The sequence below is a fragment of the Alkalicoccus chagannorensis DSM 18086 genome, from assembly GCF_000429725.1.
GTDB classification, from domain to species: Bacteria; Bacillota; Bacilli; order Bacillales; family Salisediminibacteriaceae; genus Alkalicoccus; species Alkalicoccus chagannorensis.
On the sequence record NZ_AUCK01000031.1, the window covers coordinates 1 to 47,127 of the forward strand.

General features: G+C 52.3%; 47 protein-coding genes and 1 rRNA gene. 20 read left to right on the forward strand and 28 right to left on the reverse strand.

The genetic code is table 11. The features are described from left to right. Both G477_RS0113260 and G477_RS0113270 read right to left on the reverse strand, forming a co-directional pair. A 16S ribosomal RNA gene (locus G477_RS0113260) occupies positions 1-133 on the reverse strand; the annotation flags it as partial. Positions 134-773: 640 nt separating this feature from the next. Further along, the gene (locus tag G477_RS0113270; protein WP_026698350.1) at positions 774-1,676 is read right to left on the reverse strand and encodes a nucleotidyltransferase-like protein; all 903 of its coding nucleotides are present in this window, start codon (positions 1,674-1,676) and stop codon (positions 774-776) included. 524 nt (positions 1,677-2,200) lie between these two features. Here G477_RS0113270 and G477_RS0113275 point away from each other — a divergent pair. Further along, complete coding sequence (locus G477_RS0113275; protein ID WP_035212046.1) at positions 2,201-2,566, forward strand: YgzB family protein; 366 nt, start codon at positions 2,201-2,203, stop codon at positions 2,564-2,566. A gap of 16 nt (positions 2,567-2,582) precedes the next feature. Here G477_RS0113275 and perR read toward each other — a convergent pair whose 3' ends face one another. From perR to G477_RS0113295, 4 genes are all read right to left on the reverse strand, one after another. After that, entirely contained in the window at positions 2,583-3,020 is a 438-nt protein-coding gene (gene perR / locus G477_RS0113280; RefSeq protein WP_026698352.1) for a peroxide-responsive transcriptional repressor PerR, read from the reverse strand. A gap of 137 nt (positions 3,021-3,157) precedes the next feature. Further along, entirely contained in the window at positions 3,158-3,448 is a 291-nt protein-coding gene (locus G477_RS0113285; protein ID WP_026698353.1) for a cyclic-di-AMP receptor, read from the reverse strand. Positions 3,449-3,464: 16 nt separating this feature from the next. Then, entirely contained in the window at positions 3,465-4,415 is a 951-nt protein-coding gene (locus G477_RS0113290) for a D-2-hydroxyacid dehydrogenase (protein ID WP_026698354.1), read from the reverse strand. Positions 4,416-4,433: 18 nt separating this feature from the next. Beyond that, the gene (locus G477_RS0113295) at positions 4,434-4,859 is read right to left on the reverse strand and encodes a hypothetical protein (RefSeq protein WP_026698355.1); all 426 of its coding nucleotides are present in this window, start codon (positions 4,857-4,859) and stop codon (positions 4,434-4,436) included. 180 nt (positions 4,860-5,039) lie between these two features. Here G477_RS0113295 and G477_RS0113300 point away from each other — a divergent pair, with 180 nt between their 5' ends. The 3 genes from G477_RS0113300 to G477_RS0113310 all read left to right on the forward strand — a co-directional run bounded on the left by G477_RS0113300 (position 5,040) and on the right by G477_RS0113310 (position 8,217). After that, complete coding sequence (locus tag G477_RS0113300; RefSeq protein WP_026698356.1) at positions 5,040-5,711, forward strand: hypothetical protein; 672 nt, start codon at positions 5,040-5,042, stop codon at positions 5,709-5,711. Between the two features lie 69 nt (positions 5,712-5,780). Then, the gene (locus tag G477_RS0113305) at positions 5,781-7,094 is read left to right on the forward strand and encodes a glutamate-1-semialdehyde 2,1-aminomutase (protein WP_026698357.1); all 1,314 of its coding nucleotides are present in this window, start codon (positions 5,781-5,783) and stop codon (positions 7,092-7,094) included. A 43-nt stretch (positions 7,095-7,137) separates the two neighbouring features. Further along, entirely contained in the window at positions 7,138-8,217 is a 1,080-nt protein-coding gene (locus tag G477_RS0113310; RefSeq protein WP_026698358.1) for an FUSC family protein, read from the forward strand. 327 nt (positions 8,218-8,544) lie between these two features. Here the strand turns inward: G477_RS0113310 and G477_RS0113315 are convergent, their stop codons facing one another. From G477_RS0113315 to mutY, 11 genes are all read right to left on the reverse strand, one after another. Next, complete coding sequence (locus tag G477_RS0113315; RefSeq protein WP_245575530.1) at positions 8,545-9,768, reverse strand: ABC transporter permease; 1,224 nt, start codon at positions 9,766-9,768, stop codon at positions 8,545-8,547. After that, a complete protein-coding gene (locus G477_RS0113320; protein ID WP_026698360.1) occupies positions 9,758-10,660 on the reverse strand; it encodes an ABC transporter ATP-binding protein in 903 nt (300 codons plus the stop codon). Before G477_RS0113320 ends, G477_RS0113315 begins: the two co-directional genes overlap by 11 nt. Before the next feature lie 64 nt (positions 10,661-10,724). Further along, positions 10,725-12,461, reverse strand: a complete 1,737-nt coding sequence (locus G477_RS0113325) for an ABC transporter ATP-binding protein (protein WP_026698361.1) — start codon at positions 12,459-12,461, stop codon at positions 10,725-10,727. A gap of 711 nt (positions 12,462-13,172) precedes the next feature. After that, positions 13,173-13,700, reverse strand: coding sequence for a nucleoside tri-diphosphate phosphatase (gene ntdP / locus G477_RS0113335; protein ID WP_026698363.1), 528 nt, complete (start codon positions 13,698-13,700; stop codon positions 13,173-13,175). A gap of 17 nt (positions 13,701-13,717) precedes the next feature. Continuing rightward, entirely contained in the window at positions 13,718-14,176 is a 459-nt protein-coding gene (locus G477_RS0113340) for a DUF3939 domain-containing protein (RefSeq protein ID WP_026698364.1), read from the reverse strand. 290 nt (positions 14,177-14,466) lie between these two features. Beyond that, the gene (fabL, locus tag G477_RS0113345; protein WP_035212049.1) at positions 14,467-15,204 is read right to left on the reverse strand and encodes an enoyl-[acyl-carrier-protein] reductase FabL; all 738 of its coding nucleotides are present in this window, start codon (positions 15,202-15,204) and stop codon (positions 14,467-14,469) included. Positions 15,205-15,267: 63 nt separating this feature from the next. Continuing rightward, entirely contained in the window at positions 15,268-15,804 is a 537-nt protein-coding gene (locus tag G477_RS0113350; RefSeq protein WP_026698366.1) for a chromate transporter, read from the reverse strand. Next, positions 15,801-16,352, reverse strand: coding sequence for a chromate transporter (locus tag G477_RS0113355; protein ID WP_026698367.1), 552 nt, complete (start codon positions 16,350-16,352; stop codon positions 15,801-15,803). The genes G477_RS0113350 and G477_RS0113355 overlap by 4 nt, the downstream gene beginning before the upstream one ends. A gap of 373 nt (positions 16,353-16,725) precedes the next feature. Then, positions 16,726-18,339, reverse strand: a complete 1,614-nt coding sequence (locus tag G477_RS0113360) for a gamma-glutamyltransferase family protein (RefSeq protein ID WP_026698368.1) — start codon at positions 18,337-18,339, stop codon at positions 16,726-16,728. A 62-nt stretch (positions 18,340-18,401) separates the two neighbouring features. Beyond that, positions 18,402-19,160 carry an SDR family NAD(P)-dependent oxidoreductase gene (locus G477_RS0113365; RefSeq protein WP_026698369.1) on the reverse strand — a complete coding sequence of 253 codons (759 nt, stop codon included), beginning with the start codon at positions 19,158-19,160 and terminating at the stop codon, positions 18,402-18,404. 40 nt (positions 19,161-19,200) lie between these two features. Continuing rightward, complete coding sequence (gene mutY / locus G477_RS0113370) at positions 19,201-20,259, reverse strand: A/G-specific adenine glycosylase (RefSeq protein WP_035212047.1); 1,059 nt, start codon at positions 20,257-20,259, stop codon at positions 19,201-19,203. 78 nt (positions 20,260-20,337) lie between these two features. On the opposite strand from mutY, the gene G477_RS0113375 reads away from it, so the two are divergent. After that, on the forward strand, positions 20,338-21,327 hold the full coding sequence (locus G477_RS0113375) for a metal-dependent hydrolase (RefSeq protein ID WP_035212048.1): 990 nt from the start codon (positions 20,338-20,340) through the stop codon (positions 21,325-21,327). 129 nt (positions 21,328-21,456) lie between these two features. Here the strand turns inward: G477_RS0113375 and G477_RS0113380 are convergent, their stop codons facing one another. The 3 genes from G477_RS0113380 to recX all read right to left on the reverse strand — a co-directional run bounded on the left by G477_RS0113380 (position 21,457) and on the right by recX (position 23,199). Next, a complete protein-coding gene (locus G477_RS0113380; RefSeq protein WP_026698372.1) occupies positions 21,457-21,723 on the reverse strand; it encodes a YfhJ family protein in 267 nt (88 codons plus the stop codon). A 3-nt stretch (positions 21,724-21,726) separates the two neighbouring features. Further along, positions 21,727-22,056, reverse strand: coding sequence for a YfhH family protein (locus G477_RS0113385; protein WP_026698373.1), 330 nt, complete (start codon positions 22,054-22,056; stop codon positions 21,727-21,729). A 330-nt stretch (positions 22,057-22,386) separates the two neighbouring features. Beyond that, positions 22,387-23,199, reverse strand: a complete 813-nt coding sequence (gene recX, locus G477_RS0113390; RefSeq protein ID WP_026698374.1) for a recombination regulator RecX — start codon at positions 23,197-23,199, stop codon at positions 22,387-22,389. 84 nt (positions 23,200-23,283) lie between these two features. Between recX and G477_RS0113395 the strand changes: the two genes are divergently transcribed. The 3 genes from G477_RS0113395 (at position 23,284) to G477_RS0113405 (ending at position 25,546) form a co-directional block, all read left to right on the forward strand. After that, positions 23,284-24,186, forward strand: coding sequence for a TIGR01777 family oxidoreductase (locus G477_RS0113395; protein WP_026698375.1), 903 nt, complete (start codon positions 23,284-23,286; stop codon positions 24,184-24,186). Between the two features lie 238 nt (positions 24,187-24,424). Further along, positions 24,425-24,658 (forward strand): PLDc N-terminal domain-containing protein, encoded by a 234-nt coding sequence (locus tag G477_RS0113400; RefSeq protein ID WP_156897358.1) that lies wholly within the window; start codon positions 24,425-24,427, stop codon positions 24,656-24,658. A 21-nt stretch (positions 24,659-24,679) separates the two neighbouring features. Further along, complete coding sequence (locus G477_RS0113405) at positions 24,680-25,546, forward strand: hypothetical protein (protein WP_026698377.1); 867 nt, start codon at positions 24,680-24,682, stop codon at positions 25,544-25,546. A gap of 572 nt (positions 25,547-26,118) precedes the next feature. On the opposite strand, the gene treR is transcribed toward G477_RS0113405, so the two are convergent. Continuing rightward, complete coding sequence (gene treR, locus G477_RS0113410; protein WP_026698378.1) at positions 26,119-26,841, reverse strand: trehalose operon repressor; 723 nt, start codon at positions 26,839-26,841, stop codon at positions 26,119-26,121. 16 nt (positions 26,842-26,857) lie between these two features. Beyond that, positions 26,858-28,522: an alpha,alpha-phosphotrehalase gene (gene treC, locus G477_RS0113415; protein ID WP_026698379.1), complete on the reverse strand. Its 1,665-nt coding sequence runs from the start codon at positions 28,520-28,522 to the stop codon at positions 26,858-26,860. A 235-nt stretch (positions 28,523-28,757) separates the two neighbouring features. Here treC and G477_RS0113420 point away from each other — a divergent pair, with 235 nt between their 5' ends. From G477_RS0113420 to G477_RS0113430, 3 genes are all read left to right on the forward strand, one after another. Then, the gene (locus G477_RS0113420; protein WP_026698380.1) at positions 28,758-29,591 is read left to right on the forward strand and encodes a hypothetical protein; all 834 of its coding nucleotides are present in this window, start codon (positions 28,758-28,760) and stop codon (positions 29,589-29,591) included. 129 nt (positions 29,592-29,720) lie between these two features. Next, complete coding sequence (locus G477_RS0113425; protein WP_026698381.1) at positions 29,721-31,139, forward strand: FAD-binding oxidoreductase; 1,419 nt, start codon at positions 29,721-29,723, stop codon at positions 31,137-31,139. Continuing rightward, positions 31,139-32,461, forward strand: a complete 1,323-nt coding sequence (locus G477_RS0113430; RefSeq protein WP_026698382.1) for a (Fe-S)-binding protein — start codon at positions 31,139-31,141, stop codon at positions 32,459-32,461. The genes G477_RS0113425 and G477_RS0113430 overlap by 1 nt, the downstream gene beginning before the upstream one ends. Positions 32,462-32,914: 453 nt before the next feature. On the opposite strand, the gene G477_RS0113445 is transcribed toward G477_RS0113430, so the two are convergent. Then, a complete protein-coding gene (locus G477_RS0113445; RefSeq protein WP_026698384.1) occupies positions 32,915-33,211 on the reverse strand; it encodes a hypothetical protein in 297 nt (98 codons plus the stop codon). 275 nt (positions 33,212-33,486) lie between these two features. Further along, complete coding sequence (locus G477_RS0113450; protein WP_084406262.1) at positions 33,487-34,323, reverse strand: pirin family protein; 837 nt, start codon at positions 34,321-34,323, stop codon at positions 33,487-33,489. Positions 34,324-34,496: 173 nt separating this feature from the next. On the opposite strand from G477_RS0113450, the gene G477_RS0113455 reads away from it, so the two are divergent. Together G477_RS0113455 and G477_RS0113460 are read left to right on the forward strand one after the other, a co-directional pair. Then, positions 34,497-35,753, forward strand: coding sequence for a GntP family permease (locus tag G477_RS0113455; RefSeq protein WP_026698386.1), 1,257 nt, complete (start codon positions 34,497-34,499; stop codon positions 35,751-35,753). Positions 35,754-35,872: 119 nt separating this feature from the next. Beyond that, positions 35,873-37,024 carry a glycerate kinase family protein gene (locus G477_RS0113460; protein WP_205622343.1) on the forward strand — a complete coding sequence of 384 codons (1,152 nt, stop codon included), beginning with the start codon at positions 35,873-35,875 and terminating at the stop codon, positions 37,022-37,024. Positions 37,025-37,401: 377 nt separating this feature from the next. Here G477_RS0113460 and G477_RS0113465 read toward each other — a convergent pair whose 3' ends face one another. Then, positions 37,402-38,268, reverse strand: coding sequence for a methyl-accepting chemotaxis protein (locus tag G477_RS0113465; RefSeq protein ID WP_026698388.1), 867 nt, complete (start codon positions 38,266-38,268; stop codon positions 37,402-37,404). A gap of 267 nt (positions 38,269-38,535) precedes the next feature. Here G477_RS0113465 and G477_RS0113470 point away from each other — a divergent pair, with 267 nt between their 5' ends. Continuing rightward, positions 38,536-39,042 (forward strand): hypothetical protein, encoded by a 507-nt coding sequence (locus G477_RS0113470; RefSeq protein WP_026698389.1) that lies wholly within the window; start codon positions 38,536-38,538, stop codon positions 39,040-39,042. A gap of 319 nt (positions 39,043-39,361) precedes the next feature. Here G477_RS0113470 and G477_RS0113475 read toward each other — a convergent pair whose 3' ends face one another. Both G477_RS0113475 and G477_RS19665 read right to left on the reverse strand, forming a co-directional pair. Continuing rightward, a complete protein-coding gene (locus tag G477_RS0113475) occupies positions 39,362-39,826 on the reverse strand; it encodes a hypothetical protein (protein WP_026698390.1) in 465 nt (154 codons plus the stop codon). Between the two features lie 36 nt (positions 39,827-39,862). Next, complete coding sequence (locus tag G477_RS19665; protein ID WP_051288028.1) at positions 39,863-40,555, reverse strand: YwaF family protein; 693 nt, start codon at positions 40,553-40,555, stop codon at positions 39,863-39,865. A gap of 96 nt (positions 40,556-40,651) precedes the next feature. Between G477_RS19665 and G477_RS0113485 the strand changes: the two genes are divergently transcribed. The 6 genes from G477_RS0113485 (at position 40,652) to G477_RS0113510 (ending at position 45,751) form a co-directional block, all read left to right on the forward strand. Next, positions 40,652-40,831: a hypothetical protein gene (locus G477_RS0113485; RefSeq protein ID WP_026698391.1), complete on the forward strand. Its 180-nt coding sequence runs from the start codon at positions 40,652-40,654 to the stop codon at positions 40,829-40,831. Positions 40,832-41,069: 238 nt separating this feature from the next. Then, positions 41,070-42,509, forward strand: coding sequence for an N-acetylmuramoyl-L-alanine amidase (locus G477_RS0113490; protein ID WP_026698392.1), 1,440 nt, complete (start codon positions 41,070-41,072; stop codon positions 42,507-42,509). Positions 42,510-43,005: 496 nt separating this feature from the next. Further along, positions 43,006-43,584 carry a hypothetical protein gene (locus tag G477_RS0113495; protein ID WP_026698393.1) on the forward strand — a complete coding sequence of 193 codons (579 nt, stop codon included), beginning with the start codon at positions 43,006-43,008 and terminating at the stop codon, positions 43,582-43,584. A 98-nt stretch (positions 43,585-43,682) separates the two neighbouring features. Continuing rightward, positions 43,683-44,657, forward strand: a complete 975-nt coding sequence (locus G477_RS0113500) for a Gfo/Idh/MocA family protein (RefSeq protein WP_026698394.1) — start codon at positions 43,683-43,685, stop codon at positions 44,655-44,657. Then, positions 44,654-45,391, forward strand: a complete 738-nt coding sequence (locus tag G477_RS0113505; RefSeq protein WP_026698395.1) for a hypothetical protein — start codon at positions 44,654-44,656, stop codon at positions 45,389-45,391. Before G477_RS0113500 ends, G477_RS0113505 begins: the two co-directional genes overlap by 4 nt. A 36-nt stretch (positions 45,392-45,427) precedes the next feature. Further along, positions 45,428-45,751 carry a TIGR04104 family putative zinc finger protein gene (locus G477_RS0113510; protein WP_026698396.1) on the forward strand — a complete coding sequence of 108 codons (324 nt, stop codon included), beginning with the start codon at positions 45,428-45,430 and terminating at the stop codon, positions 45,749-45,751. Between the two features lie 60 nt (positions 45,752-45,811). On the opposite strand, the gene G477_RS0113515 is transcribed toward G477_RS0113510, so the two are convergent. Further along, complete coding sequence (locus tag G477_RS0113515) at positions 45,812-46,606, reverse strand: SDR family oxidoreductase (protein WP_245575531.1); 795 nt, start codon at positions 46,604-46,606, stop codon at positions 45,812-45,814. Between the last annotated feature and the right edge of the window lie 521 nt (positions 46,607-47,127).

The window sequence follows — 47,127 nt, forward strand, 5'->3', positions numbered from 1 at the left end:
GTGTTACTCACCCGTCCGCCGCTCATTCCACAGGCTTCCCTCCGAAGAGTTCCGCCTGCTTCCTGCGCACGACTTGCATGTATTAGGCACGCCGCCAGCGTTCGTCCTGAGCCAGGATCAAACTCTCCACTAAAATGTGAAGATCATTGATCTTCCAGCACCGGCATGATAACCGGTCTTTCAAGACGGAATCTGGCTAAAGATTCCTGTAAAAATTGACAGAGAATGATTCATTCTCTTGTTCCTTCTCATCATCTTTTGTTTAGTTTTCAAAGAGCTGTTTCGTGCGCCGCTCGTTTTCGGCGACTTTATTAATATAGCACGTGGACGTTTGTACCGTCAATAACTTTTTTGAAAAAGTTATTTGTGCTGTTGTCGGCTGCGGTCTCTTCCGCGGCGACAAATAATAATATAGCACAGAGCAGAAATCGACGCAATACATGATCTTGAATTTTTCAAACCGTCTTTCTAAGAAATGCGGATGTTTCCTGCTGAGGCTTCTTCATTGAGGATATGCAGGACGCCGACTGCCGGAGGGAGTGGTTCCGTTACGGTTGCTGCTGCCTCCACGAGATCCTACTCTGCAGGAAGCCAGGATGAAAGTGGATTGATCTTCTCTTTCATTCGGCCGCTCACGTTGAAACTCCGTTCTTAAAGCAGACGATGCAGACATGAAGATGACACCGATCCAAGTCTTGCGGCATCGCTGCTCTCTTTTTGAGCGGGATATGGTTGGGGCCCACCGCTTTCCAGCATAAGAAAGACGGCCGGGCTCAAGGTCCATTCGAGACGGCTCCCTCCATGAAGTGGAAATTGCCAGCCGTGTATTTGCGATGGTAGAGGGTCTCTCCTCCTGCCTTTTCCAGCTTCACGTCGATGATACCTTTTCTCACAAGGTATTCGAGTAACAAGCTCAGCTCTGCTGTTGTTGTGCTTGGGAGGCGGTGACGAAGTTCGTCAGCTTCCCAGGCTCCTGCTCTTTCTCTCATCACGGTGAGCAGATGAGCCGTTCCTTCGCGCGTTTTGGCTCCAATTTCGTATTCCAGTGCCAGAATGAGAAGATCGAGTCTTTCCGGAAGTGGATCCTCTCCCGCAATCAATTCCGTGTACAGTTTAAAAATATCCGGGTTCACCTTTTTTATTTCTTCCCACACCGGACTCCGCGGCGCAAGACCGTGCTCAATAAAGGACAGGCGGGCGAGGTGCAGCAGGACCTCCATGATTTTATGAAACGCGTCCAAATACTGAAAGGATCGAAAAAGCCCTTTCGCCTCTTCAAAATAACCAATAGACCGGGCAAACTCCCGTCCTGCGGAAACCTCCCGTTCTTCCGCTGACATCGTACTTATGTTATGAAGGATGTTATTCGCACCCTGATTTTTATCAAAGATAACCTCGCCGTTCATGAACCAGTCTATCGTATGGATACGCCGATGGTAGTCGAGCCACTCCGTTTCCATTGCTTTCGTAATCGTGTGGACGGCAGCTCTCCAGTTCCCCGATTCATAGTGGTGAATCCTCCAAGGGTGTTCAGCGTCTTCTTGAACAATGAGGAAGAGGGCATCAAAGTATTCTGAGGACAGCTTATCTTCTGACTTTGTTTGAAAGACGATCATTGAAAGGGTGAGAGGACTGCCGCTGTGTTCTTGATATAGTTCACGCATCATTTCTTCCATGACAGGAACTCCTCCATTCCTTGGGTACTGGTTAAATAATTCGACAAAGAACAGTCGTTTCCTCTAAATATCTTACAGTCCGTCACGGGAAGTGAAAGAAGTTCTTTATGGAGGAGGCATGCTGCATGCACCAGCTCAAGCCGCGGCGGCCGGTTTGATACAAGCTGTTGAAAGATCCTGGACCCTTCCCTTTTGCTGCTTCCCGGTCAGATCCTTACGGAGGCATCGCCCTCTGGACGTCACCGGGGCAGGAACAAAAGCGCAAAGCGCCTTTTGGTCGGAACGGCTTGTACTGCAGGTTCTTTGAGGGAAGCATGGGTTCTTCCTGCTTCCCGAGCAGCTGTCAGAGCCGCCGTCACCCTTAATGAAATCTTATATATTCTTATACTTAGCAAAAGGGTCGGTAGACAAAGCAGTAAGTTAGAAAAGCGGTTTCCTTCTATTAAGATGAACTGTTTCAGCGTTTTCTTTTCTGTGCCTTCGCTTCCACCTGTGCTATAATATTGCCGAAAGGCGTGATATTCATGTTTAGTTCTACGAGTAAAATCAATAAAATCCGGACATTTGCCCTTGTGCTTATCTTTGCCGGTATTATCATTATGTATCTTGGTTTATTCTTTCAGACTATGCCTCTTATTATGACCACATTCATGCTCCTTGGATTTTTCGCCATCATCGCCAGTACGATCATCTATTTCTGGATTGGGATGATGTCGTCGAAAGCGGTACAGGTCACGTGTCCGGAATGCGAAAAGCCGACGAAAGTTCTCGGCAGGGTGGATGCCTGCATGCACTGCAGCGAACCATTGACACTGGACCCGGATTTGGAAGGGAAAGAATTCGACCCGCAGTATAATAATAGATCAAATAAAAGCAGAACCGGCGAGTAACCGGTTCTGCTTTTATTTAATGCCTGCTTCTGCCGCTGCAGTCAGGGCATGTTCCATATACTTCCATTCGGTGCGTTCTTACTTTAAATCCTGCTACATGTTCTGCCAGCGTCTCGACTTCATCGAGACCCGGGTAATGAAAGTCTACAATTTTCCCACACCCATCGCAGATCACGTGATAATGATCCGATGTATTGCTGTCGAACCGGCTGGATGAATCTCCATACGTCAACTCACGTACAAGTCCGGCCTCTTTAAATACCCGGAGGTTGTTATACACAGTGGCAACACTCATGTTGGGAAAGCGGCTCTCCAGTGCTTTGTAGATATCATCGGCAGTAGGATGAATTTGAGCTTCAAATAAATATTCCAGAATAGCATGGCGCTGCGGCGTCATCCTCACCTTCGTACTCTTCAATGATTGAAGGGCTTCACGGAGCTCTTGACTTTCCATCACTCTCACCTCTCATTCGAACAGACAGATTTACGCATGTATCGTGTCCCTGTTGAGACAGTTCAACATAAATTATCAGGTAATAATACTTACAATCAGTATATCGGAGACTTCTGTTTTATGTCAACGAAGGCCATTCAGCCGATGAAAGGAATACTGTCTTTCGCATCGATCATAAAGGAGGTGTACCGATGGCCCCCTTCTCCAGTAAGTCCCTTTTTCTTCTCATGCTCCAAGCAGATCTGCTGCATCTGTCCGCGGAGTGCCTCTGCGTCCTCTGGATCAATACCAATCAGAAACGTTGTGCTCCCTCTTTTGAGAAACCCTCCGCTGCTGGCGAGCTCTGTCATTCGGTAGCCGGCACTGGTCAACCCTTCTTCCATCGCTTCTCTATACCTTCTCTGTACAATACAGATCATCAGCTTCATTGGTATCCCTCCTTTATTAGTACCCTTTTTCCGGATCGACCAGGTTCCAGTATGATTCTTCTCCTCCGCGGTAGACTTCCATATTCCAATGAAAAATATCCATCGACCTGGGCTGGTATTGTGGTGATATGCCGGACAGATGCGGGGTGACCGTAATCTTCGGATGATCCCAGAAAGGATGCTCCACTGGAAGAGGTTCAGTATCGAAAACATCCAGCACAGCCGATCCAGGTCTTCCTTCATCTACAGCGGCTATCAACGCCTCATCATCCACCGCATTCCCCCGGCCCATGTTAATGAAAAGGGCATGCTCCTGCATCTTCTCAAAAGCTGCTCTCGAGAATAAGCCATCTGTCTCCGGCATCTTCGGGAGAACCGATATCACAAAATCCGCCCGGGGCAGGTGTTTGAGAAGGTCCTCCACTGGATACACCTGATCAAAATGGTCGACATGCTTCCCTGAAGCGTTGACGCCGATCGTGTGCATACCGAAAGCCTGTGCCAGCCGGGCGGTTTCGCTGCCGATAGCCCCGGCACCGGCAATCAGCAGCTGCTTCCCGCGCAGCTCCTCCATTACTGGAGCGCGTGACCAGTAGTGTTCCTGTTCCTGCTTCTGCACGACCTCCGTTTTGCGGGAATAATGCAGCATCCGATGAACCGCGTATTCAGCCATCGGCCCGGCATGAATGCCTTTTGCATTGGTAACGAGAATGTCTCTGGCGGCAATCTCTTCAAACGGCATTTCGTCCATTCCGGCTGAGATCACCATGATCCAGCGCAGGGATACCATGTTTTTTATATCCTGACCTGTCAAGTCTTCTCCATACGTAATGAAGATTTCTGCCTCCCCTAAATAGGGAGCTGCTTCTTTGATGTTACGAAAGAAATAAAACGTTTCCTGCGGAAAACGACGTTTCAAGTCGTCAGCCAGATCTTCCCGCAGTCCTGCCGAAGATACCACCGCCACGAACAACCACGACCTTTCCTACTCGGTTTCTATACGGAATTGGAGCTGGGACGAATGCGTTTCTCCGTCATCCCAGTTCAACAGCGCCCTCCCGCTCACACTGGAGGTGTTCTCACAGGCGGGGCACGGTTCTGAATAGTCGATTGTACCATCAAAATCGTCCAGCTCCAGATTTTGATAAAAGAAGCCCTTCACGGCACTGTCGACGAAAAATTCAATCGACTGCACCTCCTCAACGGTTACGTTCTCTCCCGCTTCCAGACGAAGGCCCATCATCGTTTCGCCGCTGTCAGCCTCATCGATATAAAAGACTGCTTCCCAGTCTTCCGTCTCCGATGCGTCTTCGTGATCGGGCTGGAACGGTCCCTCATAATCATCCTGCATCCAAAATACGACTCCGCCTATTAATGCGATGATGATAAGAAAAGGCAGCATCTGCTTCATGCGTTACCCCACCTTTCTACTTTTATTTTAGCAGAGAAAGCCGGTAAAAGCAGTTCCTGTCTGTTCCCTCACGAAAGAATATTTAGATATACTCTCTCCCCCGGGAATACCGCTTTCTTTCCTGCCGCCGCCGCATGTTATACTAATGAGAACGAAAGCGATGGCAGGAGTGAATGCATCATGAAATGGATTCTTATCGCCGCGGGCCTTGTTCTGACAGCCTGCAGCAGTAGAGAGACCCTCGATGAAATTGAAGGTCATGCGGCTGGACCTCCGGATGGATATGGACGATTGTTCATCTTAATTGAAGATAACGTCGGCGGTCCTTACATCAGGGAAGACACGTCGAGACATCCGCTGCGCGATTTCGAGCTTGAAGCATATGCTGCCTCCGTCCGGATGGATGAAGAAGTAAGCACCGGAGAAGAAAGTATCCGTGCAGCCGAGCTTGCACCGAATCAGAAGGTGCGTCTTGAACTCGAAGAGCCGATTGAAAGAAAAAGCACCTCGCTCGAAAGGTACTTGACGTATCAGCCGCGATTTATTCCCGGCGTAGAGCATGCTCGACTGGAGGCGGAACCATACAGCACTGAAGAACTTTATACCTTTTATGAACCGCTTCAGGAGGAAGACTACCGCATCCTCACGACCGAAGCGGAGAGTGCAGAGTGGACGCTCTATTTCTCCTCTTTTCGTGAGCATCTTCAGGAAAGGGAGCGGCTGTCGGTCGAATTTTTGGAAGGACAGGAACAGGAAGTGATGGATGCCCGGTTCACCCTGCTCACCTCTAATGGCCCCATCCTTGAAACGAATGATCCTGAAGAAATTGCCGGCGCTTTCCCGAATCCGTAAAGCACCCCCTCCTCCTTCTTCCCCGACTATGATACAATGATGCAGGAAAAACCGGAGGAGGATGCTAGGATGAAACGCAGCAATTCAGAAAAATTATATCAGGAAGCAGAAACGAAAATTCTCGGAGGAGTCAACAGTCCTTCACGAGCATATAAAGGCGTAAACGGCGGCACCCCTGTTTTTATGGAAAAAGGCAGTGGTGCTTACTTATGGGACGAGGATGGGAACCGTTACATCGACTACCTGGCAGCTTATGGGCCGATCATCACCGGACACGCCCATCCGCACATCACGAACACGCTGCAGCGTGCGGCCGAGGACAGTGTACTCATCGGCACACCGACAAAGTACGAAAATGAATTCGCTTCGATGCTGCAGGAAGCTGTCCCTTCCCTGGAACGTGTGCGATTCGTGAATTCGGGTACGGAAGCAGTAATGACCACCATTCGTGTCGCTAGAGCTTATACAGGCCGTAATAAAATGATTAAATTTGCCGGCTGTTATCACGGTCACTCGGATCCGGTCCTCGTCGCTGCCGGTTCCGGCCCCTCTACTACGGGCAATCCGGATTCCGCCGGTGTCACGGCGAGTACGGCAGCGGATGTGATCACGGTCCCATTTAACGATCCCGATGCTCTGGAAAAAGCGCTGGCTTCCTTCGGGGCAGAGACTGCCGGCATTCTCGTCGAACCGATCGTCGGAAACTTCGGCATCGTTGAACCAGAAAGCGGGTTTCTTGAGAAAGTCAACGAGCTGGCTCATGCGAATGGATCGCTCGTCATCTACGATGAGGTTATTACCGCTTTCCGTTTCATGTACGGCGGCGCGCAGAATCTGCTCGGTGTCGAGCCTGACCTTACCGCAATGGGCAAAATCATCGGCGGAGGGCTGCCGATCGGCGCCTACGGAGGGAGAAAAGACATCATGGAACAAATCTCTCCGCTCGGTCCTGCCTATCAGGCAGGTACCATGGCCGGCAACCCCGCCTCAATCCGAACAGGCATCGCGTGTTTGGAAGTGCTTCAGCAAGAAGGAACGTATGAGTACCTCGACCGTCTTGGAGCGAGGCTGCAGGAAGGAATCGAAGCCGCTGCCGCATCGTATCACGTACCGGCCATCGTCCAGCGGCTGAAGGGCGCCCTGACCGTCTATTTCGGAGTCGATCATGTACAGAACTACGCGCATGCTGAAGCTTCTTCCACCGACATGTTCGCGCTGTTCTTCCATGCGATGCTGGATAAGGGCGTTCATCTTGCACCCTCGAAGTACGAAGCATGGTTTCTTACCACGGCGCATACGGAACAGGATATAGAAGATACCATTCGAAAAGTAGAAGAAGTCTTCGCAGAAAACGACTTTTCCGTGCAGGCTTCAGCAGAATAGCAGACTTCTGTCTGCAAAAACGAGAGAGAAAGGATTACGTATCATGAAACTCGGTGCCCGGATTTTTAAAACTGGCCTGGCAGTCACGCTCGCCCTGTATGCTGCTATGTGGCTTGATTTCGTAAATCCTGCCTTCGCCGGGCTGGCTGCTTTCTTCGCCGTCCAGCCCTCGGTTCATAAAAGCCTGACGCTGATCTGGGATCAAATTCAGGCGAACATCATCAGTGCACTCCTCGCAGTTGCCTTCGTTACTGCGTTCGGGAGTGAACCTTTTGTCATTGGTGCGGTCGTTGTCCTTGTGATTGCGATCCACATCAAGTGGAAAAAAGAATCAATCATTCCGCTGGCTGTTGTCACCGCCGTTATCATCATGGGAAGCCCTGCAGATAACTTTTACCTTCTCGCAGCTGACCGGTTCCTGCTCGTGATGACGGGTGTCTTTTCCGCTTTTGTCGTGAATATGCTGTTTCTCCCTCCGAAGCACGAAAATCAAATGTATCATAAAATTTCCGGCATCAATGAGGAGATCATGCAGTGGATCCGGCTCCTTCTGCACCATGATATTGATTATCGAACGCTGAAAGAGGATGAGCAGCGGATCCGCGATTCCATCGTCAAACTAGAATCCATCTTCTCGCTCTATAAAGAAGAACGCAGCCTCTTCCGGAAGCAGGAATACGCCAGGATGAGAAAGATTGTGCTGTTCCGGCAGATGATCCGTACAACACGGAAAGCGGAAGACATTTTAAAAAGCCTCGCCAAGCATGATCACGTCACGCATCAGCTGCCCGAAGAGGTCGAGGATATGCTGCGGCAGCAGCTCGATGATTTCACGAACTATCACGAGCGCATCATGCAGAAATACATGGGCCGCGTCCGTGCCCATTCCATGAACGATTTCTATGAAGAAATTACGGAGAGAAAGAAAGAGCTCGTTTCCGTGTTCTTTGTTTCCCAGCGGGACAAGGAATTCGACTATGCCTCCTGGATCCACTTCCTCCCGGTGATTGCCCTGATTATAGAGTACTCGGAGCACTTGGAGCATCTGGACCGGCTGGTGGACGGCTTTAATACGTACCACCAGGAGCATAACGAAGCAGAAATTACAGACAAAGAATTATAGCGACGTCCATGGGACCCGGTACGTGCTCTGTTGACAATGCTGCAATAGAACAAAAGCGCGGACGTCTTTTAGTCGAAACGGCTCGTGGTGAAGGAGGGCTTCGTTCTACCCGTGCATCGAGCGCAGCCGCCGTCTTCTGCCTGCACCTGCAGGATACGCTGGTCGATGCTGATCGATCTTGATACCAGAAGACCGGCTTTCCCCTGAACGGCACTTCGGAACGTCCCGCAGAGATCACAGCACGTCCCCCCTGTTAAACACAAAAAGACCAGCCTCTGCGGTACTATCCGCCGGCTGGTCTTTTTACGTCTCCCTGCTCCGGAATCATCAGCTCTCTTTTCTCGACAGCGTCAGCGCTTGACGAATGCCTTCTTTAAAAGAAAACTTGCCGTACATCAACACGCCGCCTTTGTAAATTCTTGCTGCTGCGATGTTGATGAGCACCGCGCTGACGACAAGGATCAGGATGATCAAGGCTGCCTCCCAGCCTGGAACGGTCCCCATACCAATCCGCAGAAACAGCAGCTGCGGAGCAAAGAAAGGCACGTAGGACAACACCCGGAATACCGTTGCATCCGGTATGTTCAGGGCAATGATCGAGAGGAAGAAAGCGATCATCGCAAGGAAGATGAGCGGCTGAATCGCCTGGTTCACTTCTTCGGCCCGGCTGACAAGGGCGCCCAGCATCGCGGCAATCCCGCCGTACAAGAAGTAGCCGAGCAGAATGAACAGCAGCGCGAATCCAATGAGGGACAGGTTTAAAATATCATCAAAGAAAAACTGGACGGCCTCTTCACCAGTCAGCCAGGCACCGGCTAAAGCAGCTCCGCCTAGAATGGACAAGTTGATGACGCCGGCCGCGCCGATGCCTGCCAGTTTGCCAAACATCTGCGTAACAGGATTAATGCTTGAGACAATCAGCTCCATCACCCGGGACGATTTTTCCGTGGCGACTTCGGTTGCAATCATGGATCCGAATGTCAGTACAATTAAGTATATCGCGAAGACGAGTATGTAGACCATCCAGTACTCCCCGCTGCCGGCTTCCGCCTGCTGCGTCTCCCCTTCTACTGGTACACGCTCGACGGAAATGGGCGCCGTCAATGCCTCGAGATCCTCTTCCGGCAGACCCGCAGATTCAGCAGCAAGCTGATCTTTCACCTGCTGGATATCTTGTTCTATCACCCCTTCTTCAACTGCAGGGATGCTGTAGAATGCCGCATCCAATGAAGCAGGCGAGCCGCTCAGAACAACACCGCCGCTCCGTGGTGCATCTGCATCAGCTTCTGCATCATCAGAAGGTTCATAGAAGACGAAGCCGTCCCGTTCTGCAAGACGCTCTGCGGCCTCCCCTTCAAACGCAGAGTGATCCTCCACATACACCTGCAGCGGCTCCGGGTCCTCCCCGCCTCCGGCTGCATCAAGCAGTGCGGGCACCTGAAAAAAACCAAAAATCAACAGTGCCATGATACCGGTGGAGATCATGAACGCCTTCGAACGAATTCTCCTGCCTGCTGTATGAAGAAACGTTGTCCAGAAGTTAGTCATCATTCTCTTCACCCGCCTTATCGAGGAAGATGTCGTGCAGCGACGGTTCTTCCAGTTCAAATTTCCTCAGAAATCCACGGGAAGCCGCCTCATGGAACAGCTTTTCTGCCACCGCTTCATTCTCCACTTTCAGTCTCGTCTCCAGCTTCGTATCCTCTCTTTCAAGGATCCCTTCGGCGTCGTCGAGAAAATCAAGCGGCATATCCGTTTTGATCGACACGCGCTTCATGTCATAGCTCCGCTTGATCTCCGATAAATGCCCCTGCAGTACAGGCTCTCCTCGTTTCAGAATGAGGATGTCGTCACACAGCTCCTCGACGTTGCGCATCTGATGGCTTGAAAATACGATCGTGGTGCCTTCCCGCTGCAGGTCGAGCACGGCAGCCTTCAGCATGTCAGCATTCACGGGGTCGAGCCCGCTGAAAGGTTCGTCCAGAATCAGCAGCTCCGGCCGATGGAGCACGGCAGCCATAAATTGGATCTTCTGCTGATTGCCTTTCGAGAGCTCTTCCACTTTTTTGTCTTTGTACTCCTGAATTTGAAAGCGGTCGAGCCAGTAATCCATTGCCGTGAGGATATCCGGCCGCTTCATTTTATTCAGCTTCATCAAGTAGATCAGCTGGTCTTTCACCGTCAGCTTCGGAAAGAGTCCCCGCTCTTCCGGCAGATAGCCGAAAAGATGCGTGCGGTGATACCCAATCCGCTCCTGTTTCCAGAGTGCCGAACCGTGCGAAGGATCCAGCAGGCCGAGGATCATGCGGAACGTGGTCGTCTTTCCGGCTCCGTTCGATCCGAGCATGCCGAACATGGCCCCTTCTTCCACTTCGACCTCGAGTGATTTGACGGCTTCATGTGCCCCGAATGTTTTGTGCAGCTGATGCAGCTCCAGTGTCATGGTTTCTCTCCTTCCGTTTTCCGTTTCCTTCCTGATATACGAAAAAGAAGGACATGCGTTTCAATTAGAGGTTCTGAATGTTGTATAGATCCGAATACCGGCCGCCGGCCCGAAGAAGTTCGGAATGTGTGCCGGTTTCGGCAATTCTTCCGTTCTCCATCACAATGATTTTATCGGCATGCGTCACTGTAGCGAGCCGATGGGCAACGAGGAACGTGGTCCTGTCACGCGCCAGGTAATCCAACGATTCCTGAATCAGCCTCTCACTTTCGAGGTCCAGTGCGCTGGTGGCTTCGTCGAAGATGAGCAGCTTTGGATCTTTCAGGAAGACACGTGCGATCGCCACACGCTGTTTTTGTCCTCCTGACAATTTCACTCCGCGCTCGCCGACTTTCGTGTCGTAACCTTCAGGCATATTCTTGATGAAGTCATGGGCGTTGGCTGCTTTCGCCGCTTCTACTACTTCTTCCTCCGTTGCATCCGGGCGCCCCATGAGGATGTTGAAGAGAATCGAATCACTGAAGATGATGTTATCCTGCAGCACCATCCCGATTTGAGAACGCAGCGACCGGACTTCATACTCGCGGATGTCTTTTCCATCCACCTTAACCGATCCCTCGGTAACGTCGTAAAACCGTGGAATAAGGCTCATAATGGTGCTCTTTCCACCGCCGCTCATCCCGACTACCGCTACCGTTTCTCCCGGATAGGCAGTGAAGTTGAGCTGATGGAGCACCGTTTCATTTTCATAAGCAAACGTCACGTCCTCGAAGCGGACTTCTCCTCTTCCGTGCGTATAAGGCACAGCGTCCGGCCTGCTTTTAATATCGTATTCTTCATCAATCAATTCAAACATTCTGTCCATCGAGGCAATCGACTGCACGAGGGTGGTGGATGAGTTGACGAGTCTGCGCAGCGGGCCGTACAGCCTTTCCATGTAAGTGGCAAAGGCGACCAGTGTTCCAACCGTCAAGTCGGCCTGGATGACCATCGCAGCTCCGACAAATATGACGAGAAGCGGCGCAGTATCCGTGATGGTATTGACTACGGCAAACGTTTTGGCATTCCACTTCGTATGGTCGAGTGCCCGGTGAAGAAAGTTTTCATTTTGATGATCAAATTGTTCCTGCTCCTTCGGTTCGAGCGCGAAACTTTTGATCACGCTGATTCCCTGCAGCCTCTCATGTAGGTGGCCCTGCACATCTGCAAGTGCCTGGGAACGACGTCTCGTCAAATCACGCAGGCGGGCATAGAAGTATTTGATAGAAAACCCGAAAAGCGGCAGCAGCGCTACGGCAGCGAGCGTCATCCATACGTCCATCGTCAGCATGATGATAATCGCCACGATAATAGTGAACATGTCGAGCCAGATATTCATCATGCCGGTCATAATGAAGTTTTTCGTCTGCTCCACGTCATTTATTACCCGGGAAATAATTTCGCCGGCTTTACGGTTGGAATAAAACTTCAGGCTCAGTTTCTGCAGGTGGTCAAACAACTGCTCCCGGATATCGTAGAGAATCCGGTTCCCCGTCCACTGGGCAAAGTACTGCCGGTAATATTCAATCGGCGGACGCAGGACGACGAAAATAAAGAAGGCGCCGCCCATTACCCAGATCAGGGAACTCATCTGGTCCTGCGTGGTCATGTTTTCCGCTCCGATCACGTCATCAATGACGTAACGCAGAATGAGCGGAATCAAAAGCGGTATGCCGAATTTAAGCATACCGATCAGAATTGTAATAATAATCTGCTTCCAGTATGGTTTTATAAATGCTAAATATCGTTTTATACTATCCACTGACACATCACCTGTTTCTACAATGGAGCACGTGCAGGCGTTTTCCTGCTCTGTTCATGTTCCGTATTGATTCTTCGTTCAAAGCCTCGATCCCTTGAGCATGAAGCGATGCCGGACAGCTGAAGGGAAGACCGTCTCCCTTGCGTGGAAACGGAAGCTCCGCGATCAAAAGCGCGGAGCTTCTTCTGGTCGGCACGACGTGCGGCGTCGCTGCAGGCTTTTCAAGGAAAGAAAAGGATCTTCTTCCTTCCTGCGCGGCGCACGAAGCCAACGTCTCCATCGATGAGAACGTATCCATGCTTATCACCTGAAAAACCCGCCTGATTTCTTGGAACGGCTGGAAGAAAGCCGAACGAGCGGCTTTGATCAGGTACAGCCGCAAGCCTCCTTGTTCTTTTCCGTTGCCATCGGTAAAGAGGGCCGCCTCCAAAAACTGTGGAGACGGCCCCCGCGCCAGGGCGCTGGAGGAGCAGATGGTCAAACAGCCGCGTCGAGACCGTGATACCGGCTCGGACATTGTTGTTTAGAGAAGTCCCCTTTTTCAGGGGCGCTTCAGAACCAGAGCGCCTTTTGATCGGAGCGGCGTGTACCGCAGCTTCTTTGAGGGAAGCATAGGTTCTTCATGCTCCCCGTGCAGCTGGCTGCGCCGTCACCCTTAATGAGAACTTATACATTCTGATACTTTGAAAAAGAGATAGACGGGGCTGTCCTTTAACGGTGCTGAAGAAACCTTTCGTACCAGTATTCAATGAATCCCGGCTCGAAAGGCCCTTTCTGCGAACTAATCCAGCCGATCAGTTCGTCTACTGCTCCTCTGAGGATGACTTCTACTTCATCCGGATAATTCATCTGCCTTTTGTGCTGGGCGAATTCATCCTCGTCCAGCAGTTTGTACGTCATGTCTGGAAATACTTTAATATCGAGGTCATAATCAATATACTTCAACGCCTCCGAATCGTACGTGAACGGTGTTCCAAGGTTGCAATAGTAATAGATGCCGTCGTTCCTGATCATTCCGATCACGTTGAACCAACTGTGGGCGGTAAAGTAGCAGATTGCCGGTTCTCTTGTCCGCCAGAAGCGACCGTCCGATTCCTGAACCAGAATCCGGTCATTCCCGCCGATCACTTCATGCGTCGTCCCTTTGAGTATGACTGTTTCTTCCCACACCCGGTGCAGGCTGCCATTGTGTTTGTAGCTTTGTACTTCAATTGTGCTTCCAACCGTCGGAAATTCCACACTGCAGCTCCTTTCTGCTAGGTTTCCGCCGGTCTGCGATGCGTCACCATCCGGTCTTTCGGATCAATATACAGTTCCACAGGAGGATCCCCGAGCAGATAATCCTTCAGCATAAAATAACTGATGCGGTAGGCTTGTGCTGTTCCCATGCAGGGCAGCTCTCCCTTTTCCAGAAAATACTGGTCACATGCAATCTGTACACGATCGACCCATTTGGCCTCTTCTTCGTTGTCAAAAATATCAAATGTTTCTTTTGACATATACCAGGGTTTATCCGGTATTCCCCCTAGATGAGGAATAAGATAGTCCGTATCAATTTGATTATCGGACAGAATGATGGTTCTCAGCGAAAGACGGGAATCCAGTTCATCTGCGCAGCGATTCACCGCGCGGCGGACATCCTCTTCACTGGATGGTATCACCTGCGGCGGTTCTTCCGCTTCCTTTCTGCGGCGCTTCTTTTTCTTGTTCCACATCCCCGGTTCCTCCCTCACGTTTATTCATCGGCAGCCGGCTTTGCTCATGATCTTTTTTGTCTCGCTTTCTATTATACTATGACAGTACAAAATTAACACCATTCAGCTGAAATCTAGTGATACAGGATTAGCAGTGGAACGTACCATCTCCTGCTGCAACAGGCGAAGCAGCCGGAATGCGAAATCGTGCCGGAAGAAAGTATCTTCCGGCACGAGAGGGACAAGTGGCTTCACAATATTTTATTCGTCGGAGAACGCTGCGGGCCGCCGGACGTTTCTCCTGGCGGTATTTACGTCAGTAGGGAAATCCCGCCGTCGACGACAATCGTCTGTCCGCGGATCATGGCAGCTTCGTCGGAGACGAGAAAACGGATAGCTGCTGCGAGGTCTTTCGGTTCGGTCATACGTCCTGCCGGTGTCCTCGAGGCAGCATCCTCCAAGAGCTCTTCTCTGTTCGGGAAATGCTTCAGTGCATCTGTATCCACAGCCCCGCCTGATACCGCATTAACACGGATGCCGGGAGCGAGTTCGACGGCCATGTAGCGAGTCAGCGCCTCTACAGCTGCTTTGGACACGCCGACCGCCGTATAGTTCGGCAGGTAGCGCATGGAACCGAGGGAACTGAGGCTGACGACCGCTCCGCCGTGCTTCATCCGCTTTGCAGCGAGCTGGGTTGTAAACAGCATCGCTTTCGAGTTCGTGTCCATCGTCCAGTCCCAGTGGCTCTCCTCCAGTTCCATCATTGGACGCAGGACACCAGACGCTGCGTTGTTGACCAGCACATCGAGATGATCGAAGTGGTTGTCGATTTCTGCAAACATCGCTTCGAGTTTCTCTTTTTTCGTCACATTGGCACGTACGGTCAGTGCCTTCACTCCGAATGCGCGTACTTCTTCGGCTGTCTCTTCGGCGCTGGAGCGGCTTCGTGCGTAGTTAATGACGATGTTATACCCCGCTTCAGCGAGGGTCAGCGCAGTCTGCCTGCCGATTCCTCTGCTGCCGCCGGTGATCAAAGCTGTTTTTTCCATATTCATGTATTCCTCCTTCTTTACCATCATTCCTGCTGGACAGGCTTGTACTGTCCAGGTCTCTTACCCTCCGCCGAGAAACAAAGCTCCATACAGCAGAGAACCGGCAATGACGAATGCTGGATGAACCTTCCTGATCTGCAGCAGGTAAAACGAGGCTCCCAGTAGAAAGACGGTCTGCAGCACGCCGGTATCGTCATAAGCCGTCCCGGCAAAACGGAGCGTCATCACACCGAGGAGCACAGCAATCGTGGGACGCACGATGGCGGAGAGCTTCTTAACTTTCGGTGAATCTTTAAACTTCAGCAGGAGGCTGAGCAGCACGACCATCATCACTAAAGATGGGGCGATCGTCGCAAACAGAGCCACCGAGGCCCCGAGAATGCCCCCTTCGACAAATCCGATGTACCCGGCCATCTTCGTTGCAATCGGTCCGGGCAGGGCGTTGCCCAGGGCCAGTACTTCACCAAACTCTTCGATCGACATCCAGTCATACCGGTGCACCACTTCATATTCAATCAGCGGGATCGTAGCCGGTCCCCCGCCATATCCGACAATGCCGGGAATAAAAAAGGCTAAAAATATGTCCCAGTAAATCATGAGGACCGCTCCTTCCTAGTCGGTTTGATCAGAACATAGAGGATTAAGGCAGCAATAAATGCTGCCGGATGCAGCCCGGCAAGTTCTATCAGCAGCGCGGAGAGAAGAACCAGGAAAAGCATCACCTTCCATCCGAGATCACTAGTTGATTTCTGCAGAAAACTCCACGTCAGCATCCCGAGCATCACAGCCACCACCGGCATCACGCCGTAAGTCATGCCCTGCACCCAGTCTAATTCGCGGAAAGAGGCAAGTGATACGAGCAGCGCAATCATGAGAATCACCGTTGGCAGAACAGATGCCGCAATGGCATTGAGCATGCCGGTATATCCTTTTACCCGATAGCCGATGTAGCCGGCCATTTTCGTAGCAATCGGGCCTGGAAGCGTATTGCCGATGGCGAGAATATCGGAGAATTCATTCTCATCCATCCATTCATATGTATCCACGGCTTCCCGCTGGATCAGCGGAATCGCTGCCGGACCGCCGCCGTATCCGAGCAGACCGACCCGGAGAAACGCCATAAAAATATTGCCGTGCTCTTTCACTCGTTCCACATCCTTTCCGTACAGCCTGATGATACGATGATTTCTTTTAGATCACAAGCCCGCTTCATCCGACAGCCCCAGCTTGTTGATTACGTAAAAAAAGAGGTAGATGTCTTCTTTCCTTTGTATTTTCTCCTTCGCTTACCGGCGGAAGCTTGCCTTCAGCTATTCCCCTGCCTTCCGAGCAGGAAAAAGGATCATCAGGCGGCGCGAACATCCCACTGGTATCCACGCCGGAAACGAATGAAAAAACGTCACAGAAAGGAACCTCTACCCCAGCATTCATTTTAGAGCCAAACAATGTCCTTATAAACAGCCAGGGGCCGTCTCAACATGCGTTGGAGACGGCCCCTGAAACGATGTTGTGCGCCTGTTAATAGACGGCGACAGCGCCGTCGGTCCGGGACTCCGTGCCGCCGCGAAGAACCCCCGTTTCCGGATCCCGCCAAATGATCTGGCCACGTCCGAAATTGCCTTCTTCGTGAGTCAGCTGCACCTGGTGCCCCCGTGCTGCAAGTCCGTGTGCAATATGGTGGGGCACTGTGTGCTCGAGCAGCACCTGCCTGCCTTTCATCCACTGCCAGCGCGGTGCATCCAGCGCCGCCTGCGGGTTGAGTCCGAAATCAATCGTGTTCATGACTACCTGCATATGTCCCTGCGGCTGCATGAAGCCGCCCATGACGCCGAACGGGCCGACCGCACTGCCATCCTTCGTCAAAAAGCCGGGAATAATCGTGTGATACGTTCTCTTGCCGGGAGCCAGAGCGTTGTCGTGCTCAGGGTCCATGCTGAAGTTGTGTCCTCTGTTCTGAAGCGCGATACCAGTACCTGGAACGACGACACCGGAACCAAAGCCCATGTAGTTGCTCTGGATGAAGGAGACCATGTTTCCGTCTTTATCCGCTGCTGCAAGGTAGACGGTACCGGATGATGCTGGATCACCGGCTTCCGGCTCAAGTGCTTCTTCGCCTATGCGCGCACGACGCTCTTCGGCATAGGAACTGCTGAGCAGCTGAGCGGTTGTGCGGCTCATCTCTTTTTCTTCGGTGATGTATTTTTCCCCGTCAGCAAAGGCCAGCTTCATCGCTTCAATTTGTTTATGGTACGTCTCTTCTGTATCGCGGTGCACAAAGGAGTCGTTCTTCAGGATGTTGAGCCCCATGAGAGCAACAAGGCCCTGTCCGTTCGGTGGAATCTCCCAGACGTCATAGCCTTTGTAGTTCACACTGATCGGATCGACCCATTCCGGTTCATAGGCTTCCAGATCTGATTTCCGCAGGAAAGCCTGATGCTCTCTGGAGAAAGCGTCTATTTGATCTGCAAGTGCTCCTGTATAGAAGGACTCTCCGTTTGTCCGGCCGATTTCCTCCAGTGTATGGGCATGTCCTTCCGAACGCCACATCTCACCGGCTTCCGGGATGCGGCCGTCCGGTGTGAAGGTGTCAAACCAACCTTGAAACTCGGGCCCCTGCAGCGCCTGCCTGAAATTTTCGGCAGCACGCTTCCAGAACCGGGCGAGCGTCGGCGAAAGCGGGAAGCCGTCTCTTGCCAGTCGCACGGCGGGAGCAAGCGTTTCGCTCAAGCTTAAGCGCCCAAACCTTTCTGAGAGCGCAGCCCAAGCTTTCGGCGTGCCGGGAACCGTTACCGGCGTCCAGCCGAATTTCGGTATCTCGGAGATTCCTTGAGCTTTCAGTGCTTCCATCGACAGTGCTGCGGGTGCCTGTCCGCTGCCATTCAGGCCGTAGAGCTTGTCGTCCATCCAGACGAGCGCAAATGCGTCACTGCCAATCCCATTCGAAGTAGGCTCCACCACCGTCAGAGCGGCCGCTGTTGCTATGGCGGCGTCTACAGCGTTGCCTCCTTCTTTCAGCACATCCAGCCCTGCCTGTGCTGCCAGCGGCTGCGATGTAGCGACCATCCCGCTGCGGCCGTATGTTACCTGACGCCGCGACGGGTAAGGGTAGTTGTTTGCTTCTTGTGTCATCACTCATCATCCTCTCTGCTGTCGAGCTTATCATAGTACGTCTCTCGAAAGAATATGCCGAATCACTAAAAATTCGCGTTCGATTGTCCACCATCTACATTCAGCGATGCTCCAACGATCCAGGATGCCCTGGGCGAAGCAAGAAAGACGGCGGTATCAGCGATTTCTTCAACTGTCCCGAAGCGGCCGGCCGGTATTTCCCGCTCCACGAATGCCTGTATTTTCTCTGGATCTTCATCGAGCCGCTTCTGCCAGTTTCCTGTTGGATGAAGAATAGATCCCGGTGCAATGCCGTTAACTCTGATCCCGGAAGTGATCAGCTCATCAGCCAGGCTCTTCGTATGACTGATCATCGCAGCTTTCGCACTGTTATAGGTCGGCTTCCCTCCGGACTCCCGTCCGAAAATAGAAGAAATGTTGATGATGCTCCCTTCCTGACGCTGCTGCATATCTTCCGCAGCCAGCTTGGAAAGATGCACTGCCGAGAAAAAATTCAGCTGCATCGCTTCTTCGAATGTACGTAAGGACGTGTCCATCGTAGCTCCACCGGCAGAGCCTCCTGCATTATTAATGAGAATATCAATCTGACCCATATCGGCAATACAACGGTCCATCAGCTCGGTACGTGCGGCTTCCTGCATGACATCCGCCTGAAACGTGCGGAGACCGGGATATAAGGCTGCCGCTTCCTGCAGTGCCTCACCGCCCCTTGCTGCCACTGCAGTGTCTGCTCCTTCCCGAAGAAAAGCAGCGGCAATGCCGAGCCCGATTCCTTTTGAACCACCTGTCACAAGTACTTTTTTCCCTTGCAGCTTTAAGTCCATGTTTTATTCCTCCTCCTAGAAGATGATGACGTTGCTTCCATCAATTTTGATTTTCTCCCTGCCGCTGTTTTTTGAGCGACTGCAGAATCTTTTGATGCGAGACGGAAAAAGGGAGGTCCTCCAACTCGGTCATGCTGACCATCCGCTGCCGCTCCCCCACGGCGTCAACCGCATCGATCTCTGCATAGACCACACGTACTTCCCATACGAGGTGGGAAAAGACATGCCGCACCTGCATCCACGATGGATCTTTTATGACTGCTTCCGGCGGAAACAGCGAATCCTCCTCTTCCTGCGGGACGTTCGGAAACTGCCAGAGTTTCGCCAGCAGCCCGGTATCCGGACGCTTTTCCACAAGCACATTCCCTTCCCGGTCTACCAGTACGCCTGCGGTGAGATGCTGCGTTTTCGGCGGCTTTTTCTTCGGCTTGACTGGAAGCAGTTCCTGCGCCCCTTCCTCCTTTGCCGCGCACTGCGCCTGAACCGGGCAGATGAGGCAGCCCGGACTCGTTGGTGTACAGATCACGGCACCGAGCTCCATCAGTCCTTGATTGAAGTCGGAAGGCGCCTCCTCTGCTATAATACTGCGGATGATTGCTTCAAATCGTTTTCGTGTGGATACTTTGGAGACGTCATCATAGATAGAAAATATACGGGAAAGGACCCGCATCACATTTCCGTCGACAGCCGGAGCTGGAACACCGTAGGCAATCGACAGCACGGCACCGGCAGTATAAGGGCCGACGCCGCGGAGCTTTTTGATCTCCTCTTCCGTATCTGGTACATTGCCACCATAGTACTCCTGCACCTCCTGTACAGCCTGGTGCAGGTTGCGCGCCCGGGAGTAATAACCGAGCCCTTCCCACTGTTTAAGCACCTCTTGCTCCTCTGCGGTTGCCAGTGCTTCCAATGTCGGGAAGGCTTCCATGAAACGGTGGAAATAAGGGATAACGGTGTCTACTTTCGTCTGCTGCAGCATAATCTCGGAGACCCAGATGCGGTAAGGGTCTCTTTCCCGGCGCCAGGGAAGGTCCCGCTTCTGGTCTTCATACCAGTCCAGCAGCTCCTCCTGGAATTGTTTCGTATCGAACACCTGCATGTACAAAAACTCCTTTTGAAAGCAATAGAAAAAGGGTAAACTAAGGGTATCGTCAGTACTGGATTGGGGGTGGTTACTATGGATACAGCTACACATGTTGTGATGGGTGTTGCCATCGGAGGCCTTGCCACGATGGATCCTGTCGTCGCTGAAGCTCCCGCGATGACGCAGGCCGTCATGATCGGAGCCATCGTCGGCTCCCAGGCACCGGACTTCGACACGGTGCTCAAGCTCCGCAACAATGCCGTCTACATCCGCCACCACCGGGGGCTCACACATTCTATCCCTTTCTGGTTCATCTGGCCGACGCTTATCACCTTCATGCTCTACATGCTGCTGCCCGGCATCAATGTGTATCATCTATGGCTCTGGACCTTTTTTGCTGTGTTCATGCACGTCTTCGTTGATATCTTTAATGCATACGGCGTGAAGGCCTTCGCCCCCATTAATCCCCGTTGGCTTGCCCTCGGGGTTATCAACATTTTTGATCCATTCATCTTCCTGGCACATATCGCTGCCATCGTATTCTGGCGTTTCGGCACGCCGGCGGGCTGGACGTTTTTGATTATGTATGTCATTATCACTGCTTATTACATCTGGAGGATCCACGCCCAGCGTCAGGTTCATAAAGAAATGTACGCGCGTCATCCGGACGCGACCCACATCCTGACATCGCCGACCTTCAGCTGGACCCGCTGGCATCTCGTCATCCGAACGCCTGAATGGATGTATGTCGCCGAATCCCGCAGAGGACAAATCCGTTATTTTGAAACGTACCCGTTTGAACCGATACCCGATGATATCGTCATCAATGCCGCCAGAAAGGACCGGAATCTGAAATCGTTTCTCTCCTTCTCCCCGGCATACCGTTGGGCCGTGTCGATTGAACAGCACGGATATTCGGTGAAATTCGTCGATCTCCGGTACCGGAGTAAAGGATACTATCCTTTTGTTGCCATCGTCCGGCTCGACGAGAACCTGGAGATTCTCAGCTCCTATACCGGCTGGATCTACAACACGCAGACACTGCAGCGGAAGCTGGAATTCCGGGAAACATCCGAAAGCTGATCCTGCAGCAGTCAGGCAGCGTCATAGGAAGAAGGGCCGTCTCTTACAGCAGAGGCGGCCTTCTTCTGGTCCCGCCTGCTCTTTCCTCAAAACAGCGCATCGTCTTCGTGCGCACTTCTCCTGCTCCCGTTATTTATGGTGTCTGCGCTGCTGGAACCATTTTTGATACTTTGGATACCGCGCAGCCAGCTCATGCAGCCGGTCTCCGTAGTTGTCCACCCACTGCGTTACGATCTTTTCAGCCATGTCCTCCCCTTTGTAGGAGCGGCCGGCTTTAGCATAAGTCGCCTCAAAGTCCTCCCAGAGCAGTTCCACCCACGTCTGCGCGTCCTGAAACGTCAAGTCTTTGTTCTTTTCCATCAATCGTCTCGTCAACCTGTCTTTCGTTTCCTCCATCGTTTATCCCTCCCCTTGAGAAAGCTTATTTCCAAGGACGGAGATCGGAACAGCTTCGAGTTTTTTTCCGCTGTTTCGATACCCCCAGGCAAAGACTCCGTTCATATAGTTTATTTCAAACGTTTCAGCCGGATCGTCCTTCATGGAATAAACCGCACCTGCTTCATAATCAGCAGGATCGAGCAGGTATGCTTCTGCCATGAGTATCTTCCGCTCATGCACCGCATATTCGTTGATCATCCCTTTCGCTTCGGCTTTCTGAGCCGCAACACGGAGTTCTTTGATTTCTTCTCTGAGTGCTTCTTCCGTCATTCGGCTGTACTGTGCATTCATGCTGGTTCCTCCTTCCGAATACTGCTGGTGGAGCTGTCACGAATGGCGTCTCCCGTGTGACGGTCCACCCTCTATCTGATTCCGCTGCAAAGCGGCACAGGCTGTTCTGAACAAAAGCGCAAAGCGCCTTTTGGTCGGAACGGCGTGCGGAAGCGCTGCAAGCTTTTTGAGGGAAGAAAACGTTCTTTGTTTCTTCCCGAGCAGCGAATGGAGCCGCCGTCACACTGTATGAAAACTTACACATTCCTATCATGGAACAACAGACGCTGCTCGTCTTTGTTCCCACGTCTTCCAGTATACCGTTTCCCCCTGCTCTGGGAAAAGCAGAGTCTATTCGTTTTCTTCAAGATTTTCAAGCACCTTTTCGATCGTCTCCTTTGCAAATCCTTTCTGGTACATCCCCTGCTTCACTTTTTGTTTTCTTGTTCTCTCGTCTTTACTGCTGTGCCGCCGCTCCAGTTTTTCCGCATGAGCCTGAGCCGCTTCCAGTTCCGCTTCATCGGAGGACTCCAGGTCCGCTGCTTCCATCGCTGCGGAAGCGGCACTGCTGCTGAAGCCCCGCTGCATCAGAAACTGCATCAGCTTCTGCTTTCTTATTTTGGCAGCGTCTTTCTGGTAGCTCTTCTGCTTTTTTTCTACGAGCGCAAGGGCAAGATCGATCTCTTCCTCTTCCGAGTACTGCTCCAGCGCCTTTTCCGCGGTCTCCCCATCGATCCCTTTCTGCTTCAGCTCCTGCCGGATGACCCCGGGCCCTTTTTTGGACTGGTCCCGTCTCGTGCGTACAAACGATGCGGCAAAGCGCTCGTCATCCAGAAAATCGAGTTCATACAGCTTCTCCACCATCCACTCCTGCTCTTCTTCCGGTACTTCCTGCCCCCGAAGATACTCCCGGAGTTCCTTTTCTGAGCGCATCCGAAAAGATAGAAAGTTCAAGGCGCGCTGATACGCTTTGTCCATTTCATCGGTCTCTTTGAGCCGCTCGATCTCCTCTGCTGTCAGCTCTTTCCCCTTTGCCAGTGCCTCCTGAATCAGCACGTCCTCTGACACAGAGAACGTATACACTTCCTTCTCTCCCTGCTTCGTATAAATATGGTAACGGTGCTTCGTCTTGACGGCTGCTTTAATCTTCGTAATTTCCGGCATGTCGTTTTCCCCCATTGATGTTTGCGTTTGAGTTCCTTCATAAGAAGGGAATACTACTATTAGCATATAGGAGGAGGAGTGTATATGAAAGCAGCAATTGCAGGCGGCACCGGCCTGGTCGGCAGCACCTTAACGAATAAATTGACCGAACTGGGCCATGAGGTCATTATTCTCACGAGAAATCCTTATAATAAGCGGGCGACCGAAAACGTCCATTACGTAGGCTGGCTCAACAGCGGAGATGCTCCCGAGTCCCAGCTTGAAGGCATCGATGCCTTTATCAATCTGTCGGGCGAAAACCTGAACAGCGGCAGATGGACCGACCAGAAAAAACAAGAGATTCTCGACAGCAGGATCGATGCCACACGGGAGGCCGTGCGGATCATCGAAGCCTTGACAAACAAACCGGAAGTGCTCATCAACGGCTCCGCTGTCGGTTATTACGGTACCTCGTTTGAAGAAACGTTCACTGAGAACGACACGACACCAGGAGACGATTTTCTGGCTGATGTCGTCTACCGCTGGGAAGAAGAAGCAAAGCGGGCAGAACCATATGTCCGAACGGTGTTCTCCCGCTTCGGCGTCGTGCTTGACGATGAAGAAGGGGCACTGGCGAAAATGCTGCTTCCATTCAAGATGGGCGCCGGCGGAAAAATCGGCACCGGCGAGCAGTGGATGTCCTGGGTGCACGTGGAGGACGCCGCATCCGCCCTCCTTTACTGCATCGAGAACAAAAGCCTGGCAGGACCAGTGAACATTACTGCTCCAACCCCGGAAAGAATGAAATCCTTCGGCCGGTCGCTCGCCAACACGCTGAACCGTCCATTCTGGGCCCCTGTCCCATCCAATATGGTCAAGCTGGCGCTGGGCGATATGAGTGTGCTGATCCTGGAAGGACAACAGGTCATTCCGCAGAAACTGCTGGACAGCGGGTTCGAATTTGACTATCCGCAGCTCGATGAGGCCTTATTCGATCTGGTAGGATGACCGGCTGCACGGCAGCCGTTCTCCTGCTCCACGATTCGAATGAAGCGGACGAACCAGCGGCATGCAGTTCTTCCACTCCGTCAACGTGACGCTGACAGGCTGGGACCGTCTCAATCGCAATTGTTGAGACGGTCCCTTTCTGACTTCCTGGAAATGCTGCTTCAGGCTTCCGGCATGTATACCGGACCAAAAGCTGGATTCTCTGCCTTATCGTAGCTGCGCAAGGAGATATGATATAATGACAGCAGTGACAGGGTTTACCGTCATCGGACCGCCGTTCTCTTCCGTCTTTTTCTTCTTTGCAGCGGCGGCTGTGCTCATCCTGGTTTTGAATATCCTGACCAGTATCTGGGTCTACCGGGATGCTGTCTACAAGGGAAACAGCAGAGAGTTCTCCGCTCTGATGCTGATCGGAACACTCTTCTTTCCGATTATCGGATTGATTGTCTACCTTATTATCAGAAACGACTAACTACTGGAAGGAGTGGAACACATGACACACCTTGCTCCAAGCTTCTTAGGAAAGAATGTCTTCATGGACGGGGAAAAACAACAGCGCTACGTCGTCAAATACGAGGACGGGGCGGGCAAAAAAACAATCGATGTTCTCCTGTTTGACCAGGACACACCGGTTATTTTTGCTGTTCTCGACTATGACGGACGTTTTCTCGATTCCTTTTTCTTATCAAACCGCACCACGAAAGCATCCGGGGAGGCCCTCGCAAAGTACGAGGAAATTCAGGGCCGCAAGAAGCAGCATAAAGTCACTCAGGATGACTTAAAAGATGCACTCAAACCGGAAAGTCAGGCCAAAATGAAAAACAAGAACATCCAGAAGCTTCTCCGCGATGAATTTCTGGAAGACATTAAACACCACTGGCCGTCCAGGCTGATCACGCTGCAGCGGGAAGAAAACGGGGCGTCCGACTCGCTGATCATGGAAGCGCTGGATGAAGCAGTCGAAAAAGCGAACCCGAAAAAAGCGTACGATTTCATTCGATCCCACCGACTTGACGATTTTCTCCCGAAGCTCGGCCTGGAGGTACCGGAACATCCTGAAATGCTGGAGAAAGCGGCGGAGGACTTTTTCTACGAAGGAAAAGGCAAGCCGCTCCACGGCTACCTGTACCACGCGGCGGTTGCACTTCCGACCGACCGGACGGAGACAGTCGAACAGCTGCTCGTGCGTGCCGAACAGCTCGATCGTGAGCACGGAACGAACGGATTGAAGCGGCTGTTGACGATCTTTTCCAAAAAGCTCAAGGAAGAGGATAACGGACCGATGACCGAATGGCTGAAAGAAGTCACCGTGGACCCGCAGCTGCGGCAGTCGGTTGTCCAGGCCATCAAAAAGAGCTGATCCTTCCGATGGAAAGCTGTCTCTGCAAGCACTACCCTCAGGGAAGGCAGCAGCTTCTCCCGCTGAAAACCATATACATGGTACGAAAACAGAAAGAAGGCACCTGGGCTTAAGCTCAGGTGCCTCCTTTCTGTTTATAAAGAAATTTTTCTGTGTAGGTATTCCTTTGACTGCTTCCACTTTCGAAGGAACGCTTTCTGGAGGGAGCTTTTGAGTCTCCAGGGGTCGCCCTTCTGCAGCTCCAGTATCGGTATAAACGTGTCGGCTTTGATAGGAAAAAGAGAAGCACGGCAGCATGTTTCTTGACCAAAAGCGCGGAGCGCCTTTTGATCTGCTGTGACATCTTTCCCACAAGGAAAAAACGTTCCTTTTCTCCCCCGTGTCCGGCGGGGACCCCTGTGGGAGGTCCGCTCCGTCTGAAGATCCTTTCCCCTGCCTGGAAGGCAGGGAAAATAGCTGAAGACAAGCCCACGGCAAGCTTCCGCCGGTAAGTGAAGGAGAAAAGACGAAGAGAAGAAGACATCTCCCTTATTTGTACGTAATCACCAAGCTGGAGGCACCTGGGCTTATGCTCAGGTGCCTCCTTGTATGCGTCTTGCGAAATCCACGAACTTGAATTTATCCGGCCGGTGCCGGGACTCCGTGTACTGAAACAAACTCGCGTCATCGAAATAGACGTGATTTTTCACCACCACGACGTGCTGACATCCTCCGAGATCCAGGTACTGCCGATCCTCATCTGTCGGTTCGACGACGACAATCTCTTTCTTCGCAAAACTGATACTCATGTGCAGCTCGTGTTCGATGTAATCGTAAATCGAATGACGGCAGATTTCTTCCGTCAGGTTATCGATAAACATCTGCTTGAAATAATCTTTATCGAGAATAATCTTTTCTCCGTCAATTTCCCGGACACGGTGGACTTCCCACACCTGGTGATCAGGAGCACACTGCAGTTCCGTCTGAATCACGTCATCCGGGACGCCCAGCTCCAATTTTTCCACGAGTGTGCGGTGCGTGTCTCCAAGCGTACCTGCCAATTCTTTGAAGCTGACCAGACCGCTGACCGGAAAATCAAACTTGCGGGCATCCAGTACGATCGAGCCTTTCCCCTGTACTTTTTGAATATACCCGTTCTGTGCAAGCAGATGAAGTGCCTTGCGGATGGTTTCACGGGATGTTTCGTGCGTCTCCATCAGTTCATGTTCTGACGGCAGTTTGGCTCCAGCAGGGAACACGCCCTGCTGGATTTTATCCGCCGTATCTCTGTAGATCTGGATGTATTTATTCTGCATGCTCTCCTCCGATCATTCAGCTGTCTGCAGGAAATCGAAGCACGAACGACTCGTATGGCCGGACCACCATGTCCGCGTGCTGTACCGTGTCGTCATAATTGGAGAGAAGCAGTTCTGCTTCCCGGGTCCGCAGGGATGGAGGCATCTGGAAGTGTGCTTCGCCATCATAGAAATGATTCACCACGAGCAGCACTTCGCCTTGATACTCTCGTGTGAACACAAACAAACGCTCATCGTCTTCCTGCAGCAGCGTATAGTTACCGAAAGTAATGATATCATACTCTTTGCGCAGTTGTATCAATCGACGATAATGATAAAAAATCGACTGTTCGTCTGCAAGCGCCGCCTCAGCGTTGACAGTATCAATGTTGTCCGCCGCTGGAATCCACGGCGTTCCGCTTGTGAATCCGCCGTGCTGCTCCGCCGTCCACTGCACCGGTGTGCGGGCATTATCCCGGGACTTCGCTTTGATCAGCGGCATGATATCATCGTCAGTCCAGCCTTCTTCTTTTTTCATTTGATAAAAATTCAACGTTTCTACGTCCCGGTAGTCGTTGATCCGATCAAACCGCGGATTGGTCATCCCGAACTCTTCTCCTTGATAAATATACGGCGTTCCCTGCATCATATGCGCGGTGGTCGCCAGCATCTTCGCCGATTCCCGGTGATACGTACCGTCGTTTCCATAACGGGATACGACTCTCGGCTGATCATGGTTGCACCAGAACAGGGCATTCCATCCTCCGCCTTCGTGCATGCGAACCTGCCATTCAGAAAGGATCTGTTTCAGCTGGTGAAAGTCGAACGGCGCGTCCGCCCATTTTTCCCCACCTGGATAATCGACTTTCAAATGATGGAACTGAAAAGTCATACTCAGTTCCTCCCGGTCCGGACGCGTGTACTGAATGCAGTGGTCGATCGTAGTGGAACTCATCTCTCCGACCGTCATGGCATCGTACTTCGAGAAGACTTCACGGTTCATCTCATGCATGAACTCATGCGCGCGCGGCCCGTCCGTATAGAAACGGCGGCCATCGCCCTGGTCGTCGTTCGGAAATGATTGATCTTTGGATATCAGATTGATGACATCGAGACGAAAGCCGTCGACCCCTTTATCAAACCAGTACGTCATCATGTCGTAAACGTCTCGGCGCACCTGCTCATTCTCCCAGTTCAGATCCGCCTGCGTGACATCGAACAGATGCAGGTAATACTGCCCTGTCGCTTCCTCGTATTCCCAGGCGTTTCCGCCGAATTTGGACTGCCAGTTTGTCGGTTCGGCTCCGTCGACCGGGTCTTTCCAGATATAGTAGTTCCGGTACGGGTTGTCTCTGGAGGCGCGTGCCTGCTGAAACCAGTCGTGTTCGGTCGATGTATGATTAACGACAATATCCATGATGACTTTGATGCCTCGAGCATGGGCCGCCTCAAGCAGCTGATCAAAATCTTCCATCGTGCCGTATTCATGATGAATCGCATAATAATCACTAATATCGTAGCCGTTGTCCCGCTGCGGTGATGCATACGGCGGTGTCAACCAAATGACGTCGACACCGAGATAGCGCAGATAATCAAGTTTTTGAATAATGCCCTGCAGATCGCCGGTCCCCGTCCCCATCGTATCAAGAAAGCTTTTTGGGTATATCTGATAGACAACCGCTTTTCTCCACCATTCCTGCATTGCTGTCATAATCGATCATCCTCCTTGTTGAGCTACGAAAAGTATATCTTGTATATACAAGATAGTAAACCGTATGTACGATTCTATGTTCCCTCTGCAGCTCGTTTAAAAACGCCTCCCCCTTTCTGCCTCTGCCTCATTTTTAAAATACGCCGTTTTTCCGTATAGATTTTCCTGCAGACACCGATATAAAGGACAGGAGCATCAACTTCACATAAGAAATGCAGGTGATCACATGACCGTTACCATTTATTCTGTACTGGACCGCTTCTCTGCTTTTTATCATGCCGCAGCAGAAGCTGACCCCGCCGAACGGTGGAGGCTCTGGAAAGAACATTATCGTTTCATCCCGGTCGAAGACGGAAGAACCGGTGACAGAAACGGCCGGCGCCGGCTCGATGAAGCCTGGCCGAAATATCGGTATGTACAAGGACGAATCCGCCGGCCGCGGCCGCAGGAGAAAGAGCTTAACAAAGCAAAACTTCAGATCGAACAGCTTCTGGCAGCGGAATCCGGCAGCCTTCCTGTCATTCATTTCGTCGGGTTCTTCGAAAAAGCCTCCTTCATCGCCCCACTAGATAAAAGCGGCACGCCCGCTCTCTGCCTTCCTGTCGAAATTCCGCTGGAAGAAGCGGAATGGACACGACCGCTCGTAACCGCTGTCCATATTCGAAAAGCAGGACTCTCCATCGGCACCGATCGGACGCTGGCCCGGAGATTGATAGAGGACGGCCTGGCCCTGCACGTGACTGCATTGGTAATGAAACAGAGAGGAATGCCTTTTTCCGCAGGCCGGAGCCGGCAGTGGGCCGATCAGTGTGCTCGTGGATTAACTGCTATTTTCCGGGCTGCCCGGCCACGTTTGAACCAGTCTCATGATCTGGAACTTCTCTATGGACCCCAGGGGGTGAATGGAGAAGCGGATGAAGGGCTGTACCTGGCGTGGGTCCTTCTTGATTTCGCCGTTCAACAAGGGTGGACGTTTTCCCAGATTGCTTCTGCCTCCGAGGATCAGCTCCCCCAGCTGACTGCTGACTTCATGGATGAATATCGCTGGCACGCTTTGTAGATTCATCTAATAAGCACGCGTGAAAACGCCATGAATTTTGTATAATCATCTATCGCTTCCGTATGCTCCCTCCACTATAATGAACATATTATAGACCGGAGGGATGCCTCCGGCTGGGAGGAATGAACGATGCTTCAGCCAGAAGTGAAAGACGCACTCATCCACGTACTTGGTAAAGCGTACATCGCCGATACCGAAGAACAGCGGATCGCCTACTCTTACGACGGGACCCCGGGTTTTTCCGCCGAACCGGATGCTGTCGTCAGACCAGGATCAACCCAAGACGTTCAGGAGGTTGTCAAGATCTGCCGGCAGTATGGGGTTCCCATCGTCCCGCGCGGGTCCGGCACGAACCTCTGTGCAGGCACTACGCCGACCTACGGTGGGGTTGTGATGGTCTTCACCCGGATGAAAGACATTCTCGAGGTCGACCAGGAGAATCTCACCATGACGGTGCAGCCCGGAGTTACGACGCTGGAAATCGTCCAGCGCGCAGAAGCAGAGGGGCTTTTTTATCCCCCGGATCCAAGTTCGATGAAGATCTCGACCATCGGCGGGAATATTAATGAAAACTCCGGCGGACTCCGCGGGCTTAAATACGGGGTGACAAAAGATTATGTACTCGGCCTGGAAGCGGTCATGTCCGATGGATCCTGCATCCGTACCGGTGGAAAACTGGCAAAGGATGTCGCGGGCTATGATTTTACGAAGCTGCTGACCGGATCAGAAGGCACGCTCGGAATCGTCACGGAAGCCGTGTTGAAACTCGTTCCCCCTCCGCCGGTCAAAAAAACGATGCTCGCGCTGTATCCCTCCATGGAGTATGCCGCTGCCTCTGTCTCCGGTATCATCGCGTCCAAGATCATTCCGGCAACGCTCGAATTTCTTGATCAACCGACGATGGAAGCTGTCGAAGCCTATGCACAGGTCGGTCTTCCAGTCGAAGCAGGTGCGCTTCTCCTCATTGAACAGGACGGGGAAGAAGAACTCGTGGACCGGCACATGGCGCAGATGAAAGAAGTCTGCGAAAAAAATCATGCCTTCTCGGTGAAAATGGCCGCCTCCGCTGAAGAAGCTGCTGCGTTAACCGAAGCACGACGATCGGCACTGACGGCTCTGGCCCGCCGCCGTCCGACGACCATGCTCGAAGATGCGACGGTCCCCCGTTCGAAAATTGCCGAGATGGTCCGTTTCATCGAAAAAACTGCCGCCGCCCATCAAGTAGAAATCTGCACATTCGGCCACGCCGGAGATGGAAACCTTCATCCGACCTGCATGACGGATGTCCGGGACCAGGAGGAAATGGCCCGGGTGGAAGCTGCGTTTGAAGATATTTTTGCAGAGGCCGTCCGCCTTGGTGGAACGATCACCGGCGAGCACGGCGTAGGAGAAATGAAGTCGCCGTATCTCGCATGGAAACTGGGCGAAAGCGGAGTTGTAGCCATGAAAGCCGTCAAACAGGCGCTAGACCCCGACAACATCATGAATCCCGGTAAACTGTTTGCCGGCGACACAAGAAATCGAGTTTCTCTAGGAGGGGACCGCTGATGAGCATACAGCAGGATTTTCAGGAACACGTTGATTACGAAGAGCTGATGAACTGTACGAGGTGCGGGTTCTGTCTGCCGGCCTGTCCAACATACCTGCACACCGATGGGAATGAAGCCAGTTCCCCACGCGGCAGGATCGCGCTGATGAAAGCAGTGGCTGATGGGCGCAAAGAACCGGATGAAGAAGTCGAGGCTCAACTGCAGGAATGCCTCGGCTGCCGTGCCTGTGAGCCTGCCTGTCCCTCCGGAGTTCCATACGGACAGCTGTTAGAACAGGCGCGTACCGTTATCGAAAAGCATAAAAAGCACTCGCTGCCGGTCAAAGTGCTACGTGGAGCCACTTTCGGCTGGATGTTTTTGTCTCAGAAGCGCATGAACCGCGTTCATCAGATGCGGCGTCTCTATGAAAAAACCCCGCTGCAGCAGCTCATGCGCCGGACGAATGCGTTCGCGCTGCTCCCAGGGGAAGCCGCTGTGATGGAAAAAGTGATTCCGAAAGCCGTTCCAGCTTCCAGGATCCGTTCGGTCCCGAAACAGGAAAAGGCGGAAACGACCGAACAGATCAACGTTGCTTTTTTCCGCGGGTGTCTGATGAGCACCATGTTTGCAGAAACGAACGAAAACACCCGCTACGTGCTCCGCAGGTCCGGCTGCAACATTGTGCATCCGGAAGCCCAGGAATGCTGTGGAGCCCTGCACGCCCACGGCGGAGAAGAAGAGCGGGCGAAAGCACTGGCGCGGCAGAATATCGAAGCGTTTGAGGCTGTGGAAGCAGATGTCATCATCTCAAATGCCGGCGGCTGCGGCGCAGCGTTAAAGGACTATCCCTTCCTTCTCCGCGATGATCCGGAGTTTAAAGAGCGTGCGAAAGTGTTTGCTGAGAAATCGATGGATGTGAGCACACTGCTCGACCGTCTCGACCTGCCGCCGATGCAGTACGACGCAGAAGTCGTCACCTATCAGCCATCCTGCCACCTGGAAAATGTCATGAAGGAAAAAGGTCATGTCGAGTCTCTGCTTCGTGGCATTGAAGGAGTTTCGTATACGGCTATGCCGCAGAAGGAGCAATGCTGTGGTTCAGCCGGAATCTACAACCTGATTCAGCCGAAAATGGCGATGCGCATCCTGGACCGGAAAATGAAGGATGTCTCGCTGACTAGAGCCTCGGTGATCATTACGTCCAATCCGGGCTGCCTGCTGCAGATGAAAGCCGGCATTGAGCGGGAAGGACTCAGCGGCGAGGTGCGCGCGGAGCACATCATGGATTTCACTGCCGAAGCCATCCGCCGGGCCGAGAAAGAAGCAGCGACCAGCGTTTAACTCTTTCCGTTGATGAGCCGGCTCATTCATGTACAGCTTGGTTCAAACATCCCGCTGTCAGCGTCGGTTCTCAGGATTAAGTACGATGCGGCACTGGGGCTTCCGCCGCCGTCTCCCTTGAGGAGAACGTCTGCATGGCTTTCCTAATCAAAACAAACCCGCTGCTGTTCCCTCTTTCCGGGCATAGCAGCGGGTTTGTTTCAGTCGTGAGCACGTCGGCCTTTTAAGCGTGATAGAACAAAAGGGCGGAGCACCTTTCTGTCGGAACGGCGTGTACCGCAAGCTTTACGAGGGAAGAAAGAGATTTTCTTTCTACCGTGCAGCGCATGAAGCCGCCGTTTCCCTGTATGAAAACACCTACATTCTTATCACAGAATGAAAAGGTGGTATCTGCCCGGCTGAGAAAGAACTTCCCAGCATAGGACATCAGGCTTCTTTTTCCTTCTGCTGCGATTATCGATAGGGCTGATAAGCATTCTTTTTACGTGTGAATGGGTACCGTTTGGAAAGGGCTTCTCCTACCATTGCAGCTGGTACCATGACCATACCGGCCGTCATGATTAAGACAATCAGCCAGTGCGTATACGCCATCTGAAAAACAGCGAATATCACAACACTATGAAGCAGAACCATGGTCAGGGGCAGCGACAACAGGGTGATCCACTGGTTACGGAGGACAAATCCAGAGGCAAGGGCAGTCAAGAAGCTTAAGAGCGGCATGACATATAGAACAAGATCCATCGGCGTCATAAGTCATCGATCTCCTTCCCTTTTTTTCATTTTCCGGCCCATCATCCGGTATTGTTTATTTACCCCTTTGTACAATTTTTGAACCACTATTTTAAAAGTTTTATTTAATAACTATCCGCTTCATGTTCGTACAGCTGCCAGCAGAAGCCGCCCCCCAGGAGTGGAAAGAGAGCGGCAAAAAAGCAGGGTCCATCGGAGGTACACACCGTATGAGAGCCGCCTCCAGTGATACGGAAGGCGGCTCAAGACGTATATAAGCATTTTCTGTTGTGCGTTTATTGCGAAGAAGGCCCAAATTTGCCGGCGTGATAATCTTTCATCGCCTGACGGATCTCTTCCTCTGAGTTCATCACAAAAGGACCGCCCGTAGCAACCGGTTCTCCAATCGGCTCACCCGCATAGAACAGCACTCTGGCGCGAGTTTCTGCTGTAACCTGTGCAGTACTGTCACCATCTGCTTTTTCGAATACAGCTGTTCCTGCTCGGGACAGCGGCTGCTTGTCTTCTCCTGCGTGCACCTGCCCTGTGAGAACGAAACAGAACACCGTCTCCGACCCGGGCAGTTCCAGCTGCCAGCTGCTGCCGGCTTCCAGTTCGACTTCAGCCATACGGAACGGATATACGCTCTCGACGGGTCCTGTCGTTCCGTTGATATTGCCGCTGTAAACTTTCACACGAACGCCCTGCTGTTCTACCGAAGGAACCTCGTCGTACCGGCCATTCTGATAGTAGCTTGTGCTGAATTTCTCCTGCTTAGGCAGGTTCAGCCAGAGCTGCAGTGTATGAATCAGATCGTTATCCACTGCTTCTTCCGCATGGCGGGCTCCACCACCGGCGTTCATATACTGCATATCACCGGCATCGAGCACAGAATACCCACCGCTGTTATCGGTGTGTTCGAGTCTTCCATCCACGACATACGTGATGGTCTGAAATCCGCGGTGCGGATGGTCAGCGAAAGCTCCCCGTTTGAACCAATCTTCTGCCATGAGTAAGAAAGGATCCATCATGTCCATTTTTTCAGGTGGGAGCACCATGCCTTTCTGTACGTTTGGGAGCGGCTGCATGTCATACGCAGTCTGCCAGCTTTCCTGTATTTTTCTATTAATCATATTAATCATCCTCCTTCTACATTTAGTTATAACATACATTTCTTCCACTTACAAAAAGTTAGTTCATAAAGCGTTTTCGATTTTCTGAATCCTCGCGATTTTTCTGACGGCGTAGCCAGCAACCGCGAGCCATGGTAGGATTAGTTGTTTGTAATGCCCACTGAAAAGGAGTGATGACGATGACTGTGTCCGCTGCCGGTGCCGTGATCGGCCTGGTGATCGCTATCATTATGATATTTATAAAATTCCCTCCGGTCTACTCGCTCCTCACCGGGGCTGTAGCCGGCGGATTGATCGGGGGAGCCGATTTATCCAGTACGATTGATTTTATGATGGAAGGCGCTGAAGGAATGGTGCCTGCCGCTCTCCGGGTGCTCGCAGCAGGTGTCCTTGCCGGCGTCATGATTGAAACGGGGGCGGCTACTTCCATTGCTACTGCCATCGTCCGGGCAATCGGCGAGAAAAAAGCGCTGTTTGCGCTCGTTCTGGCCGCATGGCTGCTTACTGCTGTCGGTGTCTTCATTGTGGTGGCGATCATGACAGTAGCCACCATTGCCATGGCCATTGCGTATCAGGCGAACTTGTCCAAACCGGCCATCCTTCTCGCGATGGTCGGCGGCGGCAAAGCAGGCAATATCATGTCGCCGAACCCCAACACCATCGCCCTTGCCGATGCATTCGATCTCCCGCTGACAACCTTGATGGCAGCCGGTATTCCGGCTGGAATCTTCGGCATTTTCGCGGCCTATTTCCTGTCCCAGCGGCTGAAGAAAAAGGGCTCGTTTGTCGAAGAAGACGAGACACCCGAAACAGCCGAACACCTGCCTGCCGTCTGGACATCCGCAGCAGCACCGGCGGCGGCGATCGGCCTGCTGCTGCTGAACCCGGCAGCCGGTATTGAAATCGATCCACTCGTCGCTCTTCCTGCCGGTGCGCTTTTCGGGGCACTTGTCATGAAAAAAACCGACATGTTCTCTTATTGTGCTCTCAGTGGATTAGGAAAAGTTTCTCCGGTCGCGGTTCTGCTGATCTGTACCGGAACGATCGCCGGGATCATTTCCAACTCGAACGTCGCCGTTATTGTCACCGGGATGACGGAAGCGGCGGGCATGCCTGCCTTTGTGATTGCACCGCTTTCCGGCATTGTTATGGGAGCAGCGACTGGCTCGACGACGGCAGCCGCTGTCGTGTCTGCAGAAGTATTCGGTGAGCGGCTGATCGAATCCGGAGTAGATCCGCTTTCGGCAGCCGTCATGATTCACGGCGGAGCAAACATGCTCGACCACGCCCCTGTCGGCAGTTTCTTTCATGCTACTGCAGCGGCTGTCGGAATGGGCATGAAAGAACGGCTCAAGCTGTTCCCTTATGAAGCAGCAGTCGGTTCTGTAGTCATGATCGTTCCCGTCATTCTGTTCGGCTGGATCTGGTAAGCCACTCGTGCTGATGCACAGTAATTACTACTTTAAATCCTTCCTTTTTGTGCAGAAGCCTCGTGATTTGCGAGGCTTCTCTCTTTATAATAGAAAGAAACCGCTTACAAAGGAGTGTGATGACGGTGCATATAGTTATTGCTCCGGACTCATTTAAAGAATCAGCAGACGCACTGCAGGTGGCCAATGCAGTCGAAAAAGGCATGAAGACGGCCTTTCCGACAGCTTCATTTACGAAAGTACCGATGGCAGATGGCGGTGAAGGAACGGTCCGCGCGGTGGTAGATGCTACCGGCGGCCAGGTCGTTTCCACTGACGTCACCGGCCCCGGCGGCAGTGTAGTAACGGCTTCATACGGCGTTACCGGTGATGGAACGACGGCCGTCATGGAAATGGCAGAAGCGGCCGGAATTCATCTGACAGTAAGAGAACATCGATCGCCGGATACAGCGACAACAGCGGGGGTGGGCGACATGATCCTGGATGCCCTGGACCGCGGCGTGCGTCATTTCGTTGTAGGTATTGGCGGCAGTGCCACGAATGATGGAGGAGCCGGCATGCTGCAGCGCCTCGGCGTTTCTTTTCAGGACAGCCGCGGCGTCGAACTGCCGCATGGAGGTCGTGCGCTGCTTGCGCTTGATCGACTGGATACTTCCGAACTCGATCCGAGACTGGAGGAGAGCCGCTTCCGCATCGCCTGCGACGTGGATAACCCTTTGTGCGGCCCGAACGGTGCCTCCGTCGTTTACGGACCGCAAAAAGGCGCAGAGGAGGAAATGATCACTGAACTGGATCGGGCACTAGCCCAATTCGCTGCGGTCGGCGAAGCACACGGTCTGCCGGACGTCCGGTATGTCCCTGGCTCCGGAGCTGCCGGAGGACTTGGAGCAGGTTTTCTGATGTTTCTACCGTCTTCTCTCGAGCGCGGGGCTGTCATTGTGGCAGAAGAGACCGGGCTGGCCGAGCAGCTGCAGCATGCTGACATCGTCGTTACCGGCGAAGGGGGGATGAACCATCAGACAGTGAACGGCAAGACGCCGGTCTACGTTGCACAGCTTTCCAGACAGGTAAATCCCGACGCTCCCGTCATCGCACTCTGCGGAAGCATTTCTGACGGATATGAAGGCGTGTTTGACGAAGGCATCGACGCCGTGTTCAGCAGCCTCCGGGAACCTGCCTCACTGGATGAACTCCCTGCCCGTGCAGAGGGGGACATCGAGCTGGCAGCGGCAAATATCGCCCGTATGCTGCGATTGTCGTTCTCTTCGTGATTTCAGCCTTTCTTTTTAACAGAGGTGGAGCGCCCGCGAAGCGTGCATAAGAGCTCCCTGCAGGCAGAAAAAGCTCCAGGATCTGCTTCCGCATGTTCTCAGATCCGCGCTCATAACGAAGCGCCACGTACTCTTCATCAGAGCGGTGTGCGTTGACCCTGCCGGCTTTTGGGCACTCCGTGAAGCCGAAAAGGCCCTTTTTCTGCCTTCGTGCTGCAACAACCTAAAACAACCGCGTCAGAAGCTTTCTGACGCGGTCGGATTTTCTATAGAAGCATGTCCCTTCTTCCGGCACAGCAGTGAATTGTTCTTTCGTAGAAATACATAAAGTGTCACAGCTGGATGAAGAGCGCTTTTTCCGTGGGCGTTCGGAAAAATCAGGCTTCCAGCAAGTACTGGACGGAGGACGTCATCGATTTATTGATCGCCGTCAGCTCTCTGCTGACTTCCGAGAACCGTTCGATCAGCTCGTTGTTTTCCTCTACCGAATTTTCCACGTGTTCAAACGATTGGATCAGACTGCTTGTTGTAGCTTGAATGTCGGAAATCTGGCCGCGGATCGCTTCGGAGGCTTTGGACGTTTCCTCTGCAAGCTTGCGGACTTCATCAGCAACGACACTGAACCCGCGGCCGTATTCTCCAGCACGCGCCGCTTCAATGGACGCATTCAGTCCGAGAATGTTCGTCTGCGACGACACTTTATTGATCATTTCCAGTACGGAATCAATTCTACTGATGCTCTGCTCTACTTGTTCCGTCCGTTTTTCCAGGCTCTCACTCGAGGAACTGAGGCTGCCTGCCGATTTTTCGAGCTGGTTCGTGTACGTATGAACCGACTCCAGAACTTCTTCCGTCTTTTGGATGTTCTCTTCAATGGTAATCAAGTGTTCGATGTTATATCCGATCCCAATCGCCCCAATCACCTCGCCCCGGCCGTTTTTAATCGGCTGGGCTTTCCCGAGAAAATGAGTGTTGTATACCTCGAATGGAGGCCGTCCGCTCTGCGGTTTCCCATTCAGAGCACCGAGCATTACCGGATCATCTTCCGGTATCGGGTCTCCGGCTTGAATGTCTACATCGATCGTCTTCCCCGGGAAATGGGCATAAAAGCCTTCCCTCGTCGTAATGTCCATCATAAAGTCATCTTTCGAAATTTGTTGAAAAATAGGCGCTGCAACCGCGATGGCCTGAAGTATTTCCTCATCGGTCATCTGTGCCAGCGAGCTGTCATCAAACGTCAACATATGTATCCTCCCTCAAAAATCATACTCTTCTCCTATTATGAAGGAAGATGCAACGGTTGACCAGTCACATTTCCCTGGAACGAGCTCTGCTGAATATCCCTTTGTTCCTGAAAAAAGACGGTCTGTGAGAAGGACGAAACGAGCGGGCGAATAGCTAAGACACCGCAGCTTCCTAAGGCACACACAGATTCCGTTTCCTCCTCTGGTATGTTATGATAATGGAGGTTTTGCAGCTCAAACCCTTTATCACAAAGGAGTCAGTATCATATGGTTAAATGGATTACCGGCACGGCCGGACTGCTCGTATACATCGGTTTCATCGTCTTTTATTATATCCAGATTTCTCCCTACACACAGGAGCTGGAAGACTGGCTGGCAGCAGGAACAGCTGCGCTGGGATTGATTCTGCTTGCGGCCACGTTGATCACCCCGCAGCGTCTGCGGATTCTTGCCGGTATTTTTTTGACTCTGTTTCTCGCTGTCACGCTGGTGAATGCCATGTTCTGGCTCGTGCGCCCTTACCAGATGGTCTACCAGGACGTCCCGGAACGAATGGATATGCTGGAAGAGCATCTGGAAGAAGAGTATCCGGGTCGTTCTTTTGATATCAGCCAGAGTCCTGTCGACGAAGACCCGCTGTTTTTGTTCTTTGTTGAATTCGACGATGAGCCCGGGTACGTCTACTATTATTATATGGACCGGGACACTGCTGAAGGCGAGAGTCCAATTGAGCCGGACGGCGGCCATGTCCAGGAGGAAGCACCTTCCTCCTGAGGCAGACCCGCCCTGCCCTCCGCTTTCCTTTCGTTGCTGTCGTCATTCTTTCCCCGTGGATAACAGTCTTCCTGCCCGAGGCTTCTACGTCGGTACAGAAAAGACGCTACGGAAATGAACCTCTACCCCAACATTTATTTTAGAACCAAACTTACACATTCTTACCACATAAATAAACGCTCTCGACGATCCATTAAGGATGATCGAGAGCGTTTTTTTACTTGCTGGAACCCTTTGTTGTCTCTTTCGCAGGCCATCGCTCATCCGCTCTGGTGTTGATCCGGAGAAAAAAGGAGAGAGCCCCTCCTTTTCGTTTCCGCTACGTCCATTCCCTCACGTATTCCATCACATTTTCCGCAAAGGACATCATATTCAAATAATTGATGAGGACAAAACCGATCAGCATCGCCGACAGAATGAACGTACCTGCAACAGCTGCTGTACGAAGCGTCGTTGTCCGCTCCATCCGGGCAGCGTACAGGGAGGCGCCTCCTGCGACGACGAGCAGCAGAACAGCCGATCTGGCGGCCTGCTTCATGTCGTTTTCCGCTGATGCAGCGAGCTGCATCGCTGCCGTCCACTGATCATCTATGTTGGATTGATGAGCACGATGCTCTTCCGTGTTCCAAAGTCCGTAGGTTACAACGGCCTCTTCTCCGTCCATCTCGTATTGAATCACGCCGGGATACAGATCCAGAAACTGTACGAGGCTTAAGAGAATCAGGCCTGTAGAACAAACAAGCACAATCAGGGAGATGTAGGTATTCTTGTTTTTTATCAACATACGTCTGCACTCCTTCTCCATCCGCTCCATACTGTATCACGTTTTTCTCCTTGAGCCAACCAGAATCCAGAGGAGAAAAAAGAAGAAAAGAGCCGCCGCCTGCATGCCGATGAAATGCCATGGCTGAGGTCCGAAAAAGTCCAGAATACTCCGACCCGAGGGCGGTCTCATGATAAACCAGTAGTTCCCCCCGGTCCTCGTGTTAATGATCCAGATGAAGGGAACCATCAGATTCAGCCCCAGCCAGCTCACACCGATATGACGGAAATAGACAGGCCAGCCTTCGCCCCATCGGAAATAAAACATCACAAGAACCGCCAGCATGTGCGTATAGAAAAAGTGAATGAATCTGAAGTGCGGAAAATCATAACTTAACACAGGCGTCACCATCGCCTGCGCTGCCCCGCCGACAGCAAACAAAAACATGAACTGAAACAACCATTTCCACCGGAAGATCAGGAGCAGGGCGGTCAGCTGGACCGTAATACTGCTCAGTTCGATCGGCAGGGAGTGCCGGACGCTCCACTGTCCGGTGGAAAGGAGGAAAGCTTGATAAGCCGCTTCCATCAGCAGGAGAGAAATACCTACGGCCACCTCACATTTTCTTGAAACTATGCTGCCTTTGTTTCTGTATAGAAACAGAAGACCCGCAGCAAGCAGCGCCAGCACAGCCCAGTGCGAAACGGAGAAATGCTCAAATACGTACGGTTCAGGATCTGCACGAAACATGGTCTACCACCTCCCCGGAAAAGCTCCTGAATTTCACGTTTAATTGAAAACATTTGAAGGAATGGGTTCTATAACAAGTATAGAGGAGGAATAGCTATGGATAAACAGTATTCCATCATCGTGATTGACAAACTCGGTGAAATGAAAATGCTTCAGCACCCGGAAGGCAGCAAAACGGAAGAAGTCATGATGAAAACGAAAGAGGAAGCGTGCAGCTTTTATGACAAAATGAAGCAGCTGTATCAGGAATGTTCCGTGAAAATGATCGCCCGCTGATCTCCCCCCCTTTCCAATGAATGAATAAGCGAAGAGCTGCAGCCGCTCCCTCCACTCGAACGCAGCTCCCTCCCTCCTTTTATTACATCCTCAATACAATATTTCGAGAAGATGATGTTTGTTGCATACCCGTTACAAAATCTCCATACTCCGATGCATAAAGTTCCCTCATATGATGTGATACTGTGTGTAGTAGAGTGTTTTCAGGCACATCAAATCACATTGGGGAGATGAAAGAATGCAGTGGAAATCCATCATGTATCTGGTCCTGGCAGTTGTCATGCTCATGACAACGTTTGCGACCAGTGCAGGGGCGTCAAGTCCATTCACAGACACCGACAGTGAAGAGATTAAAACATTGAACAGTGACGGCATTGTCCAGGGATATGAGGATAACGAATTCCAGCCGCAGCGTGAAGTGAGCCGGGCAGAGGCTGCGACGATGATCGGTAGATCGCTGAACCTTCCAGCGAACTCCACCGACAACATCTTTCCGGATGTACCATCAACCCATTTTGCTTCAGCATACATACAGGCGGCTTCTGATGCTTCCATCGTAAATGGATATGAAGACGGAAGCTTTGGTCCGGATGAACAGCTGAATCGTGGTGAAATGGCTGCTATTATTGCAAGAGCATATGATCTGGACGGAGGGGAACCTGCCGATTTCTCTGATGTTCCTTCATCACATCAATTTCATGGAGATATTGAAGCACTGTCTGCTTCAGGAATCACGGTCGGTTATGATGACGGCACCTTCCTGCCGGAGCAGAATATTTCACGAGAGGAATTTTCTCTAATGCTGGCCCGGGCCCTCTATCCGGAATTCCGTCCTTCTTTTGAAGAAGAGGAAGAAAACGTGGAGGAGCCGATCGAGAACGAACCGGAGACAGAACCGGTTGATTCCGGTGATACGATTGGTACCGGGGTTGTGGTCAACAACAGCACTTTGAACGTAAGGCCGGACCCTTCTACAGACCGGTCCACAGTAGGACAGCTTGTTGAAGGTCAGCAGGTAGCTGTACATGAACGTGTCGGAAACTGGGTGCGCGTATCCACCGATGACACAACCGGCTATGTATCTCACAGCTTCCTCATGGTCGATTATGCAGATCACAGCAGTCCCCTTTTCGGTGAGACGATCGTCGTTGATCCAGGACACGGCGGCAGCGATCCTGGCGCGACAGCCAACGGGGTTGTGGAAAAAGAAATCGTGCTCGATGTCAGCCTCCGCCTGGAGCCGATGCTGCAGGAGGCGGGCGCCAATGTCATCATGACTCGTCGATCCGACTGGTTCCCATCTCTGTCTGACCGGGTACAAGAGGCAAACAACGCCGAAGCCGACCTCTTCCTCAGTGTACATTCGAACGCAGCCGGCAGCACAGCCGCTCACGGAACTGAAACATTTTATGATACGAGTGTCTGGGCGGGCAACAGCCGGACGCTTGCTGACGAGCTGCAGGCAGAACTGCTTCAAAAACTTGGTACGAACGATCGTGGCGTGAAAACATCTGGATTCTATGTTATCCGCAACACGAATATGCCGAGCGCACTGGTCGAGCTTGGCTTTAAGACGAATGCACAGGAAGCTGCCTACATGCAGACAGATGAATTCCGCCGCCTTTCCGCGGATGCTCTCTATGAAGGCGTCCTCGGTTACTACCGGAATAAGCAGTAACGATCGCTGGCTGCTGAGGAAAAAACAATAACGCATCTTCAGCCGCGCCGGAAGCTTCTCTGCTTCCGGCGCTTTTTTGCTGAGGGATGCAGCTGTCATGTTTTGCTGAACATTCCCTAAAGCTGATTTATGGAGGTCCTCATTGACATGTTAGGATGAATAGCTTCAAGCATGATCCGATATGTCTCCAATGGCACGTGTGAATTTCTCTCAGCTGAATAAATACAAAAACGAAACCTTTGCAGGAATAAAGGCATCGACGCCAGAGAAATGAAGCGACATCCAAAAATCCTTCTACGCAAGGTGAAGAATAGTGGAGCACAAGCCCCTTGGCAAGCGTCCGCCGAAAACGAATGAAAAACGTCACAGCAATGAATCTTTTCACAAACATTTGTTTTAGAACCTGTCAGGGTAGTTGCGCCCGTACCTCTCCTGCTATACGCTACAAGGAGAAACGTCATAGACACAGATAAAACAGGAAAGGCGGCATCCTCCTATGGAGAAGCGGGGAAGACTGCAGAAACGCCTGCAGGAACTGCACCAAGAACATCAGCTTCCACCGGCGGAACGCAGGCGGAGGTTGAACAAACGAAAGGAAGGGCAGAAGCCGCAGACTGGAAGGCAGATCCCCTCCTTTTTCTGGATTCTGATTCTGCTCTTATTTTTTGTGCTGTTTACAGCTCCGCAGCTGTTCACCGGTTTTCAAGACGATGGAACGAGCCTGCCCCTGCCGGAAGGAAATGAGGCACAGCAGCTTCATATACCTTCTGGTGAGGACACCTGGTCTCAGGGAGAGCCGCTCGAGGAAGAGACTGCCGCTGTGCTGGAGCGGCTCACAGCGGACATCAGCTGGGAGGAGAAACAGCCGGAAGAAGCCGTCCCACCGGACTTGGGCTCGCCATTTCCCTCATCCTTCCTCGTAACGTTTGATACGGAGAGCGGCTCCTGGGCATTGACCAGTGATGACGCCGGCCTCGTGCAGCTCTGGTCGCTCGAAGGGGAACACCCCCGCTACTGGCAGAGCCGCGCCATGGACGTCTATACGCTGCTGCAGGAAGCAGCTGCAGACGCGTAAAAATTTCCGGATTCCGTTGCGTCCCCGGCAGGAATCCGGCCTGCCGGTATAGAATGAATACAGAAGAGCTCATTTATTACGTTCAAGGAGGCGTTAGGATGACAGTAAAATGGGGTATTTTAAGCAGTGCGAAAATCGCAGAAAAATCGATGGTGCCTGCCATCCACGATGCACCGAATGCAGCATTGTATGCTGTAGCGAGCCAGAGCGGACAGGCAGCCGAAACAGCTGAAAAATGGGGCGCTTCTGTGTCATACGATTCTTACGAAGCCCTCCTCGGCGATCCGGAAGTGGAAGCTGTCTATATCCCGCTGCCGAACTCCCTCCACAAGGAATGGGTCATGAAAGCCATGCACCACGGGAAGCATGTGCTCGTAGAGAAACCGGCCGCTGTAACGTCGGAAGACATCCAGGAAATCAGGGAAGCAGGCAAGGAAACCGGCATGATATGGATGGAAGGGTTTATGTATCAGTTTCATCCCCAGCATGCGTTTGTCAAAGAACAGATCGACTCCGGCCGGATCGGGGAGCTTAAACGCATCCGGGCTTCTTTCTCTTTTCCACTGGATTTAGAAAGCGACAACATCCGTCTGGATCCAAACCTCGGCGGCGGAGCTCTCTACGATGTCGGCTGCTACTGCGTGCACATCAGCAGGCATCTTCTTGGTGAAGAACCGACCCACGTCTTCAGCGACGCCCGGACGTTCCACGGGATTGATGTCTCCACCACCGCTCTCCTCTCTTTTGACAAAGTCGATGCTGTCCTCGACTGCAGCTTCGATGAGGCTGCGCTGAACCGCTACGAAGTGATCGGCACGAAAGGACGGATCGAAGTGCCGTTTGCGTTCCGTCCCGACCAGAATCCGAACGACGGGCTCGGAGAAGTCATCATTAAAAATGCCGCCAATCAGACGATCGAGCATCAAACATTCGCAGCAGATCAGTTCACACTCCAGATCGAACACTTTTCCAACTGCGTACAGGAGAAAAACGAACCAGTTTACACGCCCGAGAGCACGCATAACAACATGAAAGTCATTGAAGCGCTGTATGCTTCGCAGCAGCAGCAATGATCCGCCGACTCCGAATACAGCCGCAGCACCTTCTGCTGTGGCTGTTTTTCCCTGTGCTCCTGCTGATGGTCGAACTCTCGCTTGAGGCCGTTTACCGTCTGCCTCTTACCGGCGGCCCTGATATTGGGGACGGAACCTGGTATGCCGCCTTCATCCGCGCCTTAACAACCGTCAACCTAGTCTACACCTATATCCCGGAATTCATGATTGCCCTCGTGATGATCGGCTATCTGCTCGTCCTGCCCGCTGCAGCAGCCGCTGTCTATGCTGCCGAAACTGGTCGTGCCGTACCGCTGACAAGACTCGGATATACATACGGTGCACTGCTTCCTGCAGCTGCGGCCGCTGCGGTCTTTTTCAGTCTGATTGTGTTGCTGACACAGACAGCCGGTCCGTTCATCTGGATGCCTCTTCTGCTGATCGGCCTTCTTGCAGGCGTTCGTACCGCTTTTCCCTTCTACCTGCATCTACACCGCGGGGAAGGTCCCGCCTTCATCACGGCATGGAAAGAAACAGCCGGTACCCCTGTCAAAACTGTCATGGTCCCTTTCCTCGCTCTGCTTTTTTTGTACGTGACCGCCGCTGCGATCGAAGCTGCTGCGGCTTCCCTCTTCGGCTACAGTATCCTGCTGACGTTCGTAGAGAGAGTCGTGATGCTCTTCTCGTTTTACCTTCTCGTGCGGCTGTATATTGCCTCTGCTCGAGCTGTTCCACTCCGGGGTGACATGGTATGATGAGGGCTCGACATTCAAATAGAAGGGAAGATTTTCATGCAGACCTGCCACGCCTGCGGCGCTAAGCTGCATTGGGCACAGCGCTGGCGCAGCCAGTGGCTCGCCGACCCGATCGTCTGCCGTACCTGCGGCAGGATTCATGACATGCGGTTTCAGTCAAAGGCTGTTTTTATCGCTGTCACCATCCTGCCAGTGCTGCTGTTCAATGCGTTCTCCACGTATGAGAACTGGATTCCGGTCCTGACGTGGGGCGCTTTCTATATCGCGCTGGTGAGCCTTTTCACACCGTTTCTGCTCCGGTACGATTTAAGACCCGAGCCAAAGAAAAAAGACGACGGTACGCCGGCGGAGCCGGAGTAACGCCATCCTCAGTGCCGGAAACCTGCATGAACAGCAGTTTCCGGCACTCCTTTGTTTCTTTTAATTCCAACGCGCAAATCCCCCCTCTGAATGAATCACCTGCCCGGTTATCCACCTGCTCTCCTCCGTCATCAGCCATGCAAGAAGCCGTGCCGGATCCTCCGGCTTCCCGAACCTGCCGAAAGGAAAGCGGGATCGGACCTCCTGCCAGGCCGCATCCGAAAGGTACCCGGTGTCCACAGGGCCTGGGTTGACCGTATTCACTGTAATTCCGCGCGGGGCCAGTTCATCGGAGAGTGTCAGGGTGACCCCGGCAATGGCTGCTTTAGAGGCCGCATACGCCACTTCTCCCGGCATCGGCCCCTGGCTCTGCCCGGATGTCATAAATAGAATCCGTCCATATTCCAGTGCCACTGCTGCATATGCTTTCGCCATCATAATCGAAGCCGCGGTATTGACCATGTAGTGCCGCTGGAGCTTGTCTTCCGACATGTCAGCCAGCTCCCCGTCCGACCCGCTCATAGCATGGATACAAACAACACCTGATAAAGGTTGAACGGCTGCTGCCTCGATGACTAGGCGCTCTGCCGCTCCGGGCTTCATAAAGTCCACGGACTGATCATGAAGAAAAGCATCTTCATGCAGGTGTTCCCTGATGCTCTCCTTCACGCTGGATAAATCATCCGCTCCCCACGCCTGCTCGGCGTCATGCGGCTGGAAATGCTGAATCGTCAAAGATGCCCCGTAGGATGCAGCGAGAGCCGCCGTATGGGCACCGATTCCCTGCTTCCTGCTGACGCCAGTCACCAGGAAATGCTTTCCTTTCAAGGGACAGGGGTCTCTTCCTTCTTTCACTGGCATTTCCTCCCTCCCATGACATGCTGTGTTCTGTCAGGCGCCGAAAAGTACGAATGGCTGTTTATTCCCGCACAGCGCTCGAAACCTCCGTTTTTCTCTAGGCTTTGTTAAAGCCTAGTGTTGTTATAACAAAAGTACGCCTGCGGCTCTTTTTTCTGGTTTTAGAATAAATGTTGGGGCAGCGGTTCATTTCCATGGCATCTTTTCTTCCGTTTCAGGCGGACGCTTGCCAAGGGGCTTGCCCTCCACTCTCCTCGCGTTGCGAGGAGGATGTTCGGACTGCGCTTGATCCCTCTGGCGTCGCCGACCTTCACTCCTGAAAAGGGTTCGTTTTTGTTTTTTCTTTTCAAAGAGAATCATAGGTCCGCCATTTGGAAAGCGTTTGAGCATTCCTAAGCCTAATCAGCCCAACATGTGAATGAGAACCTTTTTTCTTCGCTTGCCGCGGAGACATCCTTCCGCTCTCCCTCCCTTACGTCCGGGAGGATCTTCACGCTTTCTTTATCCGCAGGCGTCTC

Excerpts from the sequence above, each read along its gene's own strand:
- G477_RS0113270 (WP_026698350.1), bottom strand. The coding sequence starts at position 1,676 with ATGGAAGAAATGATGCGTGAACTATATCAAGAACACAGCGGCAGTCCT.
- G477_RS0113275 (WP_035212046.1), top strand. The coding sequence starts at position 2,201 with ATGTTTAGTTCTACGAGTAAAATCAATAAAATCCGGACATTTGCCCTT.
- perR (WP_026698352.1), bottom strand. The coding sequence starts at position 3,020 with ATGGAAAGTCAAGAGCTCCGTGAAGCCCTTCAATCATTGAAGAGTACG.
- G477_RS0113285 (WP_026698353.1), bottom strand. The coding sequence starts at position 3,448 with ATGAAGCTGATGATCTGTATTGTACAGAGAAGGTATAGAGAAGCGATG.
- G477_RS0113295 (WP_026698355.1), bottom strand. The coding sequence starts at position 4,859 with ATGAAGCAGATGCTGCCTTTTCTTATCATCATCGCATTAATAGGCGGA.
- G477_RS0113300 (WP_026698356.1), top strand. The coding sequence starts at position 5,040 with ATGAAATGGATTCTTATCGCCGCGGGCCTTGTTCTGACAGCCTGCAGC.
- G477_RS0113305 (WP_026698357.1), top strand. The coding sequence starts at position 5,781 with ATGAAACGCAGCAATTCAGAAAAATTATATCAGGAAGCAGAAACGAAA.
- G477_RS0113310 (WP_026698358.1), top strand. The coding sequence starts at position 7,138 with ATGAAACTCGGTGCCCGGATTTTTAAAACTGGCCTGGCAGTCACGCTC.
- G477_RS0113315 (WP_245575530.1), bottom strand. The coding sequence starts at position 9,768 with ATGATGACTAACTTCTGGACAACGTTTCTTCATACAGCAGGCAGGAGA.
- G477_RS0113320 (WP_026698360.1), bottom strand. The coding sequence starts at position 10,660 with ATGACACTGGAGCTGCATCAGCTGCACAAAACATTCGGGGCACATGAA.
- G477_RS0113340 (WP_026698364.1), bottom strand. The coding sequence starts at position 14,176 with ATGTGGAACAAGAAAAAGAAGCGCCGCAGAAAGGAAGCGGAAGAACCG.
- fabL (WP_035212049.1), bottom strand. The coding sequence starts at position 15,204 with ATGGAAAAAACAGCTTTGATCACCGGCGGCAGCAGAGGAATCGGCAGG.
- G477_RS0113350 (WP_026698366.1), bottom strand. The coding sequence starts at position 15,804 with ATGATTTACTGGGACATATTTTTAGCCTTTTTTATTCCCGGCATTGTC.
- G477_RS0113365 (WP_026698369.1), bottom strand. The coding sequence starts at position 19,160 with ATGGACTTAAAGCTGCAAGGGAAAAAAGTACTTGTGACAGGTGGTTCA.
- mutY (WP_035212047.1), bottom strand. The coding sequence starts at position 20,259 with ATGCAGGTGTTCGATACGAAACAATTCCAGGAGGAGCTGCTGGACTGG.
- G477_RS0113375 (WP_035212048.1), top strand. The coding sequence starts at position 20,338 with ATGGATACAGCTACACATGTTGTGATGGGTGTTGCCATCGGAGGCCTT.
- G477_RS0113380 (WP_026698372.1), bottom strand. The coding sequence starts at position 21,723 with ATGGAGGAAACGAAAGACAGGTTGACGAGACGATTGATGGAAAAGAAC.
- G477_RS0113385 (WP_026698373.1), bottom strand. The coding sequence starts at position 22,056 with ATGAATGCACAGTACAGCCGAATGACGGAAGAAGCACTCAGAGAAGAA.
- recX (WP_026698374.1), bottom strand. The coding sequence starts at position 23,199 with ATGCCGGAAATTACGAAGATTAAAGCAGCCGTCAAGACGAAGCACCGT.
- G477_RS0113395 (WP_026698375.1), top strand. The coding sequence starts at position 23,284 with ATGAAAGCAGCAATTGCAGGCGGCACCGGCCTGGTCGGCAGCACCTTA.
- G477_RS0113400 (WP_156897358.1), top strand. The coding sequence starts at position 24,425 with ATGACAGCAGTGACAGGGTTTACCGTCATCGGACCGCCGTTCTCTTCC.
- G477_RS0113405 (WP_026698377.1), top strand. The coding sequence starts at position 24,680 with ATGACACACCTTGCTCCAAGCTTCTTAGGAAAGAATGTCTTCATGGAC.
- treR (WP_026698378.1), bottom strand. The coding sequence starts at position 26,841 with ATGCAGAATAAATACATCCAGATCTACAGAGATACGGCGGATAAAATC.
- treC (WP_026698379.1), bottom strand. The coding sequence starts at position 28,522 with ATGCAGGAATGGTGGAGAAAAGCGGTTGTCTATCAGATATACCCAAAA.
- G477_RS0113420 (WP_026698380.1), top strand. The coding sequence starts at position 28,758 with ATGACCGTTACCATTTATTCTGTACTGGACCGCTTCTCTGCTTTTTAT.
- G477_RS0113425 (WP_026698381.1), top strand. The coding sequence starts at position 29,721 with ATGCTTCAGCCAGAAGTGAAAGACGCACTCATCCACGTACTTGGTAAA.
- G477_RS0113430 (WP_026698382.1), top strand. The coding sequence starts at position 31,139 with ATGAGCATACAGCAGGATTTTCAGGAACACGTTGATTACGAAGAGCTG.
- G477_RS0113445 (WP_026698384.1), bottom strand. The coding sequence starts at position 33,211 with ATGACGCCGATGGATCTTGTTCTATATGTCATGCCGCTCTTAAGCTTC.
- G477_RS0113450 (WP_084406262.1), bottom strand. The coding sequence starts at position 34,323 with ATGATTAATAGAAAAATACAGGAAAGCTGGCAGACTGCGTATGACATG.
- G477_RS0113455 (WP_026698386.1), top strand. The coding sequence starts at position 34,497 with ATGACGATGACTGTGTCCGCTGCCGGTGCCGTGATCGGCCTGGTGATC.
- G477_RS0113460 (WP_205622343.1), top strand. The coding sequence starts at position 35,873 with ATGACGGTGCATATAGTTATTGCTCCGGACTCATTTAAAGAATCAGCA.
- G477_RS0113465 (WP_026698388.1), bottom strand. The coding sequence starts at position 38,268 with ATGTTGACGTTTGATGACAGCTCGCTGGCACAGATGACCGATGAGGAA.
- G477_RS0113470 (WP_026698389.1), top strand. The coding sequence starts at position 38,536 with ATGGTTAAATGGATTACCGGCACGGCCGGACTGCTCGTATACATCGGT.
- G477_RS0113475 (WP_026698390.1), bottom strand. The coding sequence starts at position 39,826 with ATGTTGATAAAAAACAAGAATACCTACATCTCCCTGATTGTGCTTGTT.
- G477_RS19665 (WP_051288028.1), bottom strand. The coding sequence starts at position 40,555 with ATGTTTCGTGCAGATCCTGAACCGTACGTATTTGAGCATTTCTCCGTT.
- G477_RS0113485 (WP_026698391.1), top strand. The coding sequence starts at position 40,652 with ATGGATAAACAGTATTCCATCATCGTGATTGACAAACTCGGTGAAATG.
- G477_RS0113490 (WP_026698392.1), top strand. The coding sequence starts at position 41,070 with ATGCAGTGGAAATCCATCATGTATCTGGTCCTGGCAGTTGTCATGCTC.
- G477_RS0113495 (WP_026698393.1), top strand. The coding sequence starts at position 43,006 with ATGGAGAAGCGGGGAAGACTGCAGAAACGCCTGCAGGAACTGCACCAA.
- G477_RS0113500 (WP_026698394.1), top strand. The coding sequence starts at position 43,683 with ATGACAGTAAAATGGGGTATTTTAAGCAGTGCGAAAATCGCAGAAAAA.
- G477_RS0113505 (WP_026698395.1), top strand. The coding sequence starts at position 44,654 with ATGATCCGCCGACTCCGAATACAGCCGCAGCACCTTCTGCTGTGGCTG.
- G477_RS0113510 (WP_026698396.1), top strand. The coding sequence starts at position 45,428 with ATGCAGACCTGCCACGCCTGCGGCGCTAAGCTGCATTGGGCACAGCGC.